We start from the raw sequence: 46,116 nt of genomic DNA on the forward strand, positions 1-46,116 counted from the left end.
CAGTACGACCTCTGTGGCGAAAATCCTGGGTGAGTGGGTTTCCCCCTTTTTTGCCCGGGGACCTGGTGTGCCCACCGCGCTACGCGGTGGGCACACTGCGTCGTGCAACCCTTTCCCGAGTTTCGCCGTCTGACCAGGCGGAGCGACGATGGTCCGGTACGCGCCGATGATCCTGGTACGCCGGGCCTGACCCTGAAAGCAGGGGGTAACCGACCAGTCGTACGAGAACAGAGGAGCCCATGTCCGCCGAGAGCACGTCAGGGCCGCACATACCCGAGTCCGGTACGACCGCCACGGACCGCCGTGGCAAGGGCCGCCGTCGCAAGCCGCCCGGTACCGGCCGCAGGGCGCTGCGCGTCACGGCCTGGACGGCGGCCGGCGTCCTCGTCCTCGGCGGCGCAGGCGTCGGCTACCTGTACTTCAAGCTCAACGGCAACCTCAAGACCGTCGACATCAACCAGATGCTCGGCTCCGACCGGCCCGCCAAGGTCGACAACGGTTCCGAGAACATCCTGGTCCTGGGCTCGGACACGCGTTCCGGCGCCAACAGGAAGCTCGGCGGCGGCGCGGACGACGGCAGCGCCCGCTCCGACACGGCGATGATCGTCCACGTCTACAAGGGCCACCAGAAGGCCGCCGTGGTCTCCGTCCCACGGGACACCCTGATCGACCGCCCCGCCTGCACCGACGCGCAGGGCACCAGCCACTCCGCCGCGACCGGCGTCATGTTCAACTCCGCGTACTCCACGGGCGGCGCGGCCTGCGCGGTCAAGACCGTCGAGGCGATGACCGGCATCCGGATGGACCACTACCTGGAGGTCGACTTCTCCGGCTTCCAGAAGCTCATCGACGACCTCGGTGGTGTCCAGGTCACCACGACGAAGGCGATCGACGACCGGGAGAGCCACCTCGACCTCAAGGCCGGCACCCACACGCTCGACGGCAGGCAGGCCCTGGGCCTCGTCCGCACCCGGCACGGCGTCGGCGACGGCTCCGACCTGGGCCGCATCCAGCTCCAGCAGGCGTTCGTCAAGGCCCTCATCGACCAGGTCAAGCAGGTGGGCGTCTTCACCAGCCCCAAGAAGCTGTACGACCTGGCGGACACCGCGACGAAGGCGGTCACCACCGACTCCGACCTCGGCTCGGTGAACTCCCTGATCGACTTCTCGGACGGCCTGAAGTCCATCAGCTCCAAGAACATGCGCATGGTCACCATGCCGGTGCGGTACGACCCCTCGAACCCGAACCGGGTGATCGTGGCCGAGGCGAAGGCGAAGCTGGTGTGGACGGCTCTGAAGAACGACAGGCCAATTCCGGCGTCCGCCACGAAGGGCACGGCGACGGGGCAGGCCAAGGGGGTCGTGACGTCGTCGTGAGGGTGCGGGCCGGTGGGGGCTTGTCGCGCCCACGCGGCAGAGCCGCACATCGATTACAGCCCCGCGCCCCTGAAGGGGCGCTCAGGATGACGCCCCTGAAAGGGGCGCGGGGAACTGCGCGACCGGCCACGACGGACCCGCACCCGCCCACGGCGTAACCGCGACACCCGTAGGCGCGGCCTCCCGCCCTCCGCGGAATAAAGATCAAAGCCCCCCGGTTTTGGGAGATACGGCCAGCCCTGGCAGACTGGTACGTCGGCCCCGGTTCACGCCCCGCAAGCCCGCGGCAGCGACCCGGTGCCCTCCCGATACCTAGGAGACACCTTGAAGCGCGAGATCCACCCCGAGTACGTCGAGACGCAGGTCAGCTGCACCTGTGGCGCGTCGTTCACCACCCGCAGCACGATCACGAGCGGCACCATCCGCGCCGAGGTCTGCTCCGAGTGCCACCCGTTCTACACGGGCAAGCAGAAGATCCTCGACACCGGTGGCCGCGTGGCCCGCTTCGAGGCCCGCTTCGGCAAGGCTGCCGCCGGCTCCAAGAAGTAGCGAGCCCCATTTCGCCGGTCCACGGCCACGCCCTGCCAGGGCGTGCCCGGGACCGGCGTTTTTGGTCGCCCGCCTTCCCTTCCCCACGCCGTAGCAGTATCAGGAGCCAAAAATGTTCGAGGCCGTCGAGGAACTCGTCGTCGAGCACGCAGACCTGGAGAAGAAGCTCGCCGACCCGTCGGTCCACGCCGACCAGGCCAACGCGCGCAGGCTGAACAAGCGCTACGCCGAACTCACCCCGATCGTCGCCACGTTCCGCTCCTGGAAGCAGACCGGCGACGACATCGAGACCGCGCGTGAACTGGCCGCCGACGACCCCGACTTCGCCGCCGAGGTCAAGGAACTGGACAAGCAGCGCGACGAGCTCACCGAGAAGCTGCGCCTGCTGCTCGTGCCCCGGGACCCGTCCGACGACAAGGACGTCATCCTGGAGATCAAGGCCGGCGCGGGCGGCGACGAGTCCGCTCTCTTCGCCGGTGACCTGCTGCGGATGTACCTGCGGTACGCCGAGCGCGTCGGCTGGAAGACCGAGATCATCGACTCCACCGAGTCCGAACTCGGCGGCTACAAGGACGTCCAGGTCGCCGTGAAGACCAAGGGCGGCAACGGCGCGACCGAGCCCGGCCAGGGCGTGTGGGCACGGCTGAAGTACGAGGGCGGTGTGCACCGCGTGCAGCGCGTGCCGGCCACCGAGTCGCAGGGACGCATCCACACCTCGGCCGCCGGTGTGCTCGTCACGCCGGAGGCGGAGGAGGTCGACGTCGAGATCAACCCGAACGACCTCCGGATCGACGTCTACCGGTCCTCCGGGCCCGGTGGACAGTCCGTCAACACCACCGACTCCGCCGTGCGCATCACGCACATCCCCACCGGAGTCGTCGCCTCCTGCCAGAACGAGAAGAGCCAGCTGCAGAACAAGGAGCAGGCCTTGCGTATCCTGCGCTCCAGGCTGCTCGCCGCGGCGCAGGAGGAGGCGGAGAAGGAGGCCGCCGACGCCCGCCGCAGCCAGGTCCGCACCGTCGACCGCTCCGAGAAGATCCGCACGTACAACTTCCCGGAGAACCGCATCTCGGACCACCGCGTGGGCTTCAAGGCGTACAACCTGGACCAGGTCCTGGACGGCGACCTCGACGCGGTGATCCAGGCCTGCGTCGACGCGGACTCGGCGGCCAAGCTCGCGGCCGCGTAAGGCACGTACGCACGACGACCCAGTACGACACGGAGGACCAGCGTGAACCTGCTGCTCGCGGAGGTGGCCCAGGCCACCCAGCGGCTGGCCGACGCCGGCGTGCCCTCGCCGCGCAACGACGCGGAGGAGCTCGCCGCGTTCGTGCACGGCGTGAAGCGGGGCGCGCTGCACTCCGTCAAGGACTCCGACTTCGACGCCCGCTACTGGGAGGTCATCGCCCGCCGGGAGCAGCGCGAGCCGCTCCAGCACATCACCGGGCGGGCGTACTTCCGGTACCTCGAACTCCAGGTGGGTCCCGGCGTGTTCGTGCCGCGTCCGGAGACCGAGTCCGTCGTCGGCTGGGCCATAGACGCCGTGCGCGCCATGGACGTGGTCGAGCCCCGCATCGTCGACCTGTGCACCGGTTCCGGCGCCATCGCGCTCGCCCTCGCCCAGGAGGTGCCCCGTTCCCGCGTGCACGCCGTGGAGCTGTCCGAGGAGGCGCTCCAGTGGACCCGCAAGAACATGGCGGGCTCCCGGGTCGACCTGCGCCAGGGAGACGCCCTGGACGCCTTCCACGACCTCGACGGCCACGTGGACCTGGTCATCTCGAACCCCCCGTACATTCCGCTCACCGAGTGGGAGTACGTCGCCCCCGAGGCCCGCGACTACGACCCGGAGCTGGCCCTGTTCTCCGGTGAGGACGGCCTCGACCTGATCCGGGGCATCGAACGCACCGCGCACCGGCTGCTGCGCCCCGGCGGTGTCGTCGTCATCGAGCACGCCGACACCCAGGGCGGGCAGGTGCCGTGGATCTTCACCGAGGAGCGGGGCTGGGCAGACGCGGCCGACCACCCGGACCTCAACAGGCGTCCCCGCTTCGCGACCGCCCGCAAGGCGCTGCCATGACCACCCCGCAGGCAGTGTTTTCCGACGTCCAGATGTACGTGTACGAGGAGGCCCGCTAGACATGGCACGGCGATACGACACCAACGACGCGACCGACCGCGTGACGGGTCTGCGCGAGGCCGCGTCCGCCGTCCGCCGGGGCGAACTGGTGGTGCTGCCGACCGACACGGTGTACGGCATCGGCGCCGACGCGTTCACCTCGGAGGCGGTCGCCGACCTCCTCGACGCCAAGGGCCGGGGCCGCAACATGCCCACCCCCGTGCTGATCGGGTCCCCGAACACGCTCCACGGTCTCGTCACCGACTTCTCCGAGCTGGCCTGGGAGCTGGTCGACGCGTTCTGGCCGGGCGCCCTCACGCTCGTCGCCAAGCACCAGCCGTCCCTCCAGTGGGACCTGGGCGACACCCGTGGCACGGTCGCCGTCCGCATGCCCCTGCACCCGGTCGCCATCGAGCTCCTGACCGAGGTCGGCCCGATGGCCGTCTCCTCCGCCAACCTCACCGGCCACCCGGCCCCGGAGACCTGTGACGCCGCCCAGGAGATGCTCGGCGACTCCGTCTCCGTGTACCTCGACGGCGGCCCGACCCCCGCCAACGTCCCCTCGTCGATCGTCGACGTCACCCGCGAAGTTCCGTTGCTGCTGCGCGCGGGCGCGATCTCGGCGGAGGAGCTGCGGAAGGTCGTACCCGACCTCGAGGTGGCGAATTGACAGCCCCTGACGCGGGGCGTGGCATAGGCAACGGGGAGAGCGCGGCGGAGATCACGACGACGTTCGTGGGGCTGCCGCGCGACAGCTTCCGCATCCTCCACGTCAGCACCGGCAATGTGTGCCGCTCGCCGATCACCGAGCGGCTGACCCGCCATCTCGTGACGGACCGGCTCGGCGCCTTCCTCGGCGGCGGGCTGGTCGTGGAGAGCGCGGGTACCTGGGGCCACGAGGGCGCGCCCATGGAGGCGAACGCGGAGGCCGTCCTCGCCGACTTCGGCGCGGACGCCTCCGGTTTCGTGGGCCGCGAACTGCTCGACGAGCACGTGATCCGCGCGGACCTGGTCCTCACGGCCACCCGTGACCACCGCGCCCAGGTCATCTCCATGGGCCACTCGGCGGGCCTGCGCACCTTCACGCTGAAGGAGTTCACCCGGCTGGTCCGCGCGATAGACCCGGCGACCCTGCCGCCGACGTCGGAAGGCGTGGTCGTCAGGGCCCGCGCACTGGTCCGCGCCGCGGCGGCCCTCCGCGGCTGGCTCCTGGCCCCGACGGCCGAGGCGGACGAGGTCTACGACCCCTACGGCGCCCCCCTCCCGTTCTTCCAGTCCATCGGCGACGAGATACACGAGGCCCTGGACCCGGTGGTGACGGCGCTGACCGGAGTGCCGGCGCGGATGTAAGCAGGACGTGTGGGGTGCAGCGCCCCGTAAGGGGCGCGGGGAACTGCGCGGGCAACCCCCACGCACCCGCGGGCCGCGTGACCCGCCGTGAGCACCCCTGCGGCGGCGAGGCGGGCCGGCAGGCCCCGTGCACCCGCGGGCCGCGTGACCGGCCGTGAGCACCCCTGCGGCGGCGAGGCGGGCAGGCCCCCCGGTCGTACGCACAAACCGCGCGACCACCCCGTACCACGCCTACATTGGACATACGTCACCGTCGACCGCCCGGAGCACGTCATGTCGGTCACCCCTGCCCTCCTCGAGGGCGATCTCCTGCGACGGCAGGATCCTGAGCTGGCCGAGATCCTGCTGGGGGAGCTCGCCCGGCAGTCGACGTCGTTGCAGCTGATCGCCGCCGAGAACTTCAGCTCGCCGGCCGTGCTGGCCGCGCTCGGCTCGCCGCTCGCCAACAAGTACGCCGAGGGATATCCGGGCACCCGCTACCACGGCGGCTGCGAGATGGTCGACGTCGCCGAGCGGCTCGCCGTCGACCGGGCCAAGGCGCTGTTCGGCGCCGCGTACGCCAACGTGCAGTCCCACTCGGGTTCGTCCGCCATGCTGGCCGCGTACGCGGCCCTGCTGCGGCCCGGCGACTGCGTGCTGGCTCTCGGGCTGCCCTACGGCGGCCACCTCACCCACGGCTCCCCGGCCAACTTCTCCGGCCGCTGGTTCGACTTCGTCGGGTACGGCGTGGACGCCGAGAGCGGGCTCATCGACCACGACCAGGTGCGGACGCTGGCCCGCAGCCACCGGCCCAAGGCGATCGTGTGCGGGTCCATCGCCTACCCCCGGCACATCGACTACGCCTTCTTCCGTGAGGTCGCCGACGAGGTGGGCGCCTATCTGATCGCCGACGCCGCCCATCCCATCGGGCTCGTCGCCGGCGGAGCCGCACCGAACCCGGTGCCGTACGCCGACGTCGTGTGCGCGACCACGCACAAGGTGCTGCGCGGGCCGCGCGGCGGGATGCTGCTGTGCGGTGCGCCCGAGCTGGCCGAGCGGCTCGACCGGGCGGTGTTCCCGTTCACGCAGGGCGGCGCGCAGATGAACGCCGTCGCCGCGAAGGCGGTCGCGTTCGGCGAGGCGGCAACACCGGCGTTCACCGCGTACGCCCATCAGGTGGTCGCCAACGCGAGGGTGCTCGCGGCCGGGCTGGCGCAGGCGGGACTGACCGTCACGACCGGGGGCACCGACACGCATCTGATCACCGTCGACACCGCGCCTCTCGGTGTGGAGGGGAAGGCCGCCCGCGGGCGGCTCGCGGCCGCCGGGATCGTGCTGGACTGCTGTGCCCTTCCGCACGGCGACGCGCGGGGGCTGCGGCTGGGCACGGCCGCCGTCACCACGCAGGGCATGGGGGAGGCGGAGATGACCCGGATCGCGGCGCTGCTGGCGGGCGTGGTGAGCGGTGTCACGGACGCGGGGAGGGCGCGTGCCGAGGTGAGTGAGCTCACCGGTAGATTTCCGCCGTATCCCGGGTGAGACGGGGTAGGCGCAGCGTCGTACACCCCGCTGTGAGCCCGGCTCACAGCCTTGCGTGCAACCATCGTCGCTACCCGGAAGTCCCCATACATATGCGTCCCTCGCTAGGGTGTGGGGCTGTGATGGCCAGCGAGACATGTGGGGAAGCCTGTGCGTGAATACCTGCTGACGCTCTGCATCACGGCCGCGGTGACGTACCTGCTGACAGGGCCGGTGCGTAAGTTCGCGATCGTGGCGGGGGCCATGCCGGAGATCCGGGCGCGTGACGTGCACCGGGAGCCCACTCCGCGGCTCGGCGGGATCGCGATGTTCTTCGGGCTGTGCGCGGGTCTGCTGGTAGCCGACCACATGTCCAACCTCAACGAGGTCTTCGCCAAGTCGAACGAGCCGCGGGCGCTGCTCTCCGGTGCGGCGCTGATCTGGCTGATCGGTGTGCTCGACGACAAGTTCGAGATCGACGCGCTGATCAAGCTGGGCGGTCAGATGATCGCCGCGGGCGTCATGGTCATGCAGGGTCTGACGATCCTGTGGCTGCCCGTCCCCGGCGTCGGCAACGTGGCCCTGACGCCGTGGCAGGGGACGCTGCTGACGGTGGCGCTGGTCGTCATCACGATCAACGCGGTGAACTTCGTCGACGGCCTGGACGGTCTGGCCTCCGGCATGGTGTGCATCGCGGCCGCGGCGTTCTTCCTGTACGCCTACCGCATCTGGTACTCGTACGGGATCGAGGCCGCCGCACCGGCGACGCTGTTCGCGGCGATCCTGATGGGCATGTGCCTGGGCTTCCTGCCGCACAACATCCATCCGGCGCGGATCTTCATGGGCGACTCGGGTTCGATGCTGATCGGGCTGGTGCTGGCCGCGGGCGCGATCTCGATCACCGGTCAGGTCGACCCGGACGTGATGAACCTGTTCGCCGGGTCCGAGCGCAACGCCGTGCACCAGACGGTGCCGGTCTACATCCCGCTGCTGCTGCCGCTGACCATCATCGCGGTGCCGGCCGCCGACCTGGTGCTGGCGATCGTGCGGCGCACCTGGCGCGGCCAGTCGCCGTTCGCGGCGGACCGCGGCCACCTGCACCACCGGCTGCTGGAGATCGGCCACTCGCACAGCCGGGCCGTGCTGATCATGTACTTCTGGTCGGCGCTGATCGGCTTCGGCACGCTGGCCTACTCGGTGAACTCGGCGTCCATGTGGATCGTGCTCGGTGTGGCGTTCCTCAGCGCGGTCGGCCTGGTGCTGCTCCTGCTGCCGCGGTTCACGCCGCGGGCGCCGGTCTGGGCGCAGGCCTTCGTGCCGCCCCGCTACCGGCGCCGTGGGACGGCCGAGCCGGTGGCGGAGCCGGCGGCGGCAACCGCCCAGGTCATCGCCTGCGTCGAGCAGGAGGAGCCGGAGGAACCGCAGAAGCCGAGCGACGAGCACCGGTCCCCGGTGACGGCCGGGGCGGCCCCGGTGAACGGCTCTGCGGCCCCCTCGGTGCACGGCGTGGCCGCGGGTCCCGTCAACGGCGCGAGCGCCATCGGCCCCCGTTCGCGCTTCCTGGACCGGCGGGCTTCCGAGACCTCCCGCTGACCTTGCCAAGGTAAGAATCTGACTAGAGCATTGCCAAGTCGTGGGGTACCAAAGCCCCCCAATACCAGACACAACGGCGCGGTTTCCGCTCAGACGCGCAGGTTCACTCTCATGTGTGACAGCGAGCACACCTACGAGGTAAAGACCTCATCAAATAGTTTGTGATACGGTTCACGAGAACCCCGGACAGAGTCGAAGGACCCGACTGCGACGGTCCGTCAGCGTGAGGTCTTCGACCCTCCGACCGGGACTACGCTCGTCCATGACGACACCTGCCCCCCTGTGAAAGCGGAGTTGCCGCCATGCCGTCCAATGACGCCCGGAACCTGGCCCAGGCCGCCGTACCCACGGCCGCCGTCGGCGTGCTCGCCGCCGTCGTCAGCGGGGTGGTCGCGGGCGGCAAGGGGGCGATCGGAGCGCTCGTCGCGACGGTGATCGTGATCCTCTTCATGGGGATCGGCCTCTACGTCCTGCAGCGCACCGCGAAGTCGTATCCCCAGCTGTTCCAGATGATGGGCCTGATGCTCTACGCGGCCCAACTGCTGCTGCTGATCATCTTCATGGCCGTGTTCAAGAACACGACGCTGTTCAATCCCCGGGCCTTCGCCATCGCGCTGGTGGTCGCCACGCTCACGTGGATCACCGCGCAGACCCGTGCCCACATGAAGGCCAAGATCCTCTACGTCGAACCCGAGAAGTCCGAGAAGTCCGAGAAGACCGGACAGTCGTCGTGAGAGGTAGGGCCGGGATAAAGGCGCACGAGAGATGCTGCTATCGTCCGGTGCCAACTGCGGCATCGCGGGCGCGGGCATCTGAGCTGACGCCTGCTCAATCGCGAGGCGAGATGCCCCCCAGCCGCCCCCACATCCGTTACACCAGTCCCGTGCCGAACCGCGGCCCTGCGCCGCGCCGACACAACGAGGTTGCCGTACCCATGCGCCACGATGAAGGAGCCCGCGGTGAGTGCTGACCCGACGCAGACGCTCGCTTTCGACACGAGCTGTCACCTGTTCGACGGGTGTGGCTTCCCGGCTCCGGGCCTCCACTCGTTCCTGTTCAAGCCGATCTTCGGCGACGCGGACAGCAACCTGTACTTCAACAAGACGATGCTGCTGGCGCTGCTCGGGTCGATCATCATCGTGGGCTTCTTCTGGGCCGCCTTCGCCAAGCCGAAGGTGATCCCGGGCAAGCTCCAGATGATCGCCGAGACCGGCTACGACTTCGTCCGGCGCGGAGTGGTCTACGAGACCATCGGCAAGAAGGAGGGCGAGAAGTACGTTCCGTTCGTCGTCTCGCTGTTCTTCTTCATCTGGATGATGAACCTCTGGTCGATCATCCCGGTCGCCCAGTTCCCGGTCACCGCGATCATCTCGTACCCCGCGGCCCTGGCCGGCATCGTCTACATCACCTGGGTCGCGCTCACCTTCAAGCGCCAGGGTTTCGTCGGCTTCTTCAAGAACGTCACCGGCTACGACAAGACGCTCGGCGCGGTGCTGCCGCTGTCCATGACGATCGAGTTCTTCTCGAACCTCATCGTCCGGCCGTTCACCCACGCCGTACGACTCTTCGCGAACATGTTCGCCGGCCACACCCTGCTGCTGCTCTTCACGATCGCCAGCTGGTACATGCTGAACGGCATCGGCATCGCCTACTCCGGTGTCTCGTTCGTCATGGTCCTCGTGATGACCGCCTTCGAGCTCTTCATCCAGGCCGTCCAGGCGTACGTCTTCGTACTGCTGACCTGCAGCTACATCCAGGGCGCGCTCGCCGAGCACCACTGAGCCGTCCCACCACCACCCAGTCATCCGGTGGCCAACCCCCACCGGTCCTTGAAAGAGAAGGAAGAACCGGCATGTCCGCTCTTGCGCAGGCCACCCTCGCCGCCACCCAGATCAAGGGCAACCTCGGCTCGATCGGTTACGGCCTCGCCGCGATCGGCCCGGGCGTCGGCATCGGCATCATCTTCGGCAACGGCACGCAGGCGCTCGCCCGTCAGCCCGAGGCTGCCGGCCTGATCCGCGCCAACCAGATCCTCGGCTTCGCCTTCTGTGAGGCGCTCGCCCTGATCGGTCTGGTCATGCCGTTCGTCTACCCGACCTCCTGACCCGACCGTCGCGCACCAATAGACGAAAGGCACTGATATGAGCCCCCTGGTTCAGCTCGCGGCTGAGGAGGCCGAAAACCCCCTCATCCCGCCGATCCCAGAGCTCGTCATCGGCCTCATCGCCTTCGTCATCGTCTTCGGCTTCCTCGCCAAGAAGCTCCTTCCGAACATCAACAAGGTTCTGGAGCAGCGCCGCGAGGCGATCGAGGGCGGTATCGAGAAGGCCGAGGCCGCGCAGACCGAGGCGCAGAGCGTCCTCGAGCAGTACAAGGCGCAGCTGGCCGAGGCCCGGCACGAGGCCGCGCGCCTGCGCCAGGAGGCTCAGGAGCAGGGCGCCGCGCTCATCGCCGAGATGCGCGCCGAGGGCCAGCGGCAGCGTGAGGAGATCGTCGCCGCCGGTCACGCGCAGATCGAGGCCGACCGCAAGTCCGCCGCGCAGGCGCTCCGTCAGGACGTCGGCCACCTGGCCACCGACCTGGCCGGCAAGCTCGTCGGCGAGTCCCTCGAGGACTACGCCCGGCAGAGCCGTGTGATCGACCGCTTCCTCGACGAGCTCGAGGAGAAGGCCGAGGCCGCGCGATGAACGGAGCGAGCCGCGAGGCCCTGGCAGCCGCACGTGAGCGTCTCGACGCGCTGACGGACTCCACGTCCGTGGACGCGACGCAGCTCGCCGACGAGCTGGCGGCCGTCACCGCGCTGCTCGACCGCGAGGGAAGCCTGCGCCGGGTCCTCACCGACCCGGCACAGGCCGGCGAGGCCAAGGCCGAGCTGGTCCGGCGCCTGATCGGCGGCCAGGTCTCCGAGGCCACCGCCGACCTGGTGTCAGGTCTGGTCCGGTCCCGCTGGTCGCAGCCCCGCGACCTGGTGGACGCGCTGGAGGAGCTGGCGAACATCGCCGACCTCACCGCCGCGGAGAAGTCCGGCACGCTGGACGACGCCGAGGACGAGCTGTTCCGGTTCGGCCGGATCGTCTCCTCCAACACCGAACTGCGCGCCGCGCTCACCGACCGCAAGGCCGGCGCCGCCGCGAAGACCGAGCTGCTGCACCGGCTGCTCGGCGGCCGCGCCAAGCCGGTCACCGAGCGTCTGGTCGCGCGCCTTGTGACCGCGCCGCGGGGACGTAGCCTGGAAGCGGGCCTGGAGGCCCTGTCGAAGCTGGCCGCGGAGCGCCGTAACCGCGTCGTCGCCGTCGTCACCTCGGCGGTTCCGCTGAGCGAGCCGCAGAAGCAGCGCCTGGGCGCCGCCCTCGCGAAGCTCTACGGCCGCACGATGCACCTCAACCTCGACGTCGACCCCGCGGTCGTCGGCGGGATCCGGGTGCAGGTCGGTGACGAGGTCATCAACGGTTCCATCGCGGACCGGCTGGAGGACGCGGCCCGCCGCATGGCGAGCTAGCACCCCGGTAGTCGAGAACAAGCAGTACGTACTCACGACGGCCCTGGTTGGGCCGTACAAGAAGAATCCCTGGGGGTCGCCCCCAGACCCCCCAAGTGAAACTTCGGGCCCAACAAGGAGAGCAGGGAACCCAGATGGCGGAGCTCACGATCCGGCCGGAGGAGATCCGGGACGCGCTGGAGAACTTCGTCCAGTCGTACAAGCCGGACGCGGCCTCGCGCGAGGAGGTCGGTACGGTCACCCTTGCCGGCGACGGCATCGCGAAGGTCGAGGGTCTTCCCTCGGCCATGGCCAACGAACTGCTGAAGTTCGAGGACGGCACCCTCGGCCTCGCGCTGAACCTGGAAGAGCGCGAGATCGGCGCCATCGTCCTCGGTGAGTTCAGCGGCATCGAGGAGGGTCAGCCGGTGCACCGCACCGGTGAGGTCCTCTCCGTCGCGGTCGGCGAGGGCTACCTCGGCCGCGTCGTCGACCCGCTCGGCAACCCGATCGACGGCCTCGGCGAGATCGAGACCGACGGCCGCCGCGCCCTCGAACTGCAGGCCCCCACGGTCATGCAGCGCAAGTCGGTGCACGAGCCGATGGAGACCGGCTACAAGGCCGTCGACGCGATGACCCCCGTCGGCCGCGGTCAGCGCCAGCTGATCATCGGTGACCGCCAGACCGGCAAGACCGCCCTGGCCGTCGACACCATCATCAACCAGCGCGACAACTGGCGCTCGGGCGACCCGAAGAAGCAGGTCCGCTGCATCTACGTCGCCATCGGCCAGAAGGGCTCCACCATCGCGTCGGTCCGCCGCGCGCTCGAGGAGAACGGCGCGCTGGAGTACACGACCATCGTCGCCGCCCCGGCGTCCGACCCGGCCGGCTTCAAGTACCTGGCGCCCTACACCGGTTCGGCCATCGGCCAGCACTGGATGTACGCCGGCAAGCACGTCCTGATCATCTTCGACGACCTGTCGAAGCAGGCCGACGCCTACCGCGCCGTGTCGCTGCTGCTGCGCCGCCCGCCGGGCCGTGAGGCCTACCCGGGTGACGTCTTCTACCTGCACTCCCGTCTCCTTGAGCGCTGCGCGAAGCTCTCCGACGACATGGGTGCCGGCTCGATGACCGGTCTGCCGATCGTCGAGACCAAGGCCAACGACGTCTCGGCGTTCATCCCGACCAACGTCATCTCCATCACCGACGGCCAGTGCTTCCTGGAGTCGGACCTCTTCAACGCCGGTCAGCGCCCCGCGCTGAACGTCGGTATCTCCGTCTCCCGGGTCGGCGGTTCCGCGCAGCACAAGGCGATGAAGCAGGTCTCCGGCCGCCTCCGCGTGGACCTCGCCCAGTTCCGTGAGCTGGAGGCGTTCGCCGCCTTCGGTTCCGACCTGGACGCCGCGTCGAAGTCGCAGCTGGAGCGCGGCAGCCGCATGGTCGAGCTGCTCAAGCAGGACCAGTACCAGCCGATGGCCACCGAGGACCAGGTCGTCTCCGTCTGGGCCGGCACCACCGGCAAGATGGACGACGTCCCGGTCGCCGACATCCGCCGCTTCGAGCGCGAGCTCCTCGACTACCTGCACCGCAAGGAGTCGGGCCTGCTGGCCTCCATCCGCGAGGGCGGCAAGATGTCCGACGACACCCTCACGGCCGTCGCGGACGCGATCGCGGAGTTCAAGAAGCAGTTCGAGACGAGCGACGGCAAGCTGCTCGGCGAGGACACTCCGGCCGCTGCCGCCAAGTGACGTAAGGAAGGGACCTGACTCATGGGAGCCCAGCTCCGGGTCTACAAGCGTCGCATCCGATCCGTCAGCGCGACCAAGAAGATCACCAAGGCGATGGAGATGATCGCCGCCTCGCGCGTCGTCAAGGCGCAGCGCAAGGTGGCGGCCTCCACGCCGTACGCGACCGAGCTCACCCGCGCGGTCACGGCGGTCGGTACCGGGTCGAACACCAAGCACCCGCTCACCACGGAGGCGGAGAACCCGGTCCGTGCCGCGGTCCTGCTCCTCACGAGCGACCGCGGTCTGGCCGGTGCCTTCAACTCCAACGCCATCAAGGCGGCGGAGCAGCTGACCGAGCGCCTGGAGCGCGAGGGCAAGCAGGTCGACACGTACATCGTCGGCCGCCGTGGTGTCGCCCACTACAACTTCCGTGAGCGCAAGATCGCGGAGTCGTTCACGGGCTTCACCGACGAGCCGTCGTACGCGGACGCCAAGAAGGTCGCGGCGCCGCTGATCGAGGCCATCGAGACGCCGACCGAGGACGGCGGTGTGGACGAGCTCCACATCGTCTACACCGAGTTCGTGTCGATGATGACCCAGACGGCGCTCGGCGACCGGCTGCTGCCGCTGAGCCTCGAAGAGGTCGCGGAGGAGAGCGCCGCCAAGGGCGACGAGATCCTCCCGCTGTACGACTTCGAGCCCTCGGCGGAGGACGTCCTCGACGCCCTGCTGCCGCGGTACGTGGAGAGCCGCATCTACAACGCGCTGCTCCAGTCGGCCGCTTCGAAGCACGCCGCCACGCGGCGCGCGATGAAGTCGGCCACCGACAACGCGGGCGAGCTGATCAACACGCTCTCCCGTCTTGCCAACGCGGCCCGCCAGGCCGAAATCACCCAGGAAATCAGCGAGATCGTCGGTGGCGCCAGCGCCCTGGCCGACGCGACCGCGGGGAGTGACCGATAATGACCACCACTGTTGAGACCGCGACGGCTACGGGCCGCGTCGCCCGGGTCATCGGCCCGGTCGTCGACGTGGAGTTCCCCGTCGACGCGATGCCGGACATCTACAACGCCCTTCACGTCGAGGTGGCCGACCCGGCCAACGCCGGCGAGAAGAAGACGCTGACCCTGGAGGTCGCCCAGCACCTGGGTGACGGCCTGGTCCGCACCATCTCCATGCAGCCCACCGACGGCCTGGTCCGCCAGGCCCCGGTCACCGACACCGGCGACTCCATCACGGTGCCGGTCGGCGACTTCACCAAGGGCAAGGTGTTCAACACCCTCGGTGAGGTGCTGAACGTCGACGAGCAGTACGACGGCGAGCGCTGGGGCATCCACCGCAAGGCGCCGAACTTCGACGAGCTCGAGTCGAAGACCGAGATGTTCGAGACCGGCGTCAAGGTCATCGACCTGCTCACCCCGTACGTCAAGGGCGGCAAGATCGGCCTGTTCGGCGGCGCCGGCGTCGGCAAGACGGTGCTCATCCAGGAGATGATCTACCGTGTCGCCAACAACCACGACGGTGTCTCCGTGTTCGCCGGTGTCGGCGAGCGCACCCGTGAGGGCAACGACCTCATCGAGGAGATGACCGACTCGGGCGTCATCGACAAGACCGCCCTTGTCTTCGGCCAGATGGACGAGCCCCCGGGCACCCGTCTGCGCGTCGCGCTGGCCGGCCTCACCATGGCCGAGTACTTCCGTGACGTCCAGAAGCAGGACGTGCTGTTCTTCATCGACAACATCTTCCGCTTCACGCAGGCCGGTTCCGAGGTCTCGACCCTGCTCGGCCGCATGCCCTCCGCGGTGGGCTACCAGCCGAACCTGGCCGACGAGATGGGTCTCCTCCAGGAGCGCATCACCTCGACCCGTGGTCACTCGATCACCTCGATGCAGGCGATCTACGTCCCCGCGGACGACCTGACCGACCCGGCCCCGGCCACCACCTTCGCCCACCTCGACGCGACGACGGTTCTGTCCCGTCCGATCTCCGAGAAGGGCATCTACCCGGCCGTGGACCCGCTGGACTCGACGTCCCGGATCCTGGACCCCCGCTACATCGCGGCGGACCACTACAACGCGGCCATGCGCGTGAAGACGATCCTGCAGAAGTACAAGGACCTGCAGGACATCATCGCGATCCTCGGTATCGACGAGCTGGGCGAGGAGGACAAGCTCGTCGTCCACCGTGCCCGTCGCGTGGAGCGCTTCCTGTCCCAGAACACCCACGTCGCCAAGCAGTTCACCGGCGTCGACGGGTCGGACGTCCCGCTGGACGAGTCGATCGCGGCCTTCAACGCGATCTGCGACGGCGAGTACGACCACTTCCCGGAGCAGGCGTTCTTCATGTGCGGTGGCCTGGAGGACCTCAAGGCCAACGCCAAGGAGCTGGGCGTCTCCTGAACACCCTGAGTTCTCCGGAACTCCTTGTGTTCTTCGTGTGAGGGGGCGGGCGCGTCCCGCCCCCTCACGCACGCCTACTAGAATTGACCCCAACACCCGGCGCCCCTGCCGGGTGGTGACCCGAGGAGCCACCCTTGGCTGCTGAGCTGCACGTCGAGCTCGTCGCCGCGGACCGCCAGGTCTGGTCCGGCGAGGCCACCCTGGTCGTCGCGCGCACCACGTCCGGCGACATCGGCGTCATGCCCGGTCACCAGCCGCTGCTCGGTGTGCTGGAGTCGGGCCCGGTGACCATCCGTACGAGTGATGGTGGAACGGTCGTCGCCGCGGTGCACGGCGGTTTCATCTCGTTCGCGGACAACAAGCTCTCGCTGCTGGCCGAGACCGCCGAGCTGTCGGACGAGATCGACGTCCAGCGCGAGGAGCGTGAGCTGGAGCGGGCGAAGGCGGAAGGTGACGCCACCGCCGAGCGACGCGCCGACGTCCGTCTGCGGGCGGCGACCGGGCGCTGACAGACTGCGTTCATGCGTTGACGTAACTCAGCCGCGGGGGGGGGGGGGGGGGGGGCGGGTGGGGGGGGGGGGGGGGGGGGGGGGGGGGGGGGGGGGGGGGAGGGGGGGGGGGGGGATGTGCTTCCCTCCCCTCCCCCCCCCCCCCCCCCCCCCCCCCCCCCCCCTCCCCCCCCCCCCTCCCCCCCCCCCCCCCCCTCCCTCCCCCCCCCCCCCCCCCCCCCCCCCCCCCGGCTGAGGTAGATCTGGGTCTTTTTACGTTCCATTACCTAGGAGACGGGGAGGTCGGTGCCGATGGTCCTCGCTCTGACTGTGGCCGGAATCGTGGTCGTGCTGGTGGTGGTGGGACTCTTCCTGTTCGGCCTGCGCCGCAGACTGATCCAGCGCTCCGGCGGCACCTTCGACTGTTCCCTGCGCTGGGACGTTCCCGAGAAGACGGACACCAGCGGCAAGGGCTGGAGCTACGGCGTCGCCCGCTACAACGGCGACAGCGTGGAGTGGTACCGCGTCTTCTCCTACGCCTACCGGCCCCGCAGGGTCCTGGAACGCGACCGGATCGAGGTGGCCGGCCGTCGCCTCCCCGAGGGCGAGGAGGAGCTGGCCCTGCTCTCCGACGCCGTCATCCTGGCCTGCACCCACCGCGGCACCCGCCTCGAACTCGCGATGAGCGAAGACGCGCTGACCGGATTCCTCGCGTGGCTGGAAGCAGCCCCGCCCGGTCAGCGAGTGAATGTGGCGTAGCCACATTCACCCTCCCCCAGACGAAGTGACGTCCGGAGGAGGGTGAACGTTGCTGGGCAGTCTTACAGGTTGTTGCTGATGGCGCTCACCAGCTCGCCGTCGCTGGTGTCGCCGCTGAACTCCCAGAAGAAGGCGCCGCCGAGGCCCTGGGACTTGGCCCAGCTCATCTTGCCGGCGATCGTCGACGGGGTGTCGTAGGACCACCAGTTGCTGCCGCAGTGGGCGTACGCCGTGCCCGCGATGGTGCCGGTGACCGGGCAGGACGTCTTGAGGACCTTGTAGTCCTCGATGCCCTGTTCGTAGGTGCCGGCCGCCGCGCCCGTGGCCGTGCCGCCCGGCGCGTCCTGGGTGACGCCGGTCCAGCCTCTGCCGTAGAAGCCGATGCCGATGAGCAGCTTGCTCGCCGGTACGCCCTGCGCCTTGAACTTGGCCATCGCGTCGGCCGTGTCGAAGCCGGCGGTCGGGATGCCCGCGTACGAGGTGAGCGGGGAGTGCGGGGCGGTCGGGCCGGTGGTCGCCCAGGCGCCGAAGAAGTCGTACGACATCACGTTGTACCAGTTCACGTACTGGGAGGCGCCCGCGTAGTCGGTGGCGTCGATCTTGCCGCCGGCCGAGCCGTCGGCCGTGGTGGCCGCGGTGACCAGGGCGGAGGAGCCGAACTTGGCGCGCAGCGCGGCCATCAGGTTCTTGAAGGCCGCCGAGCCGCTGGTGTCGCAGCTCAGCCCGCAGGCGTTCGGGTACTCCCAGTCGATGTCGATGCCGTCGAAGACGTCGGCCCAGCGCGGGTCCTTGACCAGGTTGTAGCAGGAGTCCGCGAACGCGGTCGGGTTGGCCGCCGCCTGGGCGAAGCCGCCGGACCAGGTCCAGCCGCCGAAGGACCACAGGATCTTGAGGTTCGGGTACTTGGCCTTCAGCTCGCGCAGCTGGTTGAAGTTGCCGGCGAGCGGCTGGTCCCAGGTGTCGGCGACGCCGCTGACCGACTGGTCGGCGGTGTACGTCTTCTGGTAGTCCGCGTAGGCGTCGCCGATCGCGCACTGGCCGTTCGTCACGTTGCCGAAGGCGTAGTTGATGTGCGTGATCTTCGCGGCGGACCCGGACGTCACCAGGTTCTTGACCTGGTAGTTGCGGCCGTAGATGCCCCACTCGGTGAAGTAGCCGAGCTTGACCTTGGAACCGGTGGTCGGGGGAGTGGTCGTACCGCCGGTGGTGTGGACGGCGACCGCGCCGCTGACCGGTCCGGTCTGGTTCGCGGTGTCACGGGCCTGGACCGTGTACGAGTAGTCGGTGCCGGCCGTGAGGCCCGAGTCGGTGTACGAGGTGGTGGTCACCGTGGAGACCACCTTGCCGTCACGCAGGACGTCGTAGTTCTTGACGCCCTTGTCGTCGGTGGCGGCGGACCAGTTCAGCGTCACCGAGGTGTCGGTGACGCCGGATGCGGTCGGGGTGCCGGGCGCGGACGGCGCCGCGTCACCGGGGACGGTGGTGCCGCCGTCACAGCTGGCGCCGTTGAGCAGACAGTTGCTCGGCGATCCCGAACCCGCTCCGTTGAAGCCGAAGGAGACGGAGGCGCCGGGGGCGATGGAGCCGTTGTAGGACTTGTTCTTGGCCGTCCAGTGGGTGCCGGAGGAGGTGACGTCCGCGTCCCACGCGGAGGTGACCGAGGTTCCGGTGGGGTAGTCCCACTCGACGGTCCATGAACTGATGGTGGTGGTACCGGTGTTCTTGACGGTCCACTGGCCGCCGAAGCCGGTACCCCAGTCCGAGGTCTTGGCATAGGTCGCGGTGGCGGACGTCGCGGCCTGGGCGGGGCTCGCGATGCCGACCAGACCGGCCAGGGGGAGCACCAGCGTCGCGAGTCCTGCCGCGACTCTGTGTCTGAAGCGCATGCTGCGCCTCCCTCTTGATCGGGGGTGACGTGGGCATGACTGAGCCTTCATGCCCATGGTGCCGCGAGAATAGAAAGGTCTGGACCACCGGTCAATAGGTCTGGACCACTTTGCCCGAGGCTTCGTATACGACTCGTCAGGTCCCCAACTCCTGCGCCGGCACGCCTGCTTGCGCCCGGCTGCGCGGGTTCCGGCTTCACCGGCAACCGGCTGACGTGGGTCTCGCTCGCCCTCCTCGCGGGGCTTGCCGCGGGCGGGGGCGCGGGCGGGTCAGCGCTCGCCGCCCGGCACCCACAGCACGTCCCCGACGTCCTTGTTGGCCGTCCGGGCCAGGATGAACAGCAGGTCCGACAGCCGGTTGAGGTAGGTCGCCGTCAGCGGGTTCATCACCTCGCCGTGCACCTCCAGCGCGGCCCACGTCGACCGCTCGGCCCGCCGTACGACCGTGCAGGCCTGGTGGAGCAGGGCCGCGCCCGGGGTGCCGCCCGGGAGGATGAAGGAGCGGAGCTTCTCCAGCCGCTCGTTGAAGCGGTCGCAGTCCGCCTCCAGTTTGTCGACGTAGAACTGCTCGACGCGCAGGGGCGGGAACTCGGGGTTCTCCGCCACGGGGGTCGACAGGTCCGCGCCGACGTCGAAGAGGTCGTTCTGCACCCGGGTGAGCACCTTGACGACCTCCTCCGGCAGGCCGCCCAGCGCGATCGCCGTCCCGATCACCGCGTTCGCCTCGTTGGCGTCGGCGTAGGCGGAGATCCGCAGATCGGTCTTGGCGACCCGGCTCATGTCCCCGAGCGCGGTGGTGCCCCGGTCGCCGGTCCTGGTGTAGATGCGCGTCAGATTGACCATGCGGCCAGCGTAGAGGTGTCCTGGGGGTGCCGGACGGATACGTACATGGCGCGAAACGGACCGTGCCGGCAGGGCCGGCTGACGGGACGTGACGGTTGTCTCACGTCCTGAGACCGTGACACGCGTTACTTACCGGGTTTCCCGGCCCCCGACGAGCGCTAGGGTCCCGCCCAAGAGGCATACCTCAACAGCGTGTAAGGGGAGCGGAGTGGCACGGAAGCTTGCCGTCATCGGGGCCGGCCTGATGGGTTCGGGCATCGCCCAGGTCGCCGCGCAGGCCGGCTGGGACGTGGTCCTGCGAGACGTCACCGACGAGGCACTGGACCGTGCCGTGGGCGGGATCCAGACCTCGTACGGCAAGTTCGTGAGCAAGGGGAAGCTGGAGGCGCACGACGCCGACGCCGCCCTGGCCCGCATCACCACGACCACCGACCTGGACGCGGTCGCCGACGCGGACCTCGTGGTCGAGGCCGTCTTCGAGAAGCTGGAGGTCAAGCACGAGATCTTCCGCGCCCTCGACAAGATCGTGCGCCCGGAGGCCGTACTCGCCTCCAACACCTCCGCCATCCCGATCACCAAGATCGCGGCCGCCACCGAGCACCCGGAACGGGTCGTCGGCGTCCACTTCTTCTCGCCGGTGCCGATGATGCAGCTCGTCGAGCTGGTCCGCGGCTACAAGACCAGCGACGAAACCCTCGCCACCGCGCGGGAGTTCGCCGAGTCCACCGGCAAGACCTGCATCGTCGTCAACCGGGACGTCGCCGGCTTCGTGACGACCCGGCTGATCTCGGCGCTGGTCGTCGAGGCCGCCAAGCTGTACGAGTCGGGCGTTGCCACCGCCGAGGACATCGACCTGGCCTGCAAGCTGGGCTTCGGTCACGCCATGGGCCCGCTGGCCACGGCCGACCTCACCGGCGTCGACATCCTGCTGCACGCCACCAGCAACATCTACACCGAGTCGCAGGACGAGAAGTTCGCCCCGCCGGAGCTGATGCGCCGGATGGTTGACGCCGGTGACATCGGGCGCAAGAGCGGGCAGGGCTTCTACACGTACTGAAACATCAGTACGTAGATCCTCTGACCGCCTGTCAAAACGCACAAACCCCGGAGGTTTCACCCTCTGGGGTGAATTCGGTATCGGTTCGCTTACAGATGGCAACCTCTGACCGGCGAACGCAGTCAGACGTTGCAATACCGGACAACACTTTCACGGAGTAGGACACGCACTCTCGGGGAGCGCATATGTACATCAGGGGCGACCACGCCGAGCTGGTCGTCGGGGGCCGCCTCGACGTCCGCAGCGCGGCGGACGCCCGTACGGTCCTGCACTCGGCCGTCGACGACGGAGTCGGCGATCTGGTGCTGGACCTGTCCGAGCTGGATTCCTGGGACGCCACCGGACTCGGGGTGATCATGGGGGCCCACCGGCGGGCCGGCCGCTGCGGCCGCCGTCTGGTGCTGCGCGGCGTGCCGCCGCAGATGCAGCGCCTGCTGGTGGCCACCAGGCTGCACCGGATCCTGGCGATCGAGGGGGGTATCGGGGCGGAGTCGCTGCCGCGGGTGTGACCCCGGGGTCGGCGGCCGGCCGCCGTGCCACGGTGACCGGCGGGCCGCCGTGCCAGGCCGGACGGGTGTGCGGTGGACAGGCGTCGGGACACGGCGATCCGGTGTGACCCGGGCGACGGGGGTTACCCGGGCGGACGGTGCGCATGCGCACGTCAGACGCAATCCTCACGAGACCGTGATGTGTCGGACGGCGCGGTACCCCGGACTGTCGTAGATACTGTGCGAAGGTTTAAGGTTCGGTCGCCCGCCGCCCTTGCCACCCTTCGAGCGCGGGCCCGGACCAGAAGCGACAGCGCGGTGTGCAACAGGCCGGGAGGGGCCGGTATTCACGGCACATGACGCTTTTGGGGGGCTAGGAACCTATGGACCCGATCAACCCGGGACCCGAGGGGTACGGCCAGGACGATGGGGGTACCTCCCGGTCGAGCCTGTTCGAGGCTGGGGGAGGCAGCACGCCGCGCCAGCGCCCGCCCAGGGATTCCCTCACCACCGACTTCGGCCAGAGTGCGCCGACGACGGCCCGCACCACGCGGCTGTTCACCGGCGACTTCCTGCTGACCGTCAATCCCGTCGACGGCAGCGAGATAGAACCCTGCCCGCCGGCCGAGCGCCCCGCCGGACCGGAGAAGCGCACCGCCGCCGAGCGCGCCGAGTACGAGCGCGCCGTCCGGCCGCCGGTGCCGCCCGGCCCCGCCCAGCCCGAGCTGCCGCTCCTGGAACGCCAGGACGACCGCGAGCGGCTCGTCAGGCTCCTCGCCCGCGGCCGCTCGGTGCGCCTCACCGGCCCCGCGGGCTCCGGCCGCACGGCCCTCCTCGACCTGGTCGCCGACGACTGCTCCGACCTCGCCCCCGACGGCGTGGTCCGCCTCAACGGCTTCCACCGCACGCACGAGGACCTGCTCCACGACCTCTTCCACGCCGTCTACAAGGCACCCGACCACCGCCCCGACCACGACGAGCTCCTCGAACTGGTCCGGGCCATCGGCGCGGTCGTCGTCGTCGACGACATCGAGTTCGGCGGCACCGGGCTGGACGAGCTGATCGACGCCACCCCCGAGTGCGCCTTCCTGATCGGCGCCACCCCGGAGGTGCCGGCGCCCTCCGCCGACTCCGCCGTCGAGGAGGTCTTCCTCAGCGGCCTGGACCGGGCCGGCGGCGTCGACATCCTGGAGCGCGCGGTCGGCCGCGTCCTCACCGAGGAGGAGGCCAACTGGGCCGGCGACCTCTGGTTCGAGTCCGAGGGCCTGCCGCTGCGGTTCGTCCAGGCCGGCGCGCTGCTGCGCCAGCGCGACCAGGTGCGGGCCAGCACCGGCGCCGTGGACGAGTACGGCGTCTTCGCATCCGACCTGCCCGAGCTGTCCGACATCGCCGCGCTCTCCGACCTTCCGGTCGAGGCGTCCTTCGACCCCGAGGCGACCGACGAGGTCCCGCTCCCGTCCCTCGGCGAGGCCGCCGCGCCCGCCCCGCTGCTCGCCTCCCGGCTCAGCGCCTCCGCCCGGGCCACCCTGCGCTTCGCGGTCGCCCTCGGCGGCGAGGTGCCGCACCAGGCGCATCTGCCGGCCCTCGTCGGCGACACCCACGCGGACGCGGCCCTCGGCGAGCTGGCGGGCTGCGGACTGGTCTCCCCGGTGGGTTCCCGCTACCGGCTCGCCGCGGGCGTCCTGCAGCAGCTGGAGGCCGCCGGATACGCCGACGACGCGGCCGCCCAGGCCCTCACCGCCGCCCAGCACTACGGCTGGTGGGCCGGGCACCCCTCGGTCACCCCGGAGCGGGTCTGCGCCGAGTCCGACGCGATCCTCGCCGCCCTGGCGGTGGTCGTCCCCGAGACGGTGCCGCCGGCGGAGGACGAGGAGAGCACGCCGGTACGACTGGCCCGCACGGCCGCGCCCGCGTTCGCGGCGGGGCTGCACTGGAGCGCCTGGGAACGCGCCCTGCGGGCCGGTGCGGAGGCCTCCCGCCTCGCGGGTGAGGTCGGCGAACAGGCCTACTTCCACCACGAGCTCGGCATATTCGCGCTCTGCGGCGGCTGGCTGGACCGGGCGCGGGCCGAGCTTGAGGCCTCGATCGGGCTGCGCGGTGCGCTCTCCGACAAGCGGGGCACGACGGCCGGCCGACGGGCCCTCGCCCTGGTGGCCGACCGCTCGGGCGAGGTCATCCCGGCCGTCGCGGCGATGGCGGGCGACGAGATTCCCGATGCCCGCCACGAGGAGTCCATATCCCCGGCCGGCGGTGTCACCACGGCCTTCCCCGCGGTCCACTCGCCGGTCTCGGACACGGTGGTGACCCACAGGGTCCCGGGGCAGCAGACGCCGACCCAGGGCGGCGGGGGCGGCCTGGTCCGCATGGCCCGCCGCAACCTGGTCGCGGTGGGCGCGGGCGTGCTCCTGACGGCCGTCCTGGGCACCGTGGTCACCCTCGGCATGACCTCCAACAACAACGCCGACAACCCGCCGAACAACGTGAGCGTCAACCCCTCGGCGAGCGAGGACACCGGCGACGGCGGCCTGGGCGCCGACCCCGGCCAGACCCCGGGCACGGGCAGCACCGGCACGACGAAGCCCAAGCCGACGGACCCGGGCCCCGACGGCACCCTGGGCACGTCGGACGACCCGACACCCCCGTCCGACACGAAGACGCCTTCGGCTTCGGCCTCGGGCACCAAGGGCTCCTCCGGCGGCGGTACGACACACTCACCGTCGGCGTCACCTTCGAAGTCGCCCTCGCCCTCGAAGTCGGCATCGCCGAGCCCGTCGAAGTCCTCCGGGTCGCCGAGTCCGAGCGACTCGACGTCCGTCACACCGACGGGCCCGTCCGACCCACCGACCACAAGCAACTCGGCGAGCGGTCCGGCATCCGACTCCCCGAGCGTCACGACGTCGAGCGCGTCGGAGAGCAGCAGCCCAGGAACGACGACCGGCACCCTGATCTGAGCGCCCGCGCGTCCCACGCACCGCGCCCAGGATGCCCAGGGCCCCTTCCAACCCCGCCGCGACGGCGCTCAGCCACGATGACGCGCACCGGCGGTGCCGAGCCCGCCTCAGGCCGGTCCGGCACCGCCGGTCACCCTTGTGTCGGCAGAGCGCCGTTGCGGCGGTTTTGGGGAGGGCGGCGCAACTTGTTGGCCCGGGGCGGAAGAGGCTGATGCATCGGCCTCGTTGAGGGCCGTGGGCCCGCCCCGGACCCGCCGCGACGGTGCGCAGCCACGATGACGCGCACCGGCGGCGCCGAGCCCGCCTCCGGCCGGTCCGGCACCGCCGGTCTCCCTTGTGTCGGTGGAGGGCCGGTGCGGCGGGGGAGGGCGGCGCGACTTGTTGGCCTGGGGCGGAAGAGGCTGATGCGTCCGCCTGGTTGAGGGCCGTGGGCCCGCCCCGGACCCGCCGCGACGGTGCTCAGCCACGATGGGTCGGACCGGCGGTGCCGAGCCCGCCTCAGGCCGGTCCGGCACCGCCGGTCGCCCTTGTGCCGGTCAGAACAGGCGGAGTTTGTCGTCCTCGATGCCGCGGAGGGCGTCGTAGTCGAGAACCGTGCAGCCGATGCCGCGGTCGGTGGCGAGGACCTTGGCCTGGGGCTTGATCTCCTGGGCCGCGAAGATGCCCCGGACGGGGGCGAGGTGGGGGTCGCGGTTCAGGAGTTCGAGGTAGCGGGTGAGCTGTTCGACGCCGTCGATCTCGCCGCGGCGTTTGATCTCGATGGCCACGGTCTGGCCCTCGGCGTCACGGCAGAGGATGTCCACCGGCCCGATCGCCGTCATGTACTCGCGCCGGATGAGCGTGTAGCCGTCGCCGAGCGTCTCGATCCGGTCGGCCAGCAGCTCCTGCAGGTGCGCCTCCACGCCGTCCTTGATCAGGCCCGGGTCGACGCCCAGCTCGTGCGAGGAGTCGTGCAGGACCTCCTCCATCGTGATGATGAGCTTCTCGCCCGCCTTGTTGACGACGGTCCAGACGCCGGCCTCGTCACCCGTCCCCTCCTTGAGGGTGCACGGCGGCGACATCCAGTTGAGGGGCTTGTAGGCCCGGTCGTCCGCGTGGATCGAGACACTGCCGTCCGCCTTGACGAGGATCAGACGCGGAGCGGAGGGAAGGTGGGCGGTGAGCCGGCCGGCGTAGTCGACGGAGCACCGGGCGATGACGAGACGCATGGTCGGCAACGCTACTCGACGCGCCGCCCTCCACGCGATTCGCCCGGAACAGAGCGGCATCCGAGCGGCCTCGGACCCGCCCCCGCGACCGTTCCTGGAGAGCCGCCTGCACACGCCTGTTCAAACCTGGCCGATTGTGCGCCTAAAGGGACCGTCGCATATACGCAATCTCCTGGTGGGGGCACCGCCCGTTGCCTACGGTAGTAAACGGGAGGTCGCGGATTGTGTACTCAGCGTGTTCGATATCGCGAACTCCCTTACCTGTCCGCCAACCCCTGCTGTTCGGGGGTGCGAGAGGAGTACCCATGTCGCTCGACGTCTCACCGGCCCTACTCGAACAGGCCGAGCGAGGCGAGGTCGACGAAGCAGATTTCGTCGACTGCGTCCGGACCTCCCTGCCTTACGCATGGGAGATGATCAGCTCCCTGGTGGCCCAGCTGAAGGTGGACGGCGGAGAGTTCGCCGACAACCAGACGCCCCCGCCGGACGAGCAGGCACGCGGTCAGCTGTTGCGTGCGCTCGCGAGTGACGCCATACGCGGCGCCCTGCAGCGGCACTTCGGCGTGCGGCTGGCCTTCCAGAACTGCCACCGTGTGGCGGTGTTCCCGCTGGACGCCTCGGTCGACGAGACGCTGGCCCGCTTCACCTCTGTGCGCAACCAGCTGTTGAACCAGTCCCCGGAACTGCGGGACTGCTGACGCCGTGCGTCGGTCCTGCTGACGCAGTGAGCCGCTTGCTTGCCGCTCCACACGCGGGAGGTGCATCAGTCACTGGGGCGGCAAGCTCCCCGCGGCGGTGGGGTCACCGGAGGTGCGGCAGTACCTCGGCACCCAGCCGTCGTACGTTCTCCTCCGTGGCCGCCAGATCCCCCGAGCCTTCGGTCAGCAGGGCGAAACGGGAGATGCCGGTCCGCTCGGAGGTCGCGGCGAGCCGGTCGGCGCACAGCCGCGGGGTACCCACCGGGTGGAGTCCGCAGAGCAGTTCGGTGTACGCGAGCGGGTCCCGCATGGAGCGGAACCGGCCGTCCACCGTCACGTGCGCCTCCAGGCCCTGTTTCAGCCAGCCCGGCATCGCCTTGGTGAGGGTCTCCGCGGCGTCGGTGCGGCTGTCCGCGATCTGGCAGACGCCGGCCGAGACATGGGCCGCCCCGGCGATCTCGTCGCCGGACCGCCCGGCCGCCCGTGCGTGCTGCCGCCACAACGCGACCATCTCGGCCTTCTCCTCGTCGCCGACGTGCATCCCGAGCAGCATCGGCAGCCCCCGCTCGGCGGCCAGCCGGATGCTCGCCGCGGAGGTGCAGGCGACCACCACCTCCGGCCCCGGTGCCTCCGTCAGCGCCTCCGAAGGGCGCGGTACGACGGGGACTTCACGGAAGGAGAAGCGTGGCCCGGAGGCCGACACGGCCGGTTCGCGCAGCCAGCGCGTCAGCAGATCGAGTGATTCGGGAAAGCCCTGCTCGTACGCCTCCAGGCCCGATCCGAAGACCTCCAGATCCACCCAGGGCCCGCCCCGCCCCACGCCGAGCGTGAAGCGGCCGCCGCTCGTCACGTGCAGCAGCGCGGCCTGCTCGCCGAGGGCGACCGGGTGGACGGTCGGCAGTACGCTCACCGCCGTACCGACCCGCAGCCGCCGGGTGCGGCCCAGCAGTAAAGCCGCCAGCGTGACCGCAGACGGGCAGGTGCCGTACGGCACGAAGTGGTGCTCGGCCAGCCACACCGCGTCCAGACCGGACTCCTCGGCCACCTCCGCCGTGCGCACCGCCCGGTGCAGGGCTTCCCCCTGACCCTGGCCCGGGAACTGGGCGGCCAGCACAAAACTACCTACGCGCATCGTTTCTTCCTGCTTTCCTGGCTCCGACCCGGAGCTCCCCCACCGGGCATAACCGTCTGACACGTGCCGAGGACACGGTCTGGCGGAGAGATTTGCGGATTGTCTGGAGAATGGGTCGCCCTGGAGGGGGACTTGTACGGGTTCGTGCCCTACGCGTACCCCCGTGCGCGCGTCGTAGGCTGGACACAGCCCGTGCTTCCTGTATAGCCCCGAGAGGTGTCCCGTGTCCCCGCGTCGCAACCGACCCAAGGGCCCGAACGGAGCGGCCTCGTCCGGCCGGAGCGCCGACGAGGACCCCGCGGACCGCTACGGCGGCTGGCAGTCCACCGAGAGTTGGCAGGGTGAGCAGTGGAGCGTCCGGCACGTGGCCGGCGCCAGCGCGGTCGGCAAGACGTACCGTTGCCCGGGCTGCGACCAGGTGATCGCCTCCGGCGTCCCGCACGTGGTGGCCTGGCCGGAGCACTCGGGCGTGGACGAGCGCCGGCACTGGCACAAGGCCTGCTGGAACGCGAAGGACCGCCGCACCACGCGGGTGCAGCGGTCCCGTAACGCGCCGAAGTTCTAGAGCGGAGTCAGACGTCCCGCCTCTCCAGCAGGACGTACGCGCCCGCGAACGCGACGGCGGTCACGCCCAGGATGATCCACAGCGGGTCCCAGCCCGTGGGGCCGGAGTCGCTGAGGGAGTTGGAGTAGAAGATGCTCAGCTGGTTCGGGATCGAGTACTCGAACAGGGCCGTGCGCACCTTCTCCAGCGACTGGGAGAACATGAACAGCGCGATCACCAGCGGGGCCAGCACCGCGCCGATCATGATGGTGATGGCGCCCGCCGAGTGCCGGATGACCGAGCCGATGATCAGCGAGAGCAGCCCGAGCAGCGCGATGTAGAGGCTGACGCCGACGGTGCCCTTCAGCCATTCCCCGCCGGTCGGCGTCCGGGCGACGTCGCTCAGCATCGACACCTGCGTCATGGCCACGAACGCGCTGGTCGCGAGAGTGATCACGAACGCGACCGCGAAGAAGACGATCGCCTTCGCCGCGAGCACGCGGGCGCGGGAGGGGCAGGCCACCATCGTCGTACGGATCATGCCCGTGCCGTACTCCGAGGCGGTCGTCAGCACGCCGAGCGTGATGATGCACATGCTGCCGAGCAGCAGGCCGAAGAAGCCGAGCGACAGCGCGCTCTCGCCGGACAGGTCGCCGGACGAGGAGGAGTTGCTGACCACCGCGCCGGCCAGGAGGCCGATGCCGATCACGAGGAGAACGAAGACGCCGAGCGTCCAGATCGTCGAACGCACCGACCTGATCTTCGTCCACTCGGAGGCGATCGCGTGCCCGAGGTGGGTGCGCACCACCGGGATCGGCGAGACGTAGCCGGGGTACGAACCGCCGGGCGCCGCCTGCCAGTCGGGCGCGGACGGGGCGGCCTGCGGCAGCGGAGGCTGGTGGGTGCTCATCGGGCGTCCTCGGGCTTGGTCAGGTCGGCGGGGGCAGGAGCGGGGGCGGGAGCCGGGGCGGGCGGAGCGGCCGCCGGAGCCGGCGCCGGCTGCGCGTAGGGGTTCGGAGCGGCCTGCGGAGGCCCGTAGGGGCCCTGCGGGGATCCGTGCCCGCTCCCGGGCGCGGCGGGCGCCCCCGGCGCGCCGTACGGCCCCGCGAACGGCCGGCCGCCCTGCTGAGGCGGCGGCGGGGCGTACCAGCCCGGCTGGCCCTGCCCGGGCACCGGCATCGGCGGCTGGACGCCAGGCGGCAGCGGCTGCTGGAGGCCTGCCTTCTGGTCGGTCGAGGACCGGTAGTCGACGGCCCCCTGCGTCATCCGCATGTACGCCTCCTCCAGGGAGGCCTGGTGCGGGGAGAGTTCCCACAGCCGTACGTCCGCCTCGTGTGCGAGGTCGCTGATCCGCGGCAGCGGCAGCCCGGTCACCCGGAGCGCCCCGTCCTGCTCCGGCAGCACATGGCCGCCCGCCTCGGTCAGCGCCGAGCTGAGCTTCTCGCGCAGCTGCGGCTCGGTGTCCGGGGTGCGCACCCGCGCGAAGTCGGCGGAGTTGGCCGAAATGAAGTCCGTCACACTCATGTCGGCGAGCAGTTGGCCCCGGCCGATGACGATGAGGTGGTCGGCGGTCAGCGCCATCTCGCTCATCAGGTGCGAGGAGACGAAGACCGTACGGCCCTCGGCGGCCAGGGACTTCATCAGGTTCCGCACCCAGAGGATGCCCTCGGGGTCGAGGCCGTTGACCGGCTCGTCGAAGAGCAGTACCTGGGGGTCGCCGAGCAGCGCGGCGGCGATGCCGAGGCGCTGGCCCATGCCGAGCGAGAAGCCCTTGGAGCGCTTTCCGGCCACGTCCTGGAGGCCCACCACGCCGAGCACCTCGTCCACCCGGCGGGCCGGGATGGCGGACAGCTGTGCCAGGGAGAGCAGGTGGTTGCGGGCGGACCGGCCGCCGTGCACCGCCTTGGCGTCGAGCAGCGCGCCGACCTGCCGGGCGGCGTTCGGGAGCCTGCGGTAGGGGAAGGCGCCGATCGTCACCGAGCCGGCGGTCGGGTTGTCCAGGCCCAGGATCATCCGCATGGTCGTCGACTTGCCCGAGCCGTTCGGCCCGAGGAAGCCGGTGACGGCTCCGGGTCGTACCTGGAAGGAAAGGTTGTACACGGCGGTCTTGTCGCCGTAGCGCTTGGTCAGGCCTACAGCCTCGATCATGCTCCGCACCCATCGAAAGGATCAGGACAGCGGGGCAGACGCCCCCCGTAAGGGTTAGGAGGATATCGGGGAGCTGACGGTTCCGGCCAAGAGCAAGCAAAGTCTCGGCCCCGCGGCTCCGGTCACTGGGCGTCGCGCCGCTTCAGCAGGACGTACCCGCCGGCCAGCGCCGCGACCACCCACAGCCCCATGATCCCGAGCCCGCCCCAGGGCCCGTAGGGGACGTCGTCGCCGGCCCTCGGCACCACCTGCATGATGTGGCTGCCCGCCTGGTCCGGCAGGAACCGGCCGATCTTCTTGGTCGCGTCGACGTTCCCGAGGATGTTGGAGATCAGGAAGAAGAACGGCATCAGGATGCCCAGCGACAGCATCGGCGAGCGCAGCATCGCGGCCACGCCCATGGAGAACATCGCGATCAGCGTCATGTAGAGCCCGCCGCCGACGACCGCGCGCAGCACCCCGGGATCGCCGAGGTGGGCCCGGTGCGAGCCGAGCATGGCCTGCCCGAGGAAGAAGGCGGCGAAGCTGGTCACCATGCCGACCACCAGCACCAGGCCGGCCGCCACCGCGATCTTGCTGAACAGGAAGGTGGCCCGCTGCGGGACCGCGGCCAGCGAGACCCTGATCATCCCGGTGCTGTACTCGTTCGACACGACGAGCACCCCGAACACGATCATCGCCAGCTGACCGAGGGTCATCCCGGCGAAGCTGATGTTCGTCGGGTCGAAGGAGAGCCGTTCGCGGGCGGGCATGCGGGAGAACTGGCTGTTCGCGAGCGCGGACAGCAGCATCCCGAGGGCCACGGTGACCACCACGGCCAGCGACAGCGTCCACACCGTCGAGGCGACGGAACGGATCTTGGTCCACTCGGACCGCACGACCTGGGTGACGACGGCCATCTCACGCTCCCTTGTCCCAGCCGGCGCCCCAGGCCTGTGGCACCGGGGGCGAGTCGGAGTGCGCGTGGTACTCCACGGACTCCGCCGTCAGTTGCATGAACGCCTCCTCCAGGGAGGCCTGCTGGACGCTCAGCTCGTGCAGCACGATCCCGTTCTGCGCCGCCAGCTCCCCGATCGGCTCGGCCTTGCCGCCCTCCGCCTCCAGGGCCCCGGTCCCCGTCTCGACGACGGTGATCCCGGCCCCGTGCAGGACGTCGAGCAGGCGCTCGCGCTGCGGGGAGCGGACCCGGACGTACGACCGTGAGTTCGTCCGGATGAAGTCCGCCATGGAGGTGTCGGCGAGCAGCCGCCCCTGCCCGATCACGACGAGGTGGTCCGCGGTCAGCGCCATCTCGCTCATCAGATGCGAGGAGACGAAGACGGTCCGGCCCTGGGCGGCCAGCGACTTCATCAGGGTCCGGATCCAGTGGATGCCCTCGGGGTCGAGCCCGTTGACCGGTTCGTCGAACATCAGGATCCGCGGATCGCCCAGCAGTGCCCCCGCGATCCCGAGCCGCTGCCCCATCCCCAGGGAGAACCCCTTCGCCTTCTTCCGCGCCACCGCCGTCAGTCCGACGGTGTCGAGGACCTCGGCCACCCGCGTCTGCGGGATCCCGTTGCTCTGGGCGAGACAGAGCAGGTGGTTGAAGGCGCTGCGGCCACCGTGCACGGCCTTCGCGTCGAGCAGCGCCCCGACGTACGTCAGCGGGTCCTTGAGCTGCTCGTACCGCTTGCCGTCGATCCGCACCCGGCCGGCCGTGGGGTGGTCGAGCCCGAGGATCATCCGCATGGTGGTGGACTTCCCGGCACCGTTGGGCCCGAGGAACCCGGTCACGATGCCGGGCCTGACGGTGAACGTGAGGTCGTCGACCGCCGTCTTGTCGCCGTAGCGCTTGGTCAGTCCCGCCAACTCGATCATGCGGCCACGCTAAGACCGGGGTTCGGGGGCTGCCACTTGAGTGCGGTGGCCGGGTGCGGGCCGGTGGGGGCCGCCCGCGCAGTTCCCCGCGCCCCTGAAGGGGCGCCAGCCGCAGTGCCCTTCTTCAGGGGCGCGGGGAACTGCGCGAGCAACCACACACGGCCCGCACCCGTACGACGAAGGCCCGCACCCCCCGAAGGGGACGCGGGCCTTTGACGTTGCTAGTGCTTACCGGGACTGCTGCGCCGGAACCCCGCGGGAGATCGGCTCGTCCTCGGTCGGCGAGCTGGCGGCAGCCACCGCCGCACCCGTCAGCGTGGCCAGCATCTCGCGGACGTTGGTCAGCTGGGCGTTGATGCTGTCGCGGCGGTTGGTCAGCGCGGCCAGCTCGCGCTCGGATTCCGAGCGGATCCGGTCGGCCTTGGCGTTCGCGTCCGCAACGATGTCCTCGGCCTGACGCTGCGCCGTCTCGACGGTCTGGCGGGCACGGCGCTCGGCGTCGGTGCGCAGCTTCTCGGCCTCCAGCCGCAGCTGCTCCGCGCGGTGCTCGATCTCCGCGAGGCGCTTCTCGGCCTTCTGCTGGCGGGACGCCAGGTCGCGCTCGGACTGCTCGCGGCGCTTGGCGAGGTTCGTCTCGAAGTCGGCGGCGGCCTGCGCGGCCTTCGCGCGGGTCTCCTCGAAGAGGGCGTCCGCCTCCTCGCGCTTGGACTGCGCGTCCTTCTGGGCCTCGGCACGCAGCTGCGAGGCGTCACTCTTGGCCTTCTCGACGATCCGGACGCCCTCGTCCTCGGCCTTGGACTTGCGCTCCGCAGCGAACGATTCTGCGTCGTTGCGCACCTGCTGGGCCGCCGACTCGGCGAGCTCGCGGTGCTGCTCGGCCGCGCGCCGGGCCTCCTCGCGCAGGTCCTTCGCCTCCTCCTCGGCGAGGCGGAGGATCTTCTCGACACGCGCGCCGAGGCCGGCGTACGACGGCTCCGCGTCGGTTACCTGAGCCTGGGCGTTCTGCGTCTCGAGGTGGAGCTCCTCGATGCGCTTTTCCAGAGCGGTGATGCGGGCGAGAGCGCTGTCACGGTCGGAGACGAGCTTGGAGATCCGTTCGTCCACCTGAGCGCGGTCGTACCCACGCCGCACTAGCTCGAAGCCGTAGGGGGAAGTGTCGCTCATGGGGTTCCTGTCGAAAGAGACCGGTGAGGTGATAGGGGGAATCCTAGGGGCCGAAGCGGTGTGTCATCGAGCGGATACGTGTTTGATCTGGAGAATGACACCCCTTTTGAGTGGCTCGCTGTGAGATCGCTTGCCAAAGCCTCTGCCGCAGATTTAATCAAAAGCCCCACAACACTACAGAACCGGCCCCGGTCTCTAGCCCTCTGACGACTTGCCACCCGAACGAGGCGCACCCACCGTACTGGCCGCCTTGACCCCGCCGTCCTTGCCGGCCGACGGGGCCTCGAAGGACTCCAGCGCCTCCAGGACGTCCTGGACACGGGAGATCTCGCCGTTGATGTTCTCCCGCCGGCGCTCCAGGATCTCCAGTTCGCGCTTTCCCTCCTCGACCGTGCGGCGGGCCTCGCGGATCGCCTCGGCCTTGAGCTCCTCGGCCTCCCGGACCAGCGTGGCCTTCTTCTGCTCGGCCTCCTTGAGCAGGCCCTCGGCCTTCTTGACGGCGGCGATCCGGACCTTGCCCGCCTCCGAGTTGGCCTCCGAGACCAGGTCCTTGGCCTTGGCCTGGGCCTTGGCGAGCTGCTCCTCGGCGGCCTTGATGAGCGCGTCACAGCGGTCGCCGGTGGACTTCATGGTCTCGGCGGCCTCGCGGCGGGCCCGCTCGTGCAGCTCCTCGATCTCGGCGGTGATGCGCTCGCGCAGCTCCTCCGCCCGCTCCCTGATGGCGGTGGCGTCCCGGCGGGCGCCGACCAGCAGCTCGTCCGCGTCCGTACGGGCCTTCTCCACCCGCGTGTTGCCCTCGACCGTGGCCTCGGACACCAGCCGGTCGGCCTCCTTGCGGGCCGCGCCCACCATGGTGTCGGCCTGCGACTCGGCGTCCGCGGTGGTCTTCATCGCCTGCTGCTGCGCCTCGGTGAGCAGCTTGTCCGCCTCGGCGGTCGTCTCGTTGATGAGCGTGTCGACCTGCTCGGCCACGTCCTGACGGCGCTTGTTGGCGTCCTTGCGGGCCTCGTCGAGGGTGCGGTCGGCCTCCTCGCGGGCGGCGTTCAGCATCCGCTCGGCCTCGGCCTCCGCGTCCGCCTTCAGCCGCTCGGCGTCGGCCCGGGTCCGGTCGGCGTGCAGCTGGGCGGAGCCGACCGTCTCGGCGGCCTCGGCGCGCAGCCGCTCCGCGTCGCCGGTGGCGTCCGAGATCAGCTTCTCCGCCTTGGCGATGGCGTCGGCGCGGACCCGGTCGGCCTCGGCGATCGTCTCGTTCTGCAGCCGCTCGGCCTCGCCGCGCGCCTCGGTGATGAGGGTGTCGGCCTGGGTCGCCGCGTCCGAACGCATCCGGTTGGCGTCCTCGCGCGCCTCGGCACGCGTGCGCGTGGCGTCCTGGTCCGCCTGGGCGATGGCGTCGGAGGCCTCGGTGCGCACCCGCTGGGCGTGCGCCGCCGCCTCGGACCGCAGCCGCTCCGACTCGGCCATCGCGTCGGCGACGGTCCGCTCGGCGAGCGACTTCGCCGCCTCGGACGCCTCGTTGGCCTCGCGCCGGATCCGGGTCGCGTCCTCGCTGGCCCGCTCCCGCTCGGCGTAGGCGTCGGCGCGGACCCTGTCGGCCTCCTCCTCGGCCTCCCGCCGGGTGCGGTCCGCGGCGTGCTCGGCGGCCGAGCGCAGCCCGGTGATCTCCTCCTGCGCCTGCTCGTGCAGCCCGGAGACGGAGTCCCGCACCTGCTGGGCGTGGAGTTCGGCGGCCGACACCATCTCGGTGGCCCGCCGGTCCGCCTCCTCGACCAGCCGAACGGCCTCGGCCTGCGCCTCCTCGACGCGGTTGCGCGCCTGGGCCAGCAGGTCCTCGCTCTGCTCGCGGGCCCGCTCACGCTCCTGGTCGGCCTCCTGGCGGGCGGAACCGAGCAGCTCCTCGGCCTCGCGGCGCCGCCGGGCGGCCTCCTCCTGAGCGGCGGCCAGCGTCTCGGACGCCTCGGTGGACAGCCGCTCCGCGGCCGCCTGCGCCTCGGCCCGGACCCGGTCGGCGGTGTCCTGGGCCTCCTGCTTGAGCCGCTCCGCCTCGGCCGCGGCCTCGGACCGCAGCCGTACGGCGACGGCCTCGCCCTCCGCACGGGACGCCGACGCGTCGGCGGCGGCCTCGTCACGCAGCCGCTCGGCCTCGGTCTCGGCCTGCTGCTGGAGCGTACGGATCCGCTCGGCGGCCTCGCTGCGCAGCCGGTCGGTCTCCTCGGCGGCCTCCCGGCGGATCCGGCCGGCCTCCTCGCGCGCCTCGGTCAGCGCCTGGTCGGCCGCCGTGAGCCGGTCCTCGGCCTCGGTGTGCAGGCGGGTCAGCTCGGCGGCGGCCTCCGCGCGCCGGGCCTCGACGCCCCGCTCGGTCTCCTCGCGCAGCTCGGCCGCGGCCCGCTCGGCGTCGGCCTGCATCGTCTCGGCCTGCTCCTGGGCCTCCGCGCGGAGCCGTTCGGCCTCCTGGCGGGTGCGCTCCAGGGTCTCCTCGGCCTGCCGGCGCAGCGTGGTGGCGCGCTCGATGGCCTCGGTGCGGACCTTCTCGCTGTCCGTGGTCGCGGTCTGCCGCAGCTCGTCGGCGTCCGCCTTGGCCTTGGCGAGCAGCTCCTCGGCGGACTTCGCCGCCTCCTCGATCTGCTGCACGGCCTCGCGCCGGGCCTCGGCGCGGATCGACTCGCCCTCGGCGACCGCGTCGGACCGCAGCTGCTCGGCCTCGCCGCGCAGCCGGCGGGCCTCCTCCTGCAGTTCGACCGTCTTGGCGCGGTACTCCTTGGTGTCGTCCTTCGCCGTGCCCTTGAGCTGCTCGGCGATGTCGTGCGCCTCTGCGCGCAGCCGGTCCGCCTCGGTCTCCGCCTCGGTGCGGATCCGCTCGGCCTCCTCGGCGGCGGCCTTCGTGGTCTTCTTGGCCTCCTCGGACGCCTTGTTCAGGACGTCCTCGGCGGTCTTGGCGGCCTTCGCCAGCTGGGAGGCGCTCTCCTCGGCGGTGAGGCTGCGGGCCTTCTCCGAGGCCTCGGCGATGATCTTCTCGGCCTCGGCCCTGGCGTCCGCGACGACCTGCTCGGCGCTCGCCTTGGTGGCCTCGGCGTCCTTGGTGGCCTCGCTGACCAGCCGGGCCACCTGCTCCTTGGCGGTACGGGTGCGCTGCTCGTTGGTGGCCTCGGCGCTGGACAGGGCCTTCGCGGCGTTCGCCTCGGCCTCGGCGACCAGCTTCTCGGCCTCGGACTGCGCCTTGCGCAGCGCCTCCTCGGCCTCCGCCATCCGCTGCTCGGCGGCGCGGCTCAGCTCGCTCGCCTGCCGGCGGGCGGCGTCCGACTCGGTCGCGGTGGAGCTGCGGAGCTGCTCCGCGTGGTCGGTGGCCTCCTGGGCCTGCGTGGAGGCGGCGTTCAGCAGCCGCTCGGCGTCCCGGCGGGCGCGCAGCAGCAGCTGCTCGGCCTCCCCGCGGGCCGCCTCGGCGTCGGCCTGCACCCGCTGCCGCGCCTCGGTCGCCAGCCGCTCGGCCTCCGCACGGGCGGCCGTCATCGCCTGCTCGGCCTCGGCCCGCGACTCGTCGAGCAGCCGCCGGGCCTGCGACTCGGTGCGGGCCCGCAGCTGCTCGGCCCAGGCCACGTTCTCGTTGACGTGCGACTCGACGGTCTGCCGGCGCTCGGCCAGCTCCTGGTCCAGCTGCTGGCGGCGGGTCACCGCCTCCTGGTGCAGCTCGGCCTGGAGCCGCGCGGCCTGCTCGGCGTGCTCCTGGAGGATGCGCTGGGTCTGCGCCCGGGCCTCCGCGGCCACCCGCTCCGCCTCCTGGCGGATCTGGTCGGCCTGCACCTGGGCGTTCCGCAGCAGCTGCTCGGCGTGGTAGCCGATGTCACCGCCGTCGAACGCGGGCCGGGACATGATGGTGCGCCTCGCCTCGTGCAGCTTGGCGCGCAGCACCTCGACCTGGTAGCCGAGGTCCTCGGCATGCTGGATCGCCTTTTCCCGCTCGGTCTTCAGCCGTTTCATCTCGGCCTCGAACCGAGAGAGGTGGTCGACGTCAGCCGCCGGCTCTCGCTCCTGGCTCTCGTAGCCCCGCACTGCGCGGTCCCATCCGTCCCCTGGTCGCAACCTTCTCCGAACGAGCTCCGTCCATCCGCCGAACGGGGCCCCCGGGGAATGGTGTCAGATCAACGGCGGAGCACGGGCTGCTGCCCCGACGCTCGTCCCCCGAAACCCGGACCCCGGCATGCGGCCGCCCCGGCCCTGCGAACGTGCGAAGGGACGACCGCCCCCAACCCTACCGGCCCATATGTACGAGGGTCAGTGCTCAGGTGACTCAACAGCCGCCGAAGTGACCAGTTCTGTCAGTACGCCGTGGCAGTCCTTCGGATGCAGGAAGGTGATCCGCGACCCCATGGAGCCGATCCGTGGCTCGTCGTACAGAACGCGTACGCCCTTGGACCGGATGTCGGCCGCGTCCCCGTCCACATCCGCCGTACCGAAGGCGATGTGGTGGACCCCCTCGCCGTTCTTGGCGAGCCACTTCCCGACCGCCGAGTCCTCCCGGGTCGGTTCGAGAAGCTGCAGGTAGGAGGCGCCTCCGTCGGACGTCTCGTTGATCTTGAGCATGGCCTCGCGCACGCCCTGCTCCTCGTTGACCTCGGTGTGGAACACCTCGAAGCCGTACGTGGCCCGGTAGAACTCGACGGTCGCGTCGAGGTCGTGGCAGGCGATCCCGATGTGGTCGATTCGCGTCAGCATGGATTCAGTGCAGCGTCACCGCGATGGTTACGCAACGTGCCAGCGATCACACTGACGGCCCGATGACGGCACGGAGTGCCACGCAATACATTCGAAGTAAACCCTCGTTCACTCCTCGGCAGTGCAGCCGGTAAGGGGATTCGCAGCTCATGACTTCTGGAACCTCTGGAACCACCTCGGTGATCGTCGCGGGCGCGCGGACGCCCATGGGACGACTGCTGGGCTCGCTGAAGTCCTTCTCGGGAGCCGACCTCGGCGGCTTCGCGATCAAGGCCGCCCTCGACCGCGCGGGGATCGGCGGCGACCAGGTGCAGTACGTGATCATGGGGCAGGTGCTGCAGGCCGGCGCCGGCCAGATCCCCGCCCGCCAGGCCGCCGTGAAGGCCGGCATCCCGATGAGCGTCCCGGCGCTCACGATCAACAAGGTGTGCCTCTCCGGCCTCGACGCCATCGCGCTGGCCGACCAGCTGATCCGCGCCGGCGAGTTCGACATCGTGGTCGCGGGCGGCCAGGAGTCCATGACGAACGCCCCGCACCTGCTCCCGAAGTCCCGCGAGGGCTTCAAGTACGGCTCGATCGAGATGCTCGACGCGATGGCGTACGACGGCCTGACCGACGCCTGGGAGAACATCCCGATGGGCGAGTCGACCGAGAAGCACAACACCCGCCTCGGCCTCGGCCGCGAGGAGCAGGACGCGGTGGCCGCGCTGTCCCACCAGCGGGCCGCCGCCGCCCAGAAGAACGGGATCTTCGAGGCCGAGATCACCCCGGTCGAGATCCCGCAGCGCAAGGGCGAGCCGGTCGTCTTCAGCAAGGACGAGGGCATCCGCGGCGACACCACGGCCGAGTCGCTGGGCAGGCTCCGCCCGGCGTTCACGAAGGACGGCACGATCACCGCCGGCAGCTCCTCGCAGATCTCCGACGGTGCGGCGGCCGTGGTCGTGATGAGCAGGGCCAAGGCCGAGGAGCTGGGCCTGGAGTGGCTCGCCGAGATCGGCGCCCACGGCAATGTGGCCGGACCGGACAACTCCCTGCAGTCCCAGCCGTCGAACGCCATCAACCACGCCCTCGAGAAGGAGGGCCTGGAGGTCGGCGACCTGGACCTCATCGAGATCAACGAGGCCTTCGCCGCCGTCGCCGTCCAGTCAATGAAGGACCTCGGTGTGTCCACCGAAAAGGTGAACGTGAACGGCGGAGCCATCGCCCTGGGGCACCCCATCGGCATGTCCGGCGCCCGGCTCGTCCTGCACCTGGCCCTGGAGCTCAAGCGCCGGGGCGGCGGGGTCGGCGCGGCCGCGCTGTGCGGCGGCGGCGGTCAGGGTGACGCGCTGATCGTGCGGGTACCGAAGGCCTGAGCCGGTTTCTTCGAGCGAACGAAAGCGAACGGAGCTGTGATGCAGGACGTCTCCTCACTGGTGGCCCAGGCCAGGGAGGGCCGACCGCGCGCGGTGGCCCGTCTGATCTCCCTGGTGGAGGGGGCGTCCCCGCAGCTCAGGGAGGTCATGGCGGCACTCGCGCCGCTGACGGGCAACGCCTACGTGGTGGGCCTGACCGGGTCCCCTGGCGTCGGCAAGTCGACCTCGACCTCGGCGCTCGTGACCGCGTATCGCAAACAGGGCAAACGGGTCGGCGTGCTGGCCGTCGACCCGTCGTCCCCCTTCTCCGGGGGCGCCCTGCTCGGTGACCGGGTCCGCATGTCCGACCACGCGTCCGACCCCGGCGTCTACATCCGCTCGATGGCGACCCGGGGCCATCTGGGCGGCCTCGCCTGGGCGGCGCCCCAGGCCATCCGTGTCCTGGACGCGGCGGGCTGCGAGGTGATCCTGGTGGAGACGGTCGGCGTCGGCCAGTCGGAGGTCGAGATCGCCTCCCAGGCGGACACCAGCGTGGTGCTTCTCGCCCCGGGCATGGGCGACGGCATCCAGGCCGCCAAGGCCGGCATCCTCGAGATCGGGGACGTGTACGTGGTCAACAAGGCCGACCGGGACGGTGCGGACGCCACGGCCCGCGAACTGAACCACATGCTGGGCCTCGGCGAGTCACGCGGACCCGGCGACTGGCGGCCCCCGATCGTCAAGACGGTCGCCGCGCGGGCGGAGGGCATCGACGAGCTGGTCGAGGCCCTGGAGAAGCACCGCGCCTGGATGGAGGAGCGGGGCGTCCTGGCGGAACGCCGTCTGGCGCGCGCCGCCCGCGAGGTCGAGACCATCGCGGTGACGGCCCTGCGCGCCCGCATCGGCGACCTCCACGGGGACCGTCACATCGACGCCCTCGCGGACCGCATCGTGGCCGGCGACCTGGACCCGTACGGCGCGGCGGACGAACTGGTGGCGGGCCTCACGCAGGGCTGACGCGGGCCGGGCCGACAACGTGGGTCGGGCCGTTCGTCGGCTGCGGGTTGGTGGGGGCCGATCGCGCAGTTCCCCGCGCCCCTTTCGGGGGGCTGGTGTACCGCTGTGGCTTTCGGTGGCTGTGCTTGGCGGTGGTGGGTCCGGTCGTTCGTCGGCTGCGGGTTGGTGGGGGGCTTGTCGCGCAGTTCCTCGCGCCCCTTCCGGGGGGCTCGTCCGCGGTAAGTGTGCGTATGCGGTGACCGGGGCTGCTAGCTTGAGCGGCATGTTCCTCTTCTTGGCGTAGGGCGCACCCGGTGTCGCCGTCGGCATGTGAGTACTCCGTGCCGTGGCGCGCAGTGGTGTCCCCTCTTCCGCCTCTGATCGAGGAACTCACTCATGTCCGCGTTGACTTCGGCGCGTCGTTCGGCTGCCCGGCGGCCGTCGTACGCCGCCGTCCTGGGCCTTCCGCACGCCCGCCGTACCTTCCTCGCCGCCCTGGCGGCCCGTCTCTCCTACGGGACGGTCTCGCTGTCCGTCCTGCTGTCGGTCACCCGGGCGACCGGCTCGTACGCCGTGTCCGGGGCGGTGATGGCCCTGTTCGGCGGCGCAACGGTCGTCCTGCTGCCGGTCCGGGCGACCCTGGTGGACCGCTTCGGTCCCCGGCGTGCCCTGCCACCGATGGCGGCGGTCTACAGCGTCCTGCTCTGCGCCCTGGCCGCCCTGGCCTGGCGCCCCGGCGCTCCCGCGGCCGCGCTGGCAGCGGCCGCCGCGCTCACGGGCTGCTGCGCCCCGCCCCTGGGCCCGACCATGCGGGCGGTGTGGGGCCGCCTGGCCGACGACCCGGCGCTGCTGCGACGGGCGTACAGCCTGGACGGGGTCGCCGAGGAACTGCTGTTCGTGTCGGGTCCTGTGCTGGTGGGCCTGCTCCTCCGGTTCGGCCCGCCGCCGGCCGGGGTGCTGCTGAGTGCGGTGCTGATGCTGGGCGGCACCTGGGTGTTCGTGGCATCTCCCGCGGTTCGGGGGGTGGTGCCGCCGAAGCGGGAGCCGGGCCGGCGGCCCGGCCGTCTCCCGGCGGCCCCGGTGATCGCGGCCGTCGGTCTCGGCCTTGCGCTGAGCGCGGCCGACCTGCTGGTGATGGCGTTCGCCGCGCGGCGGTCCCACGGTGAGGCGGCGGTCCCCTGGGTGCTGGCCGCGCTCTCGGCGGGCAGTGCGGTCGGCGGCCTGCTCAACGGCGCGGTGGAGTGGCGCCGCCCGGCCGGGCAGCGGCTGGGGTGGCTGGCGGCGGGGCTGGGCACGGTCCTTGCCGCGGCGGGCCTGGCGCCCGGCGTCTGGACGTTGGCGGTGGCCATGGCGGTGACGGGGCTGTTCGTGGCCCCGACCCTGACGACGGCGTATCTGCTGGCCGACGAGACGGCGGCGGAGGGGGAGCGGACGCGGGCCGGGGCGTGGGTGAACGCGGCCGTCAACGCCGGCAGCTCGGCGGGGTCCGTGGCGGCGGGAGTGCTGGCGGGGCGGGTCCCGGTGACCGTCTGCTTCGCGCTGGCGGGAGGTGTCGCCCTCGTGGCCGCCGTAGGGGTGCGGGTCGCCGTCGGCCCGTGGGCCGGTGGGGGCCGGTGGCGCAGTTCCCCGCGCTCCTGACGGGCGCTCCACGGACAGGGAAGCGCCCTCACGCAGCGAGCGGCGGACGGGACCTGAACCCCCGTCCGCCGCTTTCAGGTGCTGTCTGTCGTCACGGACGCCCGCGTTGCCCCCGCAGGTGCTCCGCGATGGGCTTCAGGCCCTTGTCCAGCTCCATGAGTGCCTCCGGCGACAGCAGGTCGATGAAGTGCCGCCGCACGGAGGCGACATGATGTGGCGCCACCTTCTTCATCGTCTCCATGCCGTGCTCGGTGAGGACGGCGAACAGGCCGCGGCGGTCGGACTCGCAGTTCTCGCGGCGGACCAGGTTCGCGTTCTCCATGCGGGTGATCTGGTGGGACAGCCGGCTCTTGGACTGGAGGGTGGCGGAGGCGAGGTCGCTCATCCGCATCCGGTAGTCCTCCGACTCGGACAGGTTCACCAGGATCTCGTAGTCGTTCATTGTCAGGCCGAACGGCTGCAGATCCTTTTCGAGCTGGTACGTCAACAGCCTGTTGACCTCCAGGTGGGTGCGCCAGGCGCACTGCTCCGCATCGGTCAGCCAGCGCGTGGCCGTCTCGGTCTCCATGAATGAAGTCTACCTAAAATGTTGAAAGGCGAACTAGTGAGGGTGGTGTGACTGTGCGCACGCGTTCGATGTCACACTCCGCAGACTACCGCTCACAGCCCGAAGCGACGCTGGAGGTCCCCCAGCTGTCCGGGAAGGCGCGGTGCCCCCGGTTGTTGTGGACGACCTGTGGAGGGGGCGCCTCCGCCGGGCACTCCGGGCTCGTGCGGAACCGCTCCCGCGGCCTGCTCGGCCATCAGGGTCTCGGTGGACTGGAGCAGGACCGTACCGGCCCCTACGAACTCGAACTGATGCTCCTCTCCAGAGGCCCCGCCGAGGCCCGTCAGTGCACGTAGACCGCCCAGTACGCCGGTCATGTACCCATGGTCGTAATGGTGGCAGGGGGAGGGGCAGTCCGCCCACCCCACCAGCGCCTGCGGGTCCACCCGGATGGGGGGTTCCATGAACACCACCGGACCGTTGGACGCCGCCACAAACTTTCCGGTTCCGATAAGGGTCAGAAAACCGGGAACGATTGATTGCTTCAGCGCGAGACTTGGCTGAAAAGCGAGCAGGTTGCCGGAGCGAATGGTCAGGTTGCCGTCTTCCAGGTCGTACGAGTTCACATCGAACGCCCGGTCGGCGAGGAGCATCTTGCCCGAGCCCTCCGCCACCACCCAGTCGCTCGCGTGCAGAGGCGAATGGAAAGACGTGCGGACAAGCCGGTCCAAACGGCCGTGCCCGATGCCGTTGAAGGCGATCGAGCCGTAGTAGGCGATCATCTTCCCCTTCTGCAGGAACCACTGACCGCTCTTGAGCTCCACGCAGAAGGTGTACTTGTTGACGTTGTCGTCGACGGGGAGGGTCATCGGGTCGTACACGACCGGCCCGGCCGCGCCGGTGGCTCCGTATGCGCTCACAGCTTCTCCTCGGACGCCTGCACGTACACCATGCCGTGGCCGCTGAGCTCCAGCTGGAAGGCCTCGCCGGAGCCGCGGCCCACCATCTCCCGCCAGCCGAGTGCGGACGACAGCTTGTTGCGCACGTCCCCGTGGTGGGCGACGTAGGCCTGGGGGTCGACGTGGACCGGGCGCTGCGGGGTGACCGGGATCTCGAAGACCCCGCCGTGGGCCATCACGGCGACCGCGCCGTGGCCCTTGAGAGTGGTGGTGAACAGGCCCTGCCCGGTGACCTGGCCGCGGACCATGCCCATCACGCCGCCCTGGGAGCCCATGAACATCGTCCCCTGCTGCAGCGTGCCCTCGAAGGCGAGCAGCCGGTCCGCCTCGACGTAGAGGGTGTCGCCGGTGAGGGTGATGACGTGGACGTGGTGGCCGCCGTGCCCGAAGAAGACCGTGCCGCTGCCCTCGACGGTCATGAGGGGGGTCGCCTCGCCGGCGACCCGGCGGCCGAGCATCGACATCAGCCCGCCCTGGCCGCCCTGGATGTTGGGCGTGAAGGACACCTCGCCCTTGTACGCGAGCATCGCGCCGCGCTGGCTGAACAGCCGCTGACCGGGCACGACGGTCGCCTCGACCATCTTGGAGTTCACCTCGCGCAGGGCCATGTCAGACATCCCCCGCGATCGTGTTGCGCTCGCTCGGCTGCACGTACACCAGGCCGTCCCCCTCGAACCGGATCTGGAAGGCCTCCCCGCCGCCCTCTCCCAGGAACGTGCGGAAGGTCACGCCCGACTGGAAGGACTGGCGGAGGTTGCCCTGGTGGGCGATGTAGGCGCCCGGGTCGACGGTCAGCGGGTACTGGGGGCTGACCCTGAGCACCACGGCCGGGCCGTCCGACATGATCGCCGCCTGGCCGTGGCCCTCGACCGTCGTGGTGAACAGCCCGTTGCCCTGGGAGGCGCCGCGCAGGCCGGTGAACGTGGTGCCGGTGCGCAGCCCCGCGTCGGTCGCGAGCAGGTTGCTGGACTCGACGTAGAGCTTGTCGCCCTGGAGGCCGACCAGGTTGATCTCGGACGCCCGGTCCGCGAACCAGCACGTCCCGTGCCCCTTCACCTCCATCACCGTCATCTGCTCGCCGGTGAGCCGCCGGGTCACCATCCCGCGCAGCCCCTCGCCGCCGCCGCTCAGCTTCTTGAACGCCATCTGCCCGTCGTACGCGACCATGGAGCCGTTCTTCGCCTTCACGGCGTCCCCGGTCATCTCGACGGCGAGCACCTTGCTGCCCTGGAGTCGGAACATCGCCACGCTGCGAAGGTAGCCGCAGGCAGACGGCGGCGACAGGTCCCGTGGGTGGACATCACCCCGGAACCGCCCCCTAGGGGTGCGGCTGAGAGGGGTGCGGCTGTCAGCGGTGCGGCTGTCAGGGGTGCCGGCGCTCACCGGGGAGGCGTATCACCGCCGTACCGGCCGTCAGGTCGACCGTGGACCTCGGCGGGGCGCCGTCCTCCTCGTCGTCGCGCAGCACCAGCGCGCTCTGCCGCTCTTTGAGCTCGTTCTGCTTGCCGGGGGAGAGCGCCGCGTGCAGTTGCTCGAAGCCGGTCGCGGAGATCTGTCCCTGCCGGCCGGCGTTCCGCCACGGCAGCGCCCCCGCCCGCCCGGCCCTCAGCAGCAGCTGGTCCACGAAGGCCAGCACGGTGAGCAGCACCACCAGCCCCGGCAGGGTCATGAAGAACACGAACCGCATGTCCGCGCTCCTTTCGTCGCGCGGCCCAGCCTGCCACCCCCGCGCCGGGTCCGCGCCGGCCTTTGCCACAATGGCAGAACGTTTGTGCTCGCGTTCACAAAGAGTGGACGTCTCTCCCACCGAAGGTGACTCGTGGACATCAAGACCGCCACCGCCATCCGCCGCCTGCGCCTGGTCTCCGCTCCGGAGGCCGTTTCCTTCCTGATCCTCCTCGTCTGCTCGGTGCTCAAGCGGACCACGGACTTCAACGCGGTGCCCGTGATGGGCGCGATCCACGGTGTCCTGTTCATCCTCTACGTGATCTTCTGGGCCGACGCCTGGAACCGCACCAAGTGGTCCCTGAAGACCGGCCTCTTCTACTTCGTCCTCTCCGTCCTGCCGACCGGCGGCTTCTTCGCCGAGCGCAGGCTCAAGCGCGCCGCCGAGGACGAGGTCATCGCGGCCCGGGCCCGCAAGGAAGGGGTCGTGAACGCATGATCGTCGCCTTCTCCGTCACGCCGCTGGGTGTCGGCGAGGACGTCGGGGAGTACGTCGCCGACGCCGTCCGGGTGGTCCGCGAGTCCGGGCTGCCCCACCGTACCGACGCCATGTTCACCTCGATCGAGGGCGAGTCGTGGGACGAGGTCATGGACGTCGTCAAGCGGGCCGTCGCTGCCGTGGAGGAACGCGCCCCGCGCGTCTCCCTGGTCCTCAAGGCGGACATCCGCCCCGGCGTCACCGACGGGCTCACCAGCAAGGTGGCGACGGTCGAGCGGCACCTCGCCCAGTAGCCGCAGCGGCAGAAGAAGCCCCGGCGGAAGGAAGCCCCGGCGGAAGGAAGCCCCCGGCGGAAGGAAGCCCCCGGCGGAAGGAAGCCCCCGCGGAAGGAAGCCCCCGCGGAAGGAAGCCCCCGCGGAAGGAAGCCCCCGCGGAAGGAAGCCCCCGCGGAAGGAAGCCCCCG

Annotated in this window: 44 protein-coding genes; 28 read left to right on the forward strand and 16 right to left on the reverse strand. The window is 70.6% G+C overall.

Features of this window, described 5'->3' with window-relative positions:
- Positions 1–239 precede the first annotated feature (239 nt).
- The 18 genes from ACZ63F_RS40265 (at position 240) to ACZ63F_RS40350 (ending at position 17,332) form a co-directional block, all read left to right on the forward strand.
- On the forward strand, positions 240–1,376 hold the full coding sequence (locus ACZ63F_RS40265) for an LCP family protein (RefSeq protein WP_469718770.1): 1,137 nt from the start codon (positions 240–242) through the stop codon (positions 1,374–1,376).
- A 324-nt stretch (positions 1,377–1,700) separates the two neighbouring features.
- Positions 1,701–1,925 (forward strand): 50S ribosomal protein L31, encoded by a 225-nt coding sequence (gene rpmE, locus ACZ63F_RS40270; protein ID WP_030049623.1) that lies wholly within the window; start codon positions 1,701–1,703, stop codon positions 1,923–1,925.
- A 112-nt stretch (positions 1,926–2,037) separates the two neighbouring features.
- The gene (prfA, locus tag ACZ63F_RS40275) at positions 2,038–3,114 is read left to right on the forward strand and encodes a peptide chain release factor 1 (protein WP_469718772.1); all 1,077 of its coding nucleotides are present in this window, start codon (positions 2,038–2,040) and stop codon (positions 3,112–3,114) included.
- Between the two features lie 42 nt (positions 3,115–3,156).
- Positions 3,157–4,002, forward strand: coding sequence for a peptide chain release factor N(5)-glutamine methyltransferase (gene prmC, locus ACZ63F_RS40280; protein WP_093499067.1), 846 nt, complete (start codon positions 3,157–3,159; stop codon positions 4,000–4,002).
- A gap of 61 nt (positions 4,003–4,063) precedes the next feature.
- On the forward strand, positions 4,064–4,711 hold the full coding sequence (locus ACZ63F_RS40285) for an L-threonylcarbamoyladenylate synthase (protein ID WP_469718775.1): 648 nt from the start codon (positions 4,064–4,066) through the stop codon (positions 4,709–4,711).
- Positions 4,708–5,391 (forward strand): arsenate reductase/protein-tyrosine-phosphatase family protein, encoded by a 684-nt coding sequence (locus tag ACZ63F_RS40290; protein WP_093499065.1) that lies wholly within the window; start codon positions 4,708–4,710, stop codon positions 5,389–5,391. Before ACZ63F_RS40285 ends, ACZ63F_RS40290 begins: the two co-directional genes overlap by 4 nt.
- Positions 5,392–5,664: 273 nt before the next feature.
- On the forward strand, positions 5,665–6,909 hold the full coding sequence (locus ACZ63F_RS40295; protein WP_469718776.1) for a serine hydroxymethyltransferase: 1,245 nt from the start codon (positions 5,665–5,667) through the stop codon (positions 6,907–6,909).
- 150 nt (positions 6,910–7,059) lie between these two features.
- Positions 7,060–8,481, forward strand: coding sequence for an MraY family glycosyltransferase (locus ACZ63F_RS40300; RefSeq protein WP_469718778.1), 1,422 nt, complete (start codon positions 7,060–7,062; stop codon positions 8,479–8,481).
- 302 nt (positions 8,482–8,783) lie between these two features.
- Positions 8,784–9,215, forward strand: a complete 432-nt coding sequence (locus tag ACZ63F_RS40305; RefSeq protein ID WP_469718780.1) for a TspO/MBR family protein — start codon at positions 8,784–8,786, stop codon at positions 9,213–9,215.
- A 210-nt stretch (positions 9,216–9,425) separates the two neighbouring features.
- Positions 9,426–10,262 (forward strand): F0F1 ATP synthase subunit A, encoded by an 837-nt coding sequence (gene atpB, locus ACZ63F_RS40310; protein WP_469718782.1) that lies wholly within the window; start codon positions 9,426–9,428, stop codon positions 10,260–10,262.
- 71 nt (positions 10,263–10,333) lie between these two features.
- Positions 10,334–10,585 (forward strand): ATP synthase F0 subunit C, encoded by a 252-nt coding sequence (atpE, locus tag ACZ63F_RS40315; RefSeq protein ID WP_093499060.1) that lies wholly within the window; start codon positions 10,334–10,336, stop codon positions 10,583–10,585.
- A gap of 37 nt (positions 10,586–10,622) precedes the next feature.
- The gene (locus ACZ63F_RS40320) at positions 10,623–11,168 is read left to right on the forward strand and encodes a F0F1 ATP synthase subunit B (protein ID WP_352090766.1); all 546 of its coding nucleotides are present in this window, start codon (positions 10,623–10,625) and stop codon (positions 11,166–11,168) included.
- Entirely contained in the window at positions 11,165–11,980 is an 816-nt protein-coding gene (locus ACZ63F_RS40325; RefSeq protein WP_469718784.1) for a F0F1 ATP synthase subunit delta, read from the forward strand. The genes ACZ63F_RS40320 and ACZ63F_RS40325 overlap by 4 nt, the downstream gene beginning before the upstream one ends.
- A 134-nt stretch (positions 11,981–12,114) precedes the next feature.
- Complete coding sequence (gene atpA / locus ACZ63F_RS40330; protein ID WP_351957777.1) at positions 12,115–13,707, forward strand: F0F1 ATP synthase subunit alpha; 1,593 nt, start codon at positions 12,115–12,117, stop codon at positions 13,705–13,707.
- A 21-nt stretch (positions 13,708–13,728) separates the two neighbouring features.
- On the forward strand, positions 13,729–14,649 hold the full coding sequence (locus ACZ63F_RS40335; RefSeq protein ID WP_469718786.1) for a F0F1 ATP synthase subunit gamma: 921 nt from the start codon (positions 13,729–13,731) through the stop codon (positions 14,647–14,649).
- Positions 14,649–16,085, forward strand: coding sequence for a F0F1 ATP synthase subunit beta (atpD, locus tag ACZ63F_RS40340; RefSeq protein WP_469718788.1), 1,437 nt, complete (start codon positions 14,649–14,651; stop codon positions 16,083–16,085). The genes ACZ63F_RS40335 and atpD overlap by 1 nt, the downstream gene beginning before the upstream one ends.
- Before the next feature lie 134 nt (positions 16,086–16,219).
- Positions 16,220–16,594, forward strand: a complete 375-nt coding sequence (locus ACZ63F_RS40345) for a F0F1 ATP synthase subunit epsilon (protein WP_351957774.1) — start codon at positions 16,220–16,222, stop codon at positions 16,592–16,594.
- Between the two features lie 291 nt (positions 16,595–16,885).
- Positions 16,886–17,332 carry a DUF2550 domain-containing protein gene (locus ACZ63F_RS40350; RefSeq protein WP_093499053.1) on the forward strand — a complete coding sequence of 149 codons (447 nt, stop codon included), beginning with the start codon at positions 16,886–16,888 and terminating at the stop codon, positions 17,330–17,332.
- Positions 17,333–17,394: 62 nt separating this feature from the next.
- On the opposite strand, the gene ACZ63F_RS40355 is transcribed toward ACZ63F_RS40350, so the two are convergent.
- Together ACZ63F_RS40355 and ACZ63F_RS40360 are read right to left on the reverse strand one after the other, a co-directional pair.
- The gene (locus ACZ63F_RS40355) at positions 17,395–19,218 is read right to left on the reverse strand and encodes a glycosyl hydrolase family 18 protein (RefSeq protein WP_469718791.1); all 1,824 of its coding nucleotides are present in this window, start codon (positions 19,216–19,218) and stop codon (positions 17,395–17,397) included.
- A 270-nt stretch (positions 19,219–19,488) separates the two neighbouring features.
- Positions 19,489–20,061, reverse strand: a complete 573-nt coding sequence (locus ACZ63F_RS40360) for a cob(I)yrinic acid a,c-diamide adenosyltransferase (RefSeq protein WP_351957771.1) — start codon at positions 20,059–20,061, stop codon at positions 19,489–19,491.
- 208 nt (positions 20,062–20,269) lie between these two features.
- Here ACZ63F_RS40360 and ACZ63F_RS40365 point away from each other — a divergent pair, with 208 nt between their 5' ends.
- The 3 genes from ACZ63F_RS40365 (at position 20,270) to ACZ63F_RS40375 (ending at position 24,557) form a co-directional block, all read left to right on the forward strand.
- The gene (locus ACZ63F_RS40365) at positions 20,270–21,118 is read left to right on the forward strand and encodes a 3-hydroxyacyl-CoA dehydrogenase family protein (RefSeq protein ID WP_352367512.1); all 849 of its coding nucleotides are present in this window, start codon (positions 20,270–20,272) and stop codon (positions 21,116–21,118) included.
- 185 nt (positions 21,119–21,303) lie between these two features.
- On the forward strand, positions 21,304–21,627 hold the full coding sequence (locus ACZ63F_RS40370) for an STAS domain-containing protein (protein ID WP_093499049.1): 324 nt from the start codon (positions 21,304–21,306) through the stop codon (positions 21,625–21,627).
- Between the two features lie 362 nt (positions 21,628–21,989).
- On the forward strand, positions 21,990–24,557 hold the full coding sequence (locus ACZ63F_RS40375; RefSeq protein ID WP_469718794.1) for an ATP-binding protein: 2,568 nt from the start codon (positions 21,990–21,992) through the stop codon (positions 24,555–24,557).
- Between the two features lie 536 nt (positions 24,558–25,093).
- Here ACZ63F_RS40375 and nucS read toward each other — a convergent pair.
- Complete coding sequence (nucS, locus tag ACZ63F_RS40380) at positions 25,094–25,765, reverse strand: endonuclease NucS (protein WP_469718796.1); 672 nt, start codon at positions 25,763–25,765, stop codon at positions 25,094–25,096.
- Between the two features lie 305 nt (positions 25,766–26,070).
- On the opposite strand from nucS, the gene ACZ63F_RS40385 reads away from it, so the two are divergent.
- Positions 26,071–26,463: an SCO5389 family protein gene (locus ACZ63F_RS40385; RefSeq protein WP_093499046.1), complete on the forward strand. Its 393-nt coding sequence runs from the start codon at positions 26,071–26,073 to the stop codon at positions 26,461–26,463.
- Positions 26,464–26,566: 103 nt separating this feature from the next.
- Here ACZ63F_RS40385 and ACZ63F_RS40390 read toward each other — a convergent pair whose 3' ends face one another.
- A complete protein-coding gene (locus ACZ63F_RS40390; RefSeq protein ID WP_382717499.1) occupies positions 26,567–27,595 on the reverse strand; it encodes an LLM class flavin-dependent oxidoreductase in 1,029 nt (342 codons plus the stop codon).
- Between the two features lie 223 nt (positions 27,596–27,818).
- On the opposite strand from ACZ63F_RS40390, the gene ACZ63F_RS40395 reads away from it, so the two are divergent.
- Complete coding sequence (locus tag ACZ63F_RS40395) at positions 27,819–28,160, forward strand: ATP/GTP-binding protein (RefSeq protein ID WP_469718798.1); 342 nt, start codon at positions 27,819–27,821, stop codon at positions 28,158–28,160.
- 7 nt (positions 28,161–28,167) lie between these two features.
- Here the strand turns inward: ACZ63F_RS40395 and ACZ63F_RS40400 are convergent, their stop codons facing one another.
- From ACZ63F_RS40400 to mce, 7 genes are all read right to left on the reverse strand, one after another.
- Positions 28,168–29,049: an ABC transporter permease gene (locus ACZ63F_RS40400; protein WP_352367517.1), complete on the reverse strand. Its 882-nt coding sequence runs from the start codon at positions 29,047–29,049 to the stop codon at positions 28,168–28,170.
- Positions 29,046–30,287, reverse strand: coding sequence for an ABC transporter ATP-binding protein (locus tag ACZ63F_RS40405; protein WP_469718800.1), 1,242 nt, complete (start codon positions 30,285–30,287; stop codon positions 29,046–29,048). The genes ACZ63F_RS40400 and ACZ63F_RS40405 overlap by 4 nt, the downstream gene beginning before the upstream one ends.
- Before the next feature lie 122 nt (positions 30,288–30,409).
- Positions 30,410–31,186 carry an ABC transporter permease gene (locus tag ACZ63F_RS40410; protein WP_352367693.1) on the reverse strand — a complete coding sequence of 259 codons (777 nt, stop codon included), beginning with the start codon at positions 31,184–31,186 and terminating at the stop codon, positions 30,410–30,412.
- 1 nt (position 31,187) lies between these two features.
- Complete coding sequence (locus ACZ63F_RS40415) at positions 31,188–32,144, reverse strand: ATP-binding cassette domain-containing protein (RefSeq protein ID WP_469718801.1); 957 nt, start codon at positions 32,142–32,144, stop codon at positions 31,188–31,190.
- 228 nt (positions 32,145–32,372) lie between these two features.
- Positions 32,373–33,308: a coiled-coil domain-containing protein gene (locus tag ACZ63F_RS40420; RefSeq protein ID WP_351494353.1), complete on the reverse strand. Its 936-nt coding sequence runs from the start codon at positions 33,306–33,308 to the stop codon at positions 32,373–32,375.
- A gap of 195 nt (positions 33,309–33,503) precedes the next feature.
- Entirely contained in the window at positions 33,504–37,352 is a 3,849-nt protein-coding gene (scy, locus tag ACZ63F_RS40425; RefSeq protein WP_469718803.1) for a polarized growth protein Scy, read from the reverse strand.
- Positions 37,353–37,574: 222 nt separating this feature from the next.
- Positions 37,575–38,015, reverse strand: coding sequence for a methylmalonyl-CoA epimerase (mce, locus tag ACZ63F_RS40430; protein ID WP_123974084.1), 441 nt, complete (start codon positions 38,013–38,015; stop codon positions 37,575–37,577).
- 149 nt (positions 38,016–38,164) lie between these two features.
- On the opposite strand from mce, the gene ACZ63F_RS40435 reads away from it, so the two are divergent.
- The 3 genes from ACZ63F_RS40435 (at position 38,165) to ACZ63F_RS40445 (ending at position 41,983) form a co-directional block, all read left to right on the forward strand.
- Positions 38,165–39,370 carry an acetyl-CoA C-acetyltransferase gene (locus ACZ63F_RS40435; RefSeq protein WP_469718804.1) on the forward strand — a complete coding sequence of 402 codons (1,206 nt, stop codon included), beginning with the start codon at positions 38,165–38,167 and terminating at the stop codon, positions 39,368–39,370.
- A 39-nt stretch (positions 39,371–39,409) separates the two neighbouring features.
- On the forward strand, positions 39,410–40,366 hold the full coding sequence (gene meaB, locus ACZ63F_RS40440) for a methylmalonyl Co-A mutase-associated GTPase MeaB (RefSeq protein WP_469718807.1): 957 nt from the start codon (positions 39,410–39,412) through the stop codon (positions 40,364–40,366).
- Between the two features lie 375 nt (positions 40,367–40,741).
- Positions 40,742–41,983 carry an MFS transporter gene (locus ACZ63F_RS40445; RefSeq protein ID WP_469718808.1) on the forward strand — a complete coding sequence of 414 codons (1,242 nt, stop codon included), beginning with the start codon at positions 40,742–40,744 and terminating at the stop codon, positions 41,981–41,983.
- Between the two features lie 91 nt (positions 41,984–42,074).
- Here the strand turns inward: ACZ63F_RS40445 and ACZ63F_RS40450 are convergent, their stop codons facing one another.
- The 5 genes from ACZ63F_RS40450 to ACZ63F_RS40470 all read right to left on the reverse strand — a co-directional run bounded on the left by ACZ63F_RS40450 (position 42,075) and on the right by ACZ63F_RS40470 (position 45,176).
- A complete protein-coding gene (locus ACZ63F_RS40450) occupies positions 42,075–42,551 on the reverse strand; it encodes a MarR family winged helix-turn-helix transcriptional regulator (RefSeq protein WP_316782318.1) in 477 nt (158 codons plus the stop codon).
- Positions 42,552–42,643: 92 nt separating this feature from the next.
- A complete protein-coding gene (locus ACZ63F_RS40455) occupies positions 42,644–43,399 on the reverse strand; it encodes an AIM24 family protein (RefSeq protein ID WP_469718827.1) in 756 nt (251 codons plus the stop codon).
- A gap of 47 nt (positions 43,400–43,446) precedes the next feature.
- Positions 43,447–44,097, reverse strand: a complete 651-nt coding sequence (locus ACZ63F_RS40460) for an AIM24 family protein (RefSeq protein WP_352365005.1) — start codon at positions 44,095–44,097, stop codon at positions 43,447–43,449.
- A gap of 1 nt (position 44,098) precedes the next feature.
- The gene (locus ACZ63F_RS40465; RefSeq protein ID WP_093499030.1) at positions 44,099–44,731 is read right to left on the reverse strand and encodes an AIM24 family protein; all 633 of its coding nucleotides are present in this window, start codon (positions 44,729–44,731) and stop codon (positions 44,099–44,101) included.
- Between the two features lie 121 nt (positions 44,732–44,852).
- Positions 44,853–45,176 (reverse strand): DUF6191 domain-containing protein, encoded by a 324-nt coding sequence (locus tag ACZ63F_RS40470; RefSeq protein ID WP_469718811.1) that lies wholly within the window; start codon positions 45,174–45,176, stop codon positions 44,853–44,855.
- Positions 45,177–45,308: 132 nt separating this feature from the next.
- Between ACZ63F_RS40470 and ACZ63F_RS40475 the strand changes: the two genes are divergently transcribed.
- Positions 45,309–45,653 carry a DUF3817 domain-containing protein gene (locus ACZ63F_RS40475; RefSeq protein WP_351494370.1) on the forward strand — a complete coding sequence of 115 codons (345 nt, stop codon included), beginning with the start codon at positions 45,309–45,311 and terminating at the stop codon, positions 45,651–45,653.
- On the forward strand, positions 45,650–45,946 hold the full coding sequence (locus tag ACZ63F_RS40480; protein ID WP_351494372.1) for an MTH1187 family thiamine-binding protein: 297 nt from the start codon (positions 45,650–45,652) through the stop codon (positions 45,944–45,946). Before ACZ63F_RS40475 ends, ACZ63F_RS40480 begins: the two co-directional genes overlap by 4 nt.
- The last annotated feature ends 170 nt before the right edge of the window (positions 45,947–46,116 follow it).

Source organism: Streptomyces sp. NPDC104761 (genome assembly GCF_055583445.1).

What these genes read in the sequence shown, in the direction of transcription:
- ACZ63F_RS40265 (WP_469718770.1), top strand. Translation starts at nt 240, where the DNA reads ATGTCCGCCGAGAGCACGTCAGGGCCGCACATACCCGAGTCCGGTACG.
- prfA (WP_469718772.1), top strand. Translation starts at nt 2,038, where the DNA reads ATGTTCGAGGCCGTCGAGGAACTCGTCGTCGAGCACGCAGACCTGGAG.
- ACZ63F_RS40285 (WP_469718775.1), top strand. Translation starts at nt 4,064, where the DNA reads ATGGCACGGCGATACGACACCAACGACGCGACCGACCGCGTGACGGGT.
- ACZ63F_RS40295 (WP_469718776.1), top strand. Translation starts at nt 5,665, where the DNA reads ATGTCGGTCACCCCTGCCCTCCTCGAGGGCGATCTCCTGCGACGGCAG.
- ACZ63F_RS40305 (WP_469718780.1), top strand. Translation starts at nt 8,784, where the DNA reads ATGCCGTCCAATGACGCCCGGAACCTGGCCCAGGCCGCCGTACCCACG.
- atpB (WP_469718782.1), top strand. Translation starts at nt 9,426, where the DNA reads ATGAAGGAGCCCGCGGTGAGTGCTGACCCGACGCAGACGCTCGCTTTC.
- atpE (WP_093499060.1), top strand. Translation starts at nt 10,334, where the DNA reads ATGTCCGCTCTTGCGCAGGCCACCCTCGCCGCCACCCAGATCAAGGGC.
- ACZ63F_RS40320 (WP_352090766.1), top strand. Translation starts at nt 10,623, where the DNA reads ATGAGCCCCCTGGTTCAGCTCGCGGCTGAGGAGGCCGAAAACCCCCTC.
- ACZ63F_RS40325 (WP_469718784.1), top strand. Translation starts at nt 11,165, where the DNA reads ATGAACGGAGCGAGCCGCGAGGCCCTGGCAGCCGCACGTGAGCGTCTC.
- atpA (WP_351957777.1), top strand. Translation starts at nt 12,115, where the DNA reads ATGGCGGAGCTCACGATCCGGCCGGAGGAGATCCGGGACGCGCTGGAG.
- ACZ63F_RS40335 (WP_469718786.1), top strand. Translation starts at nt 13,729, where the DNA reads ATGGGAGCCCAGCTCCGGGTCTACAAGCGTCGCATCCGATCCGTCAGC.
- atpD (WP_469718788.1), top strand. Translation starts at nt 14,649, where the DNA reads ATGACCACCACTGTTGAGACCGCGACGGCTACGGGCCGCGTCGCCCGG.
- ACZ63F_RS40350 (WP_093499053.1), top strand. Translation starts at nt 16,886, where the DNA reads ATGGTCCTCGCTCTGACTGTGGCCGGAATCGTGGTCGTGCTGGTGGTG.
- ACZ63F_RS40355 (WP_469718791.1), bottom strand. Translation starts at nt 19,218, where the DNA reads ATGCGCTTCAGACACAGAGTCGCGGCAGGACTCGCGACGCTGGTGCTC.
- ACZ63F_RS40360 (WP_351957771.1), bottom strand. Translation starts at nt 20,061, where the DNA reads ATGGTCAATCTGACGCGCATCTACACCAGGACCGGCGACCGGGGCACC.
- ACZ63F_RS40370 (WP_093499049.1), top strand. Translation starts at nt 21,304, where the DNA reads ATGTACATCAGGGGCGACCACGCCGAGCTGGTCGTCGGGGGCCGCCTC.
- ACZ63F_RS40375 (WP_469718794.1), top strand. Translation starts at nt 21,990, where the DNA reads ATGGACCCGATCAACCCGGGACCCGAGGGGTACGGCCAGGACGATGGG.
- nucS (WP_469718796.1), bottom strand. Translation starts at nt 25,765, where the DNA reads ATGCGTCTCGTCATCGCCCGGTGCTCCGTCGACTACGCCGGCCGGCTC.
- ACZ63F_RS40385 (WP_093499046.1), top strand. Translation starts at nt 26,071, where the DNA reads ATGTCGCTCGACGTCTCACCGGCCCTACTCGAACAGGCCGAGCGAGGC.
- ACZ63F_RS40390 (WP_382717499.1), bottom strand. Translation starts at nt 27,595, where the DNA reads ATGCGCGTAGGTAGTTTTGTGCTGGCCGCCCAGTTCCCGGGCCAGGGT.
- ACZ63F_RS40400 (WP_352367517.1), bottom strand. Translation starts at nt 29,049, where the DNA reads ATGAGCACCCACCAGCCTCCGCTGCCGCAGGCCGCCCCGTCCGCGCCC.
- ACZ63F_RS40405 (WP_469718800.1), bottom strand. Translation starts at nt 30,287, where the DNA reads ATGATCGAGGCTGTAGGCCTGACCAAGCGCTACGGCGACAAGACCGCC.
- ACZ63F_RS40410 (WP_352367693.1), bottom strand. Translation starts at nt 31,186, where the DNA reads ATGGCCGTCGTCACCCAGGTCGTGCGGTCCGAGTGGACCAAGATCCGT.
- ACZ63F_RS40415 (WP_469718801.1), bottom strand. Translation starts at nt 32,144, where the DNA reads ATGATCGAGTTGGCGGGACTGACCAAGCGCTACGGCGACAAGACGGCG.
- ACZ63F_RS40420 (WP_351494353.1), bottom strand. Translation starts at nt 33,308, where the DNA reads ATGAGCGACACTTCCCCCTACGGCTTCGAGCTAGTGCGGCGTGGGTAC.
- mce (WP_123974084.1), bottom strand. Translation starts at nt 38,015, where the DNA reads ATGCTGACGCGAATCGACCACATCGGGATCGCCTGCCACGACCTCGAC.
- ACZ63F_RS40435 (WP_469718804.1), top strand. Translation starts at nt 38,165, where the DNA reads ATGACTTCTGGAACCTCTGGAACCACCTCGGTGATCGTCGCGGGCGCG.
- meaB (WP_469718807.1), top strand. Translation starts at nt 39,410, where the DNA reads ATGCAGGACGTCTCCTCACTGGTGGCCCAGGCCAGGGAGGGCCGACCG.
- ACZ63F_RS40445 (WP_469718808.1), top strand. Translation starts at nt 40,742, where the DNA reads ATGTCCGCGTTGACTTCGGCGCGTCGTTCGGCTGCCCGGCGGCCGTCG.
- ACZ63F_RS40450 (WP_316782318.1), bottom strand. Translation starts at nt 42,551, where the DNA reads ATGGAGACCGAGACGGCCACGCGCTGGCTGACCGATGCGGAGCAGTGC.
- ACZ63F_RS40455 (WP_469718827.1), bottom strand. Translation starts at nt 43,399, where the DNA reads ATGACCCTCCCCGTCGACGACAACGTCAACAAGTACACCTTCTGCGTG.
- ACZ63F_RS40460 (WP_352365005.1), bottom strand. Translation starts at nt 44,097, where the DNA reads ATGGCCCTGCGCGAGGTGAACTCCAAGATGGTCGAGGCGACCGTCGTG.
- ACZ63F_RS40465 (WP_093499030.1), bottom strand. Translation starts at nt 44,731, where the DNA reads ATGTTCCGACTCCAGGGCAGCAAGGTGCTCGCCGTCGAGATGACCGGG.
- ACZ63F_RS40470 (WP_469718811.1), bottom strand. Translation starts at nt 45,176, where the DNA reads ATGCGGTTCGTGTTCTTCATGACCCTGCCGGGGCTGGTGGTGCTGCTC.
- ACZ63F_RS40480 (WP_351494372.1), top strand. Translation starts at nt 45,650, where the DNA reads ATGATCGTCGCCTTCTCCGTCACGCCGCTGGGTGTCGGCGAGGACGTC.